Annotated in this window: 53 protein-coding genes (2 of these 53 running past the window's edge); 8 read left to right on the top strand and 45 right to left on the bottom strand. The window is 66.7% G+C overall.

Annotation, left to right across the window (positions count from 1 at the left end; translation table 11 throughout):
- The 6 genes from flgG to flgB form a co-directional block, all read right to left on the bottom strand.
- On the bottom strand, positions 1-226 hold the beginning of the coding sequence (flgG, locus tag I6H87_RS20055; protein ID WP_010812663.1) for a flagellar basal-body rod protein FlgG. Its footprint begins 560 nt before the window's first position; only the first 226 of its 786 coding nucleotides appear in the window; it begins with the start codon at positions 224-226; its stop codon lies beyond the left edge, outside the window.
- 54 nt (positions 227-280) lie between these two features.
- Complete coding sequence (gene flgF, locus I6H87_RS20050; protein ID WP_011616446.1) at positions 281-1,024, bottom strand: flagellar basal-body rod protein FlgF; 744 nt, start codon at positions 1,022-1,024, stop codon at positions 281-283.
- A 26-nt stretch (positions 1,025-1,050) separates the two neighbouring features.
- A complete protein-coding gene (gene flgE / locus I6H87_RS20045) occupies positions 1,051-2,277 on the bottom strand; it encodes a flagellar hook protein FlgE (protein WP_010812665.1) in 1,227 nt (408 codons plus the stop codon).
- Between the two features lie 65 nt (positions 2,278-2,342).
- Positions 2,343-3,008, bottom strand: coding sequence for a flagellar hook assembly protein FlgD (gene flgD / locus I6H87_RS20040; RefSeq protein ID WP_010812666.1), 666 nt, complete (start codon positions 3,006-3,008; stop codon positions 2,343-2,345).
- Between the two features lie 55 nt (positions 3,009-3,063).
- A complete protein-coding gene (gene flgC / locus I6H87_RS20035) occupies positions 3,064-3,471 on the bottom strand; it encodes a flagellar basal body rod protein FlgC (protein ID WP_010812667.1) in 408 nt (135 codons plus the stop codon).
- Positions 3,472-3,495: 24 nt separating this feature from the next.
- Positions 3,496-3,903 (bottom strand): flagellar basal body rod protein FlgB, encoded by a 408-nt coding sequence (gene flgB, locus I6H87_RS20030; RefSeq protein WP_010812668.1) that lies wholly within the window; start codon positions 3,901-3,903, stop codon positions 3,496-3,498.
- A 245-nt stretch (positions 3,904-4,148) separates the two neighbouring features.
- On the opposite strand from flgB, the gene flgA reads away from it, so the two are divergent.
- The 3 genes from flgA to I6H87_RS20015 all read left to right on the top strand — a co-directional run bounded on the left by flgA (position 4,149) and on the right by I6H87_RS20015 (position 5,877).
- On the top strand, positions 4,149-4,940 hold the full coding sequence (gene flgA, locus I6H87_RS20025) for a flagellar basal body P-ring formation chaperone FlgA (protein ID WP_011616445.1): 792 nt from the start codon (positions 4,149-4,151) through the stop codon (positions 4,938-4,940).
- A 161-nt stretch (positions 4,941-5,101) separates the two neighbouring features.
- Positions 5,102-5,410: a flagellar biosynthesis anti-sigma factor FlgM gene (gene flgM, locus I6H87_RS20020; RefSeq protein ID WP_010812670.1), complete on the top strand. Its 309-nt coding sequence runs from the start codon at positions 5,102-5,104 to the stop codon at positions 5,408-5,410.
- Positions 5,411-5,415: 5 nt separating this feature from the next.
- On the top strand, positions 5,416-5,877 hold the full coding sequence (locus I6H87_RS20015) for a flagellar protein FlgN (RefSeq protein ID WP_010812671.1): 462 nt from the start codon (positions 5,416-5,418) through the stop codon (positions 5,875-5,877).
- Between the two features lie 68 nt (positions 5,878-5,945).
- On the opposite strand, the gene I6H87_RS20010 is transcribed toward I6H87_RS20015, so the two are convergent.
- The 32 genes from I6H87_RS20010 to I6H87_RS19855 form a co-directional block, all read right to left on the bottom strand.
- Entirely contained in the window at positions 5,946-6,383 is a 438-nt protein-coding gene (locus I6H87_RS20010) for a flagellar protein FlhE (protein ID WP_010812672.1), read from the bottom strand.
- A complete protein-coding gene (locus tag I6H87_RS20005) occupies positions 6,383-7,099 on the bottom strand; it encodes an RNA polymerase sigma factor FliA (RefSeq protein WP_010812673.1) in 717 nt (238 codons plus the stop codon). The genes I6H87_RS20010 and I6H87_RS20005 overlap by 1 nt, the downstream gene beginning before the upstream one ends.
- A gap of 97 nt (positions 7,100-7,196) precedes the next feature.
- Entirely contained in the window at positions 7,197-7,991 is a 795-nt protein-coding gene (locus tag I6H87_RS20000; RefSeq protein WP_011616444.1) for a MinD/ParA family ATP-binding protein, read from the bottom strand.
- An 11-nt stretch (positions 7,992-8,002) separates the two neighbouring features.
- Complete coding sequence (flhF, locus tag I6H87_RS19995; protein WP_062804657.1) at positions 8,003-10,333, bottom strand: flagellar biosynthesis GTPase FlhF; 2,331 nt, start codon at positions 10,331-10,333, stop codon at positions 8,003-8,005.
- A gap of 10 nt (positions 10,334-10,343) precedes the next feature.
- Positions 10,344-12,425 (bottom strand): flagellar biosynthesis protein FlhA, encoded by a 2,082-nt coding sequence (flhA, locus tag I6H87_RS19990; RefSeq protein WP_011616442.1) that lies wholly within the window; start codon positions 12,423-12,425, stop codon positions 10,344-10,346.
- On the bottom strand, positions 12,422-13,564 hold the full coding sequence (flhB, locus tag I6H87_RS19985) for a flagellar biosynthesis protein FlhB (protein ID WP_011616441.1): 1,143 nt from the start codon (positions 13,562-13,564) through the stop codon (positions 12,422-12,424). The genes flhA and flhB overlap by 4 nt, the downstream gene beginning before the upstream one ends.
- A gap of 236 nt (positions 13,565-13,800) precedes the next feature.
- Positions 13,801-14,460, bottom strand: a complete 660-nt coding sequence (locus tag I6H87_RS19980; RefSeq protein WP_011616440.1) for a DUF799 domain-containing protein — start codon at positions 14,458-14,460, stop codon at positions 13,801-13,803.
- Positions 14,457-14,831, bottom strand: a complete 375-nt coding sequence (locus tag I6H87_RS19975; protein WP_011616439.1) for a DUF4810 domain-containing protein — start codon at positions 14,829-14,831, stop codon at positions 14,457-14,459. Before I6H87_RS19975 ends, I6H87_RS19980 begins: the two co-directional genes overlap by 4 nt.
- A gap of 27 nt (positions 14,832-14,858) precedes the next feature.
- Positions 14,859-15,539, bottom strand: a complete 681-nt coding sequence (locus I6H87_RS19970; RefSeq protein WP_011616438.1) for a CsgG/HfaB family protein — start codon at positions 15,537-15,539, stop codon at positions 14,859-14,861.
- A gap of 83 nt (positions 15,540-15,622) precedes the next feature.
- Positions 15,623-17,350 carry a ShlB/FhaC/HecB family hemolysin secretion/activation protein gene (locus I6H87_RS19965; RefSeq protein ID WP_011616437.1) on the bottom strand — a complete coding sequence of 576 codons (1,728 nt, stop codon included), beginning with the start codon at positions 17,348-17,350 and terminating at the stop codon, positions 15,623-15,625.
- Between the two features lie 11 nt (positions 17,351-17,361).
- Positions 17,362-17,598, bottom strand: a complete 237-nt coding sequence (locus tag I6H87_RS19960; protein WP_041687914.1) for a hypothetical protein — start codon at positions 17,596-17,598, stop codon at positions 17,362-17,364.
- Positions 17,599-17,779: 181 nt separating this feature from the next.
- Positions 17,780-18,001: a hypothetical protein gene (locus I6H87_RS19955; RefSeq protein ID WP_136227843.1), complete on the bottom strand. Its 222-nt coding sequence runs from the start codon at positions 17,999-18,001 to the stop codon at positions 17,780-17,782.
- On the bottom strand, positions 17,998-26,394 hold the full coding sequence (locus tag I6H87_RS19950) for a hemagglutinin repeat-containing protein (RefSeq protein WP_041687912.1): 8,397 nt from the start codon (positions 26,392-26,394) through the stop codon (positions 17,998-18,000). Before I6H87_RS19950 ends, I6H87_RS19955 begins: the two co-directional genes overlap by 4 nt.
- A gap of 618 nt (positions 26,395-27,012) precedes the next feature.
- Entirely contained in the window at positions 27,013-27,303 is a 291-nt protein-coding gene (locus I6H87_RS19945) for a hypothetical protein (protein ID WP_041688275.1), read from the bottom strand.
- A gap of 652 nt (positions 27,304-27,955) precedes the next feature.
- Entirely contained in the window at positions 27,956-28,591 is a 636-nt protein-coding gene (gene cheZ / locus I6H87_RS19940; protein WP_011616434.1) for a protein phosphatase CheZ, read from the bottom strand.
- Between the two features lie 18 nt (positions 28,592-28,609).
- Positions 28,610-28,996 (bottom strand): chemotaxis response regulator CheY, encoded by a 387-nt coding sequence (gene cheY / locus I6H87_RS19935; RefSeq protein WP_011616433.1) that lies wholly within the window; start codon positions 28,994-28,996, stop codon positions 28,610-28,612.
- Positions 28,997-29,084: 88 nt separating this feature from the next.
- Positions 29,085-30,167 carry a protein-glutamate methylesterase/protein-glutamine glutaminase gene (locus I6H87_RS19930; protein WP_010812705.1) on the bottom strand — a complete coding sequence of 361 codons (1,083 nt, stop codon included), beginning with the start codon at positions 30,165-30,167 and terminating at the stop codon, positions 29,085-29,087.
- A gap of 23 nt (positions 30,168-30,190) precedes the next feature.
- Positions 30,191-30,841 (bottom strand): chemoreceptor glutamine deamidase CheD, encoded by a 651-nt coding sequence (cheD, locus tag I6H87_RS19925; RefSeq protein WP_010812706.1) that lies wholly within the window; start codon positions 30,839-30,841, stop codon positions 30,191-30,193.
- The gene (locus tag I6H87_RS19920) at positions 30,841-31,752 is read right to left on the bottom strand and encodes a CheR family methyltransferase (RefSeq protein ID WP_010812707.1); all 912 of its coding nucleotides are present in this window, start codon (positions 31,750-31,752) and stop codon (positions 30,841-30,843) included. The genes cheD and I6H87_RS19920 overlap by 1 nt, the downstream gene beginning before the upstream one ends.
- A gap of 30 nt (positions 31,753-31,782) precedes the next feature.
- Positions 31,783-32,277: a chemotaxis protein CheW gene (locus I6H87_RS19915; protein WP_010812708.1), complete on the bottom strand. Its 495-nt coding sequence runs from the start codon at positions 32,275-32,277 to the stop codon at positions 31,783-31,785.
- A gap of 28 nt (positions 32,278-32,305) precedes the next feature.
- On the bottom strand, positions 32,306-34,306 hold the full coding sequence (gene cheA, locus I6H87_RS19910) for a chemotaxis protein CheA (protein ID WP_011616432.1): 2,001 nt from the start codon (positions 34,304-34,306) through the stop codon (positions 32,306-32,308).
- A gap of 52 nt (positions 34,307-34,358) precedes the next feature.
- Complete coding sequence (gene motB, locus I6H87_RS19905) at positions 34,359-35,324, bottom strand: flagellar motor protein MotB (RefSeq protein WP_010812710.1); 966 nt, start codon at positions 35,322-35,324, stop codon at positions 34,359-34,361.
- Positions 35,325-35,351: 27 nt separating this feature from the next.
- Positions 35,352-36,215, bottom strand: coding sequence for a flagellar motor stator protein MotA (gene motA, locus I6H87_RS19900; protein WP_010812711.1), 864 nt, complete (start codon positions 36,213-36,215; stop codon positions 35,352-35,354).
- Between the two features lie 119 nt (positions 36,216-36,334).
- On the bottom strand, positions 36,335-36,940 hold the full coding sequence (gene flhC / locus I6H87_RS19895; protein WP_011616430.1) for a flagellar transcriptional regulator FlhC: 606 nt from the start codon (positions 36,938-36,940) through the stop codon (positions 36,335-36,337).
- Positions 36,937-37,254 carry a flagellar transcriptional regulator FlhD gene (gene flhD, locus I6H87_RS19890; protein ID WP_010812713.1) on the bottom strand — a complete coding sequence of 106 codons (318 nt, stop codon included), beginning with the start codon at positions 37,252-37,254 and terminating at the stop codon, positions 36,937-36,939. Before flhD ends, flhC begins: the two co-directional genes overlap by 4 nt.
- Before the next feature lie 486 nt (positions 37,255-37,740).
- The gene (locus I6H87_RS19885) at positions 37,741-38,475 is read right to left on the bottom strand and encodes a DUF4088 domain-containing protein (RefSeq protein WP_011616429.1); all 735 of its coding nucleotides are present in this window, start codon (positions 38,473-38,475) and stop codon (positions 37,741-37,743) included.
- A gap of 44 nt (positions 38,476-38,519) precedes the next feature.
- On the bottom strand, positions 38,520-40,379 hold the full coding sequence (locus tag I6H87_RS19880) for a methyl-accepting chemotaxis protein (RefSeq protein WP_011616428.1): 1,860 nt from the start codon (positions 40,377-40,379) through the stop codon (positions 38,520-38,522).
- 101 nt (positions 40,380-40,480) lie between these two features.
- Positions 40,481-42,130, bottom strand: a complete 1,650-nt coding sequence (locus I6H87_RS19875; RefSeq protein WP_011616427.1) for a methyl-accepting chemotaxis protein — start codon at positions 42,128-42,130, stop codon at positions 40,481-40,483.
- Between the two features lie 104 nt (positions 42,131-42,234).
- Positions 42,235-42,711, bottom strand: coding sequence for a chemotaxis protein CheW (locus I6H87_RS19870; RefSeq protein WP_010809863.1), 477 nt, complete (start codon positions 42,709-42,711; stop codon positions 42,235-42,237).
- Positions 42,712-42,852: 141 nt separating this feature from the next.
- Positions 42,853-43,245, bottom strand: a complete 393-nt coding sequence (locus I6H87_RS19865) for a response regulator (RefSeq protein ID WP_010809862.1) — start codon at positions 43,243-43,245, stop codon at positions 42,853-42,855.
- Positions 43,246-43,398: 153 nt separating this feature from the next.
- Positions 43,399-45,366, bottom strand: a complete 1,968-nt coding sequence (locus tag I6H87_RS19860) for a putative bifunctional diguanylate cyclase/phosphodiesterase (RefSeq protein ID WP_010809861.1) — start codon at positions 45,364-45,366, stop codon at positions 43,399-43,401.
- Positions 45,367-45,479: 113 nt separating this feature from the next.
- Positions 45,480-47,246 carry a methyl-accepting chemotaxis protein gene (locus I6H87_RS19855; RefSeq protein WP_041687909.1) on the bottom strand — a complete coding sequence of 589 codons (1,767 nt, stop codon included), beginning with the start codon at positions 47,244-47,246 and terminating at the stop codon, positions 45,480-45,482.
- A 501-nt stretch (positions 47,247-47,747) separates the two neighbouring features.
- Between I6H87_RS19855 and I6H87_RS19850 the strand changes: the two genes are divergently transcribed.
- Positions 47,748-48,056: an H-NS histone family protein gene (locus tag I6H87_RS19850; RefSeq protein ID WP_010809859.1), complete on the top strand. Its 309-nt coding sequence runs from the start codon at positions 47,748-47,750 to the stop codon at positions 48,054-48,056.
- A gap of 110 nt (positions 48,057-48,166) precedes the next feature.
- On the opposite strand, the gene galE is transcribed toward I6H87_RS19850, so the two are convergent.
- Together galE and I6H87_RS19840 are read right to left on the bottom strand one after the other, a co-directional pair.
- Positions 48,167-49,186 carry a UDP-glucose 4-epimerase GalE gene (galE, locus tag I6H87_RS19845; RefSeq protein ID WP_010809858.1) on the bottom strand — a complete coding sequence of 340 codons (1,020 nt, stop codon included), beginning with the start codon at positions 49,184-49,186 and terminating at the stop codon, positions 48,167-48,169.
- A 155-nt stretch (positions 49,187-49,341) separates the two neighbouring features.
- Positions 49,342-50,364: a tyrosine-type recombinase/integrase gene (locus I6H87_RS19840; RefSeq protein ID WP_011616425.1), complete on the bottom strand. Its 1,023-nt coding sequence runs from the start codon at positions 50,362-50,364 to the stop codon at positions 49,342-49,344.
- A 209-nt stretch (positions 50,365-50,573) separates the two neighbouring features.
- Here I6H87_RS19840 and I6H87_RS19835 point away from each other — a divergent pair, with 209 nt between their 5' ends.
- Both I6H87_RS19835 and I6H87_RS19830 read left to right on the top strand, forming a co-directional pair.
- Positions 50,574-51,008, top strand: a complete 435-nt coding sequence (locus tag I6H87_RS19835; RefSeq protein ID WP_010809856.1) for a nuclear transport factor 2 family protein — start codon at positions 50,574-50,576, stop codon at positions 51,006-51,008.
- Positions 51,009-51,069: 61 nt separating this feature from the next.
- The gene (locus I6H87_RS19830) at positions 51,070-52,065 is read left to right on the top strand and encodes an NAD(P)H-dependent flavin oxidoreductase (RefSeq protein ID WP_011616424.1); all 996 of its coding nucleotides are present in this window, start codon (positions 51,070-51,072) and stop codon (positions 52,063-52,065) included.
- 53 nt (positions 52,066-52,118) lie between these two features.
- Here I6H87_RS19830 and I6H87_RS19825 read toward each other — a convergent pair whose 3' ends face one another.
- Positions 52,119-52,667: a PadR family transcriptional regulator gene (locus I6H87_RS19825; RefSeq protein WP_010809854.1), complete on the bottom strand. Its 549-nt coding sequence runs from the start codon at positions 52,665-52,667 to the stop codon at positions 52,119-52,121.
- A 339-nt stretch (positions 52,668-53,006) separates the two neighbouring features.
- On the opposite strand from I6H87_RS19825, the gene I6H87_RS19820 reads away from it, so the two are divergent.
- A complete protein-coding gene (locus I6H87_RS19820) occupies positions 53,007-53,234 on the top strand; it encodes a hypothetical protein (protein ID WP_010809853.1) in 228 nt (75 codons plus the stop codon).
- A gap of 103 nt (positions 53,235-53,337) precedes the next feature.
- On the opposite strand, the gene I6H87_RS19815 is transcribed toward I6H87_RS19820, so the two are convergent.
- Positions 53,338-54,483 carry a hypothetical protein gene (locus I6H87_RS19815; RefSeq protein WP_011616423.1) on the bottom strand — a complete coding sequence of 382 codons (1,146 nt, stop codon included), beginning with the start codon at positions 54,481-54,483 and terminating at the stop codon, positions 53,338-53,340.
- Positions 54,484-54,542: 59 nt separating this feature from the next.
- Positions 54,543-55,088: a GNAT family N-acetyltransferase gene (locus tag I6H87_RS19810; RefSeq protein ID WP_011616422.1), complete on the bottom strand. Its 546-nt coding sequence runs from the start codon at positions 55,086-55,088 to the stop codon at positions 54,543-54,545.
- Between the two features lie 220 nt (positions 55,089-55,308).
- Here I6H87_RS19810 and I6H87_RS19805 point away from each other — a divergent pair, with 220 nt between their 5' ends.
- Positions 55,309-55,545: a hypothetical protein gene (locus I6H87_RS19805; protein WP_010809850.1), complete on the top strand. Its 237-nt coding sequence runs from the start codon at positions 55,309-55,311 to the stop codon at positions 55,543-55,545.
- A 68-nt stretch (positions 55,546-55,613) separates the two neighbouring features.
- On the opposite strand, the gene I6H87_RS19800 is transcribed toward I6H87_RS19805, so the two are convergent.
- Positions 55,614-56,789, bottom strand: coding sequence for an L-rhamnonate dehydratase (locus I6H87_RS19800; RefSeq protein ID WP_011616421.1), 1,176 nt, complete (start codon positions 56,787-56,789; stop codon positions 55,614-55,616).
- Positions 56,790-56,879: 90 nt separating this feature from the next.
- Positions 56,880-56,949: the final stretch of a 4-hydroxythreonine-4-phosphate dehydrogenase PdxA gene (locus tag I6H87_RS19795; RefSeq protein ID WP_011616420.1), read on the bottom strand. Its footprint extends 947 nt past the window's final position; 70 of the gene's 1,017 nt are visible here — the last part of the coding sequence; the start codon falls outside the window, past its right edge — the gene reads right to left on this strand; its stop codon occupies positions 56,880-56,882.

Raw genomic sequence — 56,949 nt, 5'->3', positions numbered from 1 at the left:
CCACGGGGCGCACGCCGGTGCCCAGCTGCATGCCCGACGGCAGCGTGGTCTGGTCCGACGACAGCGCGCCGGGCTGGCGGATGGTCTGGTACATCAGTTCCTCGAACACCGCGCGGCCGCGCTTGAAGCCGTTGGTCGACACGTTGGCCAGGTTGTTCGAGATCACGTCCATCTGCGTCTGCTGCGCATCAAGGCCGGTCTTGGCAATCCAGAGAGAGCGGATCATGGTGGTCCTTGCGTTGGTGCTGGCACGGTGCGCCGTGCCGGTCAGTCATTCAGGTCAGTTGGTCGAGAGCAGCTGGTTGGCGCGCTGCTCGTTGCCGTCGGCGCCCTGGATCATCTTCATCTGCATCTCGAAGCGGCGGGCATTGGCGATCATCTCGACCATGGCTTCGGTCGGGTTGACGTTGCTGCCTTCCAGCGCGCCCGAGATCACGCGCACGGTGGGATCGGCCTCCAGCGGCTGCGCGCCGGGACGCAGGCGGAACAGGCCGTCATCGCCGCGCGCGATGGCGTCGTTGGGCGGGTTGACCACGCGCAGCCGGCCCACCTGCGCCAGGCCGGCAGAGGCTTCGCCGGGGCCGCGCGCGGTGATGGTGCCGTCGGTGCCGATGGTCACCTGCGAGCCCGGCGGCACCGCCAGCGGACCGCCATCGCCCATCACCGGCAGGCCGGAGATGGTCTGCACCTGGCCGTCCTGCGCCACCTGCAGCGCGCCGGCGCGGGTGTAGGCCTCAGTGCCGTCCGGTGCCTGCACCACCAGCCAGCCATTGCCTTGCAGCGCCACATCCAGCGTGCGGCCGGTGTAGGTCAGCGGGCCGGCGCGCATGTCGGCGCCGGGGGTCGAGGCCACCGTAAACGCGCGCGTGCCCGCCTCCGGCCCGACCACCGGCACCGCGCGGTACAGGTTGACCTGCGCGCGGAAGGCCGGCGTGGAGACGTTGGCGAGGTTGTTCGATACCGCCGCTTGCTGGTCGAGTATCTGCTTGGCGCCCGACAGGGCGGTGTAGATCATGCGGTCCATGGCGGCGGCTCAGCTCAGCGTAGCGGTCACAGGTTGACCAGGGTCTGCATGACCGTGTCCTGCGCCTTGATGGTCTGCGCATTGGCCTGGTAGTTGCGCTGCGCAACGATCAGGTTGACCAGCTGGCCGGACAGGTCCACGTTGGAAGCTTCCACCGCATTGGAGCGCAGCGTGCCCATGCTGCCGCCGGCCACGCCGACCAGCGCCTGGCCGGAGGCGCCGGTGGCCGACCACACGTTGTCGCCCTCCGGCTTCAGGCCTTCGACGTTGCCGAATGCGGCCATCACGATCTGGCCGAGCGGCTTGGTCTGCTCGTTGGAATAGTTGCCGGTGATGGTGCCGTCGCCATTGACCGAGAAGCCCAGCAGGCTGCCCGAGGTGTAGCCGTTCTGGCTGAGCTGCTTGACGTCGTTGTCGGCGCCGAACTGGGTGGTGCCGGTCAGGTCCAGCTTCATCGCCATAGCCTGCGCGCCATTGGCGGCCGGCTGGCTCAGGGTGATGGCGCCGGCCGCCGGCGATTGCAGTGCGCCGGCGTTGTCGAACGCGAGTGTGACCGGTGCGCCGCCGACGGCATTGCCGTTGACGTCGGTCACATACATGCGCCAGTCGGTGCCACCGGCGACGGTCGGGGCGCCCGCCGACTTGGCGAAGTACGCCATCAGCTGCTGCTTGTTGCCCAGCGAGTCATAGACGTTGATCGCCGTGCTGTAGTTGAACATATTGCTGGTCGGCGGCGAGCCGGCCGCGCTGGCGAAGGCCTGCGTCGGCACGGTGGCGCGCGAGTCAAGCTGGAACTTGGCGGTGATGTTGCTGGTAGCGCGGGGCTCCATCTGCGCGTTGCTGATCACCAGCGGCTGCGGCTGCACGCCCGCGCCGCCGGCCACGCCCGCCGGATAGCCGGTCACCTGCAGGCCCTGCATATTGGTGATGCGGCCGTCTTCCTGGCGCTGGAACTGGCCGTTGCGCGAGTAGTAGACCGCGCCTTCCGGGCTGGTCAGGCGGAAGAAGCCGTTGCCGTTGGTGATAGCCACATCCAGCGAGCGCCCTGAGGCTTCGATATTGCCCTGGTTGAACGACTGCACCACCGAGTTCACGCGCACGCCCAGGCCGATCTTGGTGCCTGCGTAGACATCGGCAAACTGCGCTGCCGATTGCTTGTAGCCAACCGTGTTGGCGTTGGCGATGTTGTTGCCAATCACGTCCAGATTGGACGCGGCGGCGTTCAGGCCGCTTACCCCTTGACCGAAACCCATGATTGCTTCCTTTTTGCTTGGTCGTTGAAGCCGGCCGGCGCCTGTGCGCTGCCGGCACCTGCGTTTCAGAGAATGCGGCGTACGTCGTCGACGTTCGCGGTCTGTCCGTCGCCCAGGTCCACCAGCACGCCGCTGGCGTCGCCGCTGATGCTCTGGACCTTGCCGTAGACCAGCGCCACCGGCTGCACCGAGGTGCCGTTGGCGGTGGCGGTCACCTTGAAGGTGTAGTCGCCGTCGGCCACGGCCGCGCCGGCGTTGTTCTTGCCGTCCCATGCGACGTTGTGCACGCCCGCGGTCTGCCCCTTCATGTCGATGGTGCGCACCACGTTGCCGTCCTTGTCGAGCACGTCGACGGTGACCGCATCCGCGGTCGACGGCAGGTCCAGGCCAAACTTGCCCGGCACGCCGCCTGCCACCGACACCTGCTTGCCCGGCACCATCACGGTATGGCCGATCAGCGCCGCGGAGTCCATGGCGCGGCTGGCGCTGACCTGCGACAGCAACTGCGACAGCGTCGCGTTCATGGTCTGCATGCCGCTGACCGTGCTGATCTGCGCCAGCTGCGAGGTCAGCTGCGCGTTGTCCATCGGGTTAAGCGGGTCCTGGTTGTTCATCTGCGTGACGAGCATGGTCAGGAAGTTGTTCTGCAGCTCGGACGCGCTGGCGCTGCCGCTCTTGAGGGCGTCGTTGATGCCCTGGGTGTTGCTGCCTACCGCGGAGGTGGTTGTCATGTCGGTTCGTTGTGTGCGTGCTGGTGGAGGCGTTGCCGATACAGGCCGAGGCTTGTCACTGGCCGATCGTCAGCGTCTTGAGCATCATGTTCTTGGCGGTATTGAGCACTTCCACGTTGGCCTGGTAGGAGCGCGAGGCCGAGATCATGTTGACCATCTCCTCCACCGGGTTGACGTTGGGCATCACCACGTAGCCCTGGGCATTGGCCATGGGGTGCGTGGGGTTGTGCACCATGCGCGGCGGCGACGGGTCTTCCGACACGCCTCGCACCTGCACGCCGCCGATGTCCGTCTGCCCCGGCGTGGGCGCCATGCCGAACACGACCTGCTTGGCGCGATAGGCCTGGCCGTCGGGGCTGACCACGCTGTCGGCGTTGGCCAGGTTGGAAGCGGTCACGTTCATGCGCTGCGACTGCGCGGCCATGGCCGAGCCCGCGACGTCGAAGATGTTCATTGCCGGCATGCGCTCTCTCCCTTACTGCTCGATCTATTGCTGGATGGCGGCCAGCATGGTCTTGATCTTTGAATTCATCACCGTCAGGCCGGACTCGAAGTGCACGGCGTTGTCGGCGAAGGCCACGCGCTCGGCATCCATTTCCACGGTGTTGCCGTCGACGCTGGACTGCAGCGGGATGCGGTAAGCCAGGTCGAATTCCTCGCGCCCCGGGGCCTGCGCGGGCAGATGGCGCACCGAGGTGGTGGACAGCGACATGCCCTCATTGCGATGGCCGCGTTCGACGCTTTGGGCCAGCGTGCTGGAGAAATCAAAATCGCGCGCCTTGTAGCCGGGCGTGTCCGCGTGCGCGATGTTGGAGGCAATCACCGACTGCCGCTGGTTGCGCAGGCTCAGCGCTTCCTGCTGGAAACGTAGTGCCGCGTCGAGTCTGTCAATCATCTGGCATCTCCCTGCTCACGTGAACGGAGCGAACGACCTTCTTCAGGGTTGCCATCTTAGGCGGCGACCTGTCACGCCAATCGGATGAATAAGGACGGGAAATCCATGCATTTCGGCCCGCCCTCGCGCGAGGGGCTGCCTACAATGGGACCCCGATGACAGATGTAAACGGGGCGCGCGGCCAGTCACGGGGCGGTGCGCCAGGCATGCCGTGCATGCCGTGCCGATCTTGCCGGGAAGTCCAGATGAAACAGAATCGCCGCAACGCCCGCAGCCTGGCGCAAGCCCTGCTGGCGGCCTGCCTGCTTGGGCCCGCCGCCGCCGGTGCCGCGCCGGCGCAGGTCATGCCCGTCGCCATGCAGGCGGCGGCCGCGCACGGCCAGCAGCAGGCTGCCTATGCTGCCAACCCCGCTGCCAGCCCCTTTGCCGAAGACCCCGCGCGCGTTGCCGTGGAACGCTTCCTGCTGCAGCAGACCGCCGGCCTGCCGGGCAAGGTCAGCGTGCAGGTGGCGCCGCCTTCGGGTGGGCGCGCGCCGGATTGCCTTGCGCCCGACCCGTTCCTGCCCGCCGGCACGTCGCCTTGGGGCCGCGTCTCCGTCGGCGTGCGCTGCGGCGGCGAGCGGCCGTGGGTGCGCTACATGCAGGCGCGCGTGTCGGTGCTGACCGATTACTACGTCGCCGCGCGCGCGCTGGGCCCGGGCGAGCCGGTCGGCCAGGCCGATATCGAAGTCCGCCAGGGCGACCTGGGCACGCTGCCGCGCGCGGTGATCACCGACCCGGCGCAGCTTGCCGGCGCGGTCACCGCCAACCGTATTGCCGCCGGCTCGCCGATACGGTCTGACCTGCTGCGCAAGGCCATCGCCGTGCGCCAGGGCCAGACCGTCACCGTGGCCGTGGAAGGCGATGCCTTCCAGATCACCAGCGAAGGCAAGGTGCTGGCCGATGCCGCCACTGGCAACACCGTGCAGGTGCGCCTGCGCAGCGGCCAGGTGGTCAACGGGCTGGTGCGCAGCGGCGACACCGTGGTGCTGCAGTAGCCCGCCGAAAGTGCCTTGATCGTGGCCAAAAGACTGCAAACCCGTGGCGGGCGGCATGCGAAAATGCCGCCGACATCGCTGCGCGGCGAAATCGGGGCGAGCGCCCTAAAGAATTCGCCGGCGCTACCGTAATGCCATAGGAAACCAGCAAGGAACGCCCCGTGAAGATCAACCACACCGCCTCGTCCCGGCCCGCCGACGCCCCCGCGGACGCTGCCGCCGCCCGGCCCCAGGCCGCGCCGGCCAGCGCCGCGGCGCCGTCCGCCGGCCTGAGCGTCAGCCCGCTGGCCGCCCAGGTGCGCGACATCAGCGCCCGCCTGACGCAGCCCACGGACGACGATATCGACACCGCCAAGGTCGAAGAGATCCGCCAGGCCATCGCCGAGGGCCGGATCAGGATCGACCCGGGCAAGATTGCCGACGGCCTGCTCGCGACCCTGCGCGAGCTTGGCCAGGCCGAACCCCGCTAGCCCAAATGAACCAGAGCCTGATCCAGTCCCTGCAGCGCGAAACCGAAGGCATCCAGGCCTTCGGCCAACTCCTCGCCGAAGAGCGCGACGCCCTCAAGCGGGGCGACTTCCAGTCCCTGAGCGGACTGCTGACGCGCAAGGTTGAACTGGGCCAGGCCCTGTCCCGCCAGCTCAAGGCCCGCGAAGCCCAGATGGGCGCGCTTGGCCTGCGCGCCGGCCCCGAAGGCCAGCTGCTCGGCCGCCAGGTCGACCCGGCCGTGGCCGACGCCTGGCGCCAGCTGATCTTCGCCGCGCGCACCGCGCGCGACGGCAACGCCCTGAACGGCGCCGTCGTCAATGCCCACCTCGATTTCACCCGCGAAGCCATTCAGGCGCTGCGCCAGCATAGTGGCGGGGATGCGGGGTTGTATGGGAAGGATGGGAAGGCGGCGGCCGGGGCTGGTGGGGTGAGTCTGGCGGCGGGTTGAGGCGATCGCCAGATGTTCCGTTCTTTCGTCACTTATTCAGAAGTGACGAAAGAACGGAACATTCACTCCTACCTAAACCCCACCACCACCTCATTGCTGCGCCCCTGCAGCACCGGCACCAGGCTGCCCTGCCCCGGCACCCGGAACGCAAACACAAAGCCCTTGGTGGCATCATCCCCGAAGAACGCATCGGTCTTGCCTTCCGCCTGCGGCAGCAGCACGCAGCGCTGGGCATTGCAGAGATAGGCTTGCAGTTCCAGCGGTGGGGTCTTGGCGAAGCTGTAGCGCCAGCGCACCGACGTGATGACCCCTTCTGACTGCGGCAAGACGCCGGTGGGCAGGATCGGCGGCGACACCGCGCGCTGTCCGCGGCCGTGGAGTGCCGGCCCGTTGACCGATCCGGTCCAGGCGTGGCGGGTGCCGCCCTCGATGGCGGCCCAGGCGCAGGCCGATGCGGCAGCCAGCAGCCAGCAAGCGCCGCGCGCGGCGCGGCCCAGCGCCTGCATCACAGCAAGCCGCGCAGCTGGTTGCGCAGCCGCGTGATCGCCTGGCCGCGGATCTGGCACACGCGCGACTCGGTCACATCGAGCACCGCGCCGATCTCGCGCAGGTTCAGCTCCTGGTCATAGCACAGCGACAGCACCAGCTTCTCGCGCTCCGGCAGCCGGTCGATGGCGCGGATCAGCGCCTCGCGCATGCCGCTTTCCATCAGCACGGTCAGCGGGTTGCCGTCATCGCTGCCGCCAAGGTGCCGGTCCAGGAAGTCTTCTTCGCCGGAGCGCTCGAAATCCTCGTAGTGCAGCAGCTGGCAGCCATAGACCTCATTGAGCAGCAGCTGGTATTCGTCCAGCGCCATCTCCATGGCCTCGGCCACTTCGGAGTCGAGCGGCGCGCGCCCGAGCTTCTGCTCCAGCCCGCGCTGCGTGCGCTCGATGCGCCGGGTGAACTGGCGCAGGCTGCGCGACTGCCAGTCGTTGGCGCGCACCTCGTCAAGCATGGCGCCGCGGATGCGCTGGCTGGCGTAGGTCTCGAAGCGCGCGCCGTGGGTGTCTTCATAACGCTTGGCGGCATCCAGCAGGCCGATCATGCCGGCCTGGATCAGGTCGTCGATCTGCACGCTGGCAGGCAGCCTGGCGGCCAGTTGCAGGGCGATGCGGCGCACCAGCTGTGCATGCGCCTTGACCACATCGGCCTGTTCGAGCTTTCCCTGGATCGTGTACATGGTGCAATTCTCGTGAATGCTGGATTGCTGGACCGCCGCAACGTGCGGCGGGGGCTGGCTCAGGGTCTGGTTCGGTTGGATGGCATGGCTGGCAGGCTCAGGCCATGGCGGGTGCGGGAGCAGGGGTGGACGTGTCCGCGCGCAGCGGCCAGGCACCGATGCTGCCGGCGGTGCGGCGCAGCGCGGTGGTGGCCGGCGCCGCCGGAAACGCCTCGACCACGCAGCGCCCCAGTTGCACGCCGCGCGCCACCAGCGGGTCGGATGGCAGCCAGCCCGCGCACAACGCCTCAACGCCCAGGTACTGGCTGGCCGTGCGCGCGAGGTTGCGCAGGATCGCCTGCACCGTAGCCTCGCTCGCCGCCATGTTGACGATCAGGTGGAACTGGCGCCAGGCATACAGGTGGTGCAGGCGCTTGATACACGCGTAGGCGGCGGTGATCGACGCCAGTTCAGGCCGCATCACGATCAGCACGTTGTGCGCGCCGCCCGCGAGCGGCGACAGCGCGCCGTCGGCATCGACGCCGGCATCCACCAGCACGCTGCGAAAGCCGCTCGCGGCAGCAGCCGGCAAGGCGCAGCCCGGCACAGGCCGGCCAGCCGGCAGCACCGACAGCACGCCACCGGGACCGGTGCCTGCAGCAGCTTCCAGCGACAGGCGGCCTGCGCTGACATCGGCCAGGGTGCCGGCGGGCCTGGCGCCGGACAGCCGCGTGGCGCACGCCGCGGCGGCGTCTTCGTCGACCAGCAGCACGCGTTCGCCCTGCATGGCCAGCGCGTGCGACAAGCCCAGCGCCACGGTGGTGGCGCCGGCACCGCGTTCGCTGGCGACCACGGCGATACGGCGCGTCGTGCGCGGCGCCAGCATCCGGCGCAGGCTCTCGGCCTGGTCCATGGCGAGGGCGCTCACTGCAACACCTCCATCGCTTCAGCGGGCACGGCGGTGCCGCGGCCCGGATAGTTTTCCAGCACGTCGAGCAATGCCAGCATGCGGCCCATGCCTTCATTGAGCACCGTGCCCGGCACCGGCACGCCCTGGCGCACCGTGCGGCCAGCCAGGCGCGCGAGGAAGGCGGGCGCGGCCGCGGTCGGCGCGTGTTCCAGGCGCAGCACCGCCAGGCCCAACTGCAGTGCGGCCAGCGCGGCGCCGGCGGCGTGGCCGCTTTCGGCGTCCTGGGCGAAGTGGTCGATGGCGTGGCGCAGCGTGCGCAGGCGCGCATCGGCTGCGTCGGTCCACAAGGCCCAGCGCGCCACCTGCGCGGCATCTTGCGCCAGCGCCGGGTCGCACAGCAGGTAACGGGTATCCAGCAGTTCGCCGGTGGCGCGGTCGGCCAGGCGGGCCACCACCAGGCAGGCATCGATGCCGCCTTCGGGCGTGCCCTTGCCGCGCACCGGGCTGTCCGGCACGCGCACTTCGGCGCTGGCCAGCCAGCGCACGGCTTCACGCTCGCGCACGGTGTCCTCGCCCACGGCGTGGAAGGTCAGCGTGTCGGCCAGCGCATCGAGCTTCCAGGCGGCGCCGGCGCTGACCACGCGCGCGGTCTTGCGCGCGCTGGCCACCCAGCGCTCGCCGGCCTGCTGCCAGCGTGCCAGCGTGGCGGCGGTCGGTACGGCATCGATCAGGTTGACCACCTTGCGCGCGGCGCTCATGGCGGCGCGCAGGCTGGCGGCATCGGACTCGGCCTCGCCCAACGGCTGGCCGGCACGGCCGGTCGGGGTCACGGTGGCGGCCAGCGGCATGCCGTCGCGGTCGGCGAGCCACAGCGTGTGCTGCATCGGCTGCGGCGTGCGGCGGCCGGGCACGGCCACTTGCAGCGTGGCGGCGCTGGCCAGCACGTACTGCTCGCACTGGCGGGTCACGTCGCGGCAGACCGCTTCGCGCACCTGCTGCGACATCGCGCGCAGGGCCGGGGCGCCGGCGCTGCGCTGTTGCCACAGCGAGCGCGCCAGGTCCAGACCCAGGCCCGCGCCATTGAGTTCCGCCACGCACTGGCTCAGCGCGTCGGCGCTGTCGGTCAGCGAGCGCAGCACCTCGTCGGCACCGCCACGCGCGGGGGCCTCGTCATCGGTGCCGGCGCTGCGCCGGCGTGCGGCGTCCGCATCGGCAAATACCGAACCGCGGCGCGGCGTCAGGAAGGCGCGCTCCACCAGCGCGGTGCTGTTGGCCAGCTCAAGGTGCTCGGGCACGCGCTGGCCGGTGGAGGCGTAGAACACCGGCAGGCGGTGGCGGATCACCACGTCCAGCACCGAGCCCAGGTGGGTGGCCTCATCCAGCTTGCTGATGATGCAGCCGTCGATGCCGCCCCCATCCGGCGCGGCGTCATGACGGTAGGCATGCACCACTTCATTGAGGGTATCGCCGTGGCTGGCGCCGTTGAGCAGCAGCACGCGCTGCACCGGCGCCGGCACGCCGGCCAGCATCGCGATCTGTTCCGACAGGCTGCGGTCGCGCTGGCTCATGCCGACGGTGTCGATGATCACCAGGTGCTTGTCCTTCATCGCCGCCAGCGCGAAGCGCAGGTCGGCGGCATCCTTTACCGCATGCACCGGCACGCCCAGGATGTCGCCGTAGATGCGCAGCTGTTCGTGCGCGCCGATACGGAAGCTGTCGGTGGTCAGCAGCGCCAGCTTGTCGGCGCCGTGGCGCAGCACGAAGCGCGCCGCCAGCTTGGCCGTGGTGGTGGTCTTGCCTACGCCGGTGGGGCCAACCAGCGCCAGCACGCCGCCTTGCGCGAACAGGCTGTCCTCATCGCCCAGCACCGGCAGCTTGCTGGCCAGTTCGGTGCGGATCCAGCCCATGGCCGCGGGGCGGTCGTAGCCCAGCGGCAGCCGCGCCAGCAGCGTGCGCGCCAGCTGCCCGGAGAAGCCGGCGCCGACCATCCATTCAAACAGGGATTCGCGCAGCGGGTCGCTGGCGGCCACGCCGTGCGCTGCCGCGCTTGGAACCGCGCTTTGGGCAGGGCTGATCCCGGCCAGCTGGCGCTCCAGCATTGCGCGCATCGATTGCAGCTCACCGCGCAGGTCGCCGATGGCGGTGGGCTCGGCCACCGGCGCGGGCGGCACGTAGACCTGCGCCGTGGCCTGCACGCTGCCCAGATCCGCATCGCGCATGGCGACGATCTCCACGCCGCCCTCGACGGTGCGGTTGGACAGCACCACGGCGTCCGGGCCCATGGCTTCGCGCACCTGGCGCATGGCTTCGCGGCCGTTGGCCGCGACAAACTTGGCTACGCTCATCTATGACTCCTCACGCGCCGATCATGGCGGTGATGCGGATATTGCGGTTGTCCGGCACCTCGGCATGCGACAGCACCCTCAGCTGCGGCATGGTGCGCCGCAGGAAGCGCGCCATCAGCGGGCGCAGCTGCGACGGCACCAGCAGCACCGGGTCCATGCCCAGCTGCTCCTGGCGCGTGACCGCGCCCTGGGTCTGCTGCAGCAACGCATCGGCCAGGCCCGGCTCGATCCCGCCGCCATTGGTCAGCGCCTGCGACAGCACGCGCTCCAGGCCGGCATCGAGGCCGATCACCTGCAGGTCGGCGTTGTTCGGGAACAGCTGCTGCGTGATCGCGCGGCCCAGCGCCACGCGCACCATCGCGGTCAGCTCGTTCGGGTCGCTGATCTTGGGCGCATGCTCGGCCACCACATCCAGGATGGTGCGCATGTCGCGGATGGGAACGCCTTCGTCCAGCAGGTTCTGCAGGATCTTCTGCAGCGCGGTCAGCGAAATGGCCTTCGGCACCAGGTCTTCGGTCAGCTTGGGCGAGTCCTTGGCGATGCGGTCCAGCAGCGCCTGCACTTCCTGGCGGCCTAGCAGCTCGGCGGCGTGCATGTGGATCAGGTGGTTCAGGTGCGTGGCCACCACGGTGCTGGCATCGACCACGGTATAGCCGTAGGACTGCGCCTGCTCCTTGATGCCCGCGTCGATCCATACCGCCGGCAGGCCGAAGGCAGGATCGCGCGTGGCCGCGCCAGGCAGCGTGCCGCTGACCTGCCCGGGGTTGATCGCCATCCACTGGCCCGGCATGGCTTCGCCGCGGCCGATCTCCACGCCCTTGAGCGTGATGCGGTAGGCGTTGGGCTTGAGCTCCAGGTTGTCGCGGATATGCACCACCGGCACCAGGAAACCGATCTCCTGCGCCACCTTCTTGCGGATGCTCTTGATGCGGCCCAGCAGCTCGCCGTCCTGCGCGCGGTCCACCAGCGTGATCAGGCGGTAGCCCACTTCCATGCCGAGCGGGTCGACCAGCGTGACGTCGTCCCAGCTCGCTTCAGTGGATTCCTGCGCCACCGCCGGGGTGCGCTCCTCGCGCTGCTTGACCTGCTCCTGCGTGGCGGCGCGGCGCGACATATAACGGCCCATCCACACCAGCGCGCCCGCCAGCAGCAGGAAGGCAAAATGCGGCATGCCCGGGATGATGCCCATCAGGCCGATGATGCCCGCGGTCAGGTACAGCACGCGCGGGTTGGCAAAGAGCTGGCCGGTGAGCTGCTCGCCCACGTCCTGCTCGTTCGACACGCGCGACACGATCACGCCGGCGGCGGTGGAGATCACCAGCGCCGGGATCTGCGCCACCAGGCCGTCGCCGATGGTCAGCAGCGTGTAGTTGTGCACGGCGGTGCCGAAGTCCAGGTCGTGCTGCACCATGCCCACCACCATGCCGGCGGCAACGTTGATGAACATGATCAGCAGGCCCGCCACGGCATCGCCGCGCACGAACTTGCTGGCGCCGTCCATCGCGCCGTAGAAGTCGGATTCCTGCGCCACTTCGGCGCGGCGCTTCTTGGCGGCGGCCTCGTCGATCAGGCCGGCGTTCAGGTCGGCATCGATCGACATCTGCTTGCCGGGCATCGAATCCAGCATGAAGCGCGCGCCGACTTCGGCGATACGCCCCGCACCCTTGGTGATCACCATGAAGTTGATCACCACCAGGATCGCGAACACCACGATGCCGACCGCGAAGTTGCCCCCTACCAGGAAGTGGCCGAAGGCCTCCACCACCTTGCCCGCGGCGTCCGGGCCGGTATGGCCTTCGAGCAGCACCACGCGCGTGGAGGCCACGTTCAGCGACAGGCGCAGCAGCGTGGTGAACAGCAGCACCGCCGGGAAGGCGGCAAAGTCCAGCGGCTTCTGCGTGTACATGCTGACCAGCAGCACCATGATCGCCAGCGCGATATTGAAGGTGAACAGCAGGTCCAGCACGAAGGCCGGCAGCGGCAGGATCATCATCCCCAGGATCATGATGATCAGCAGCGGCCCGGTCATGGCCTTGAGCTGGCCGGCGGAGCGCAGGCCGGGCAGGTTGAACAGGTTGCTCAGAGCGTTCATTCGCGCATTTCCGGTACGGCGAGTTCATCGGGCACCGGCAGGTCCGCGGGTGCCTGCGGCTGCGGGCCCTGCGAGTAATGCCAGTGCTTCAGTTGATAGACCCAGGCCAGCACTTCGGCCACGGCGGTATACAGTCCGGCGGGGATTTCCTGGCCCAGCTCCACGTGGCGGTGCAGCGCACGCGCCAGCGGCGGGGCCGACATCAGCGGCACGCGGTGCTCTGCAGCCAGCTCGCGGATGCGGGCGGCAATATCGCCGGTGCCCTTGGCCACCACGCGCGGCGCGCCCATGCGCCCCTCCTCATAGCGCAGCGCCACGGCAAAGTGGGTGGGGTTGGTCACCACCACGTCGGCCTTGGGCACCTCGGTCATCATGCGGCGGCGCGCCATGGCGCGCTGCTGCTGGCGGATGCGGCCCTTGATATGCGGGTCGCCCTCGCTTTCCTTGAATTCCTGCTTGACCTCTTCCTTGGTCATGCGCAGCTTCTTGAAGAACTCCCAGTACTGCCACGGCACGTCGATGGCCGCCACCACCAGCAGCGACAGCGACACCACCAGGCAGCAATACATGACCAGGTCGACCATGTGCAGCAGCGCTTCCTGCACCGGCGCATTCATCAGCGCGATGGCCTCGGGCAGGCGCCGCCACAGCACCCAGGCGCCCACGCTGCCCACCAGCAGCGACTTGGCCACGGCCTTGAGCAGCTCCACCAGCGAATGCGCGGAGAACATCCGGCCCAGCCCCGCCAGCGGCGACAGGCGCGAGAACTGCGGCGCGAAGGACTTGCCCGAGAACACCCAGCCCCCCAGCAGCAACGGCGCCGCCAGCGCCGCAACGCCGAACAGGAACAGCAGCGGCAGGAAGGCCAGCAGGCTGTCCCACACCATCATGGCAAAGCGCGACAGCATGCGCGAGGTATCGAACGCCGTTGCCGGCTCGAAGCGCAGCGCCCCCTGCATCACCTGGTTCAGGCTGCGGCCCAGATGGCCGCCCAGCGTCCACAGGCCGGTCACGCCGGCGATCAGCATGACGAACGTGGCGAGCTCGCGCGAACGCACTACCTGCCCCTCCTCGCGCGCCTTTTCCAGGCGCCGGGGTGAGGCGGGTTCGGTTTTCTCGAGGTCGCTTTCTTCGGACATCCATGCTCCGTGCGAAGCGGCAGGCCGCTATTCGTCAGCAGGGATTATCGAAGCGGGACAGCCTTCCCATTCATGGGAAAAGGCGGGGGAATTGGGTGTTGTTTGGGAAATCGGGGGCCTGGTAGCGTTAACGGCGCCTGAGGGGCAGGACTTTAGGGGGGACGGAGGGCGGGCATCGGGGGATGCCCGCGCGAACTACGGCAGGCCGGCCCTCTCACAAACCAGGGCCATAATAGTCAGTCCGTGCCGTACTTCGGCGACCGCGGCCCATACAGGATTCCGCCAGGCGTACCCGCCGAGAGCAGTTGCTGGCTAGTCCTGCCGGCCACCCCATAGGCGGCATCCGACACGCTGCTGATTGCGTGTGCAATGGCCGTGCCGATCAGCGCGCCGATCAACCCACCGCCAGCGTTACCCGACTGATTGTTGGCAGCCGACGCCTGTCCGGTCCAGAGCGTCTTGCCCGTCCTCAGGTCCAGGAGCTTTGCTTCGGCGGCGACAACGGTGGTGCTGCTGACGACCTGGTACTTCGGACCATAGTCGGTCACGGTGATGTACAGCGCGGTGTCCGCGCCGAAGATTTCGCGCAGCTTCGCGGGTGCCACCGCGTGGATGTCGCCCGGTATCGTCAGGCCGTTCTGGCGAAAGGTCTCGTCAACCAGCGCGACCGGCAGCACGTAGTAGCCGGATTCGGCCAGCGGCTGCGTGGCCTGCGACAGCAGGGCGTAAGTGGCCTTCACGTCCGGCGAGTTGTTCAGCGGCGGCAGCACCACGATCGAGCGGGGGTGGCTTTCCTTGAAGGCGGCGTAATCCACGTTCTTCGTCGGCGCGGCACAGCCGGCTGCCAGCGTGGCGACGCCCAGCAGCATCAGGACGCGATGGAACAGCTTGCTCATTTCTTCTCTCCCTTGCTTTTGACGTTCTTCAGCAGGAAGTCCACATAGGCTCCCGACTCGGGAAACAGCGCCTTCTCGGTCTGGAATTCGCGGACCATTTCGTCATCCTTGCCGATATCGGCATACAGCATGCCGAGGTGCGCGTGGTAGCCGGGCGGCGGGGTATTGCCGGCCGCCATGATTTTCTGCAAGTCGCGCTCCAGCACCTCGATCTGGGCTTGCTTCGGTTCACCCTTGAAGTACTGGTAGACCTGCGGCTGGTAGCCTTCCCACTGATACAGGGGCTTGGCGGGAGCCGCGCAGCCCGCCAGCAATGCGCTTGCGACCAGGGCAGGCACCGCCAGGCGCTGCGGCCGGAACAATGTCTTCACGATTTCTCCTTGGCTGTTTTTTTGGAATCAGGGGGTGACGGGCTTCCAGGCGCCGCTTTCGATGCCGCTGACCAGGTTGGTCACGGCTTCGCGCATGGCGAGGTCCAGCACCTTCCCGTTGAGCGTCGAGTCATAGCTGGACGTGCCGCCAAAGCCGATTACCTCCCGGCTCGACAGCGCGTACTCGCCTGCACCCTGGGCGGTGAACACGACTTCCGAGGTCGCGATATTCACCACGTTGAGCGCGACCTTGGCATACGCGACCTGCGACTTGCCGCGGCCCAGGATGCCGAACAGCTGCTGGTCGCCGGTTTCCTTGCGGCCGAACTCGGTCACGTCGCCGGTGATCACGTAGTCGGCCCCCTTCAGGCGCTGAGCCTGGCTCTTGATGGCTGCCTCGCGCTTGATCTCGTCCATGTTGTCGCGGTCGAGCACATTGAAGCGGTTGGTCTGCTGCAGGTGCGTGATCAGCACGGTCTTGGCCTGGCCGCCCAGCCGGTCGACGCCGTCGGAGAACACGCCGCGCATGTAGCTCGAACGGTTGTCGAACTTGCCGACCGAAATCGGCGTGCGGACGCCGGCGTAGGGACGGCTGGCGCTCTCTACTTTCTGCACCGGCAGCGCCGTGGACGATTCGGTGGCACAGCCGCCGAGCATGGCGAGCAGCCCGGCCGCGGCGACCAGGGATATGGCCGTCACTTTGTTCATGCGATCTTCTCCTTCAGTTGGGTCAACACTACATTCATGCTCTGTCACAGCAGCAAGTCGATACTCCGCACCGTTCGGGCGGATCAGAACTCCACCCCGATCTGCGCAGCGAGATTGGGCTGGCGCGTGCGGAAGAACTCGGGCTTCCTGACCGGCCAGCCGAGCGTTACCTCATAGGTCAGCGCGGCAAAGCCGCCCATGGCCCAGCGCCCGCGCGCGCCGATCACCGCGCCCATCAGGGTCTGGCCGACCAGGAATGCCGCAGACGGGCCGCTGACGTGGCCGGCGTCGAAGCCGACAAAGGCTTCTTGTCCAGTATTGCCAAGTTGCCAGGCCACGTCGTTGCGCCAGGTCACGCCGTTCTCCGCGGCCAGCGTCAGCTGCTCATCGAAGCCGCGCACCGAGTAGCGGTTGCCGATAACGAAATAGTCGGAGGGCAGGATGCGGGTGTGCGCGTACTGCATGCGCAGGTTGCCCTGGTAGCGCAGGCGCTGCCCGGCGACCTGGAACGGCACCATCAGGCCCGCGTTGGCGAGCAGCAGTTCAGACTTGCCGCCCCAGTCCGGATCGCCCAGCACGAAGCCGGGCGTCTTGGAATGCGCGGGCAGGGATGCACGCCAGGCCGCGCCGATATCCAGCACCGTGTTGCCAAGGTACTGGCGATGCGAGGCACCGACCTCGTAACCGACGAAATCCCGACGCTGCACGGCGATGTCGATGCCGTCCAGCGTGGTGCTGGCGGTCTTGCGGAACACCTTGCCGTACAGGCTGGTCTTGCCCGAGGCGTTGCGAAACGGCACATAGCCCAGGCCCGCCTCGATCTGTGTGCTGCGCCCGCCGTAGGCGATATCGCCCTCGAAGCCCGCCACGGTCTGGTGGTATTTCGACTGGTTGGCGTTGAAAAAGGCGTTCCAGTAGCCAAACGGAATGCTGTAGTTGATGGCCGACGAGCGCGCACCGGCCGCGCCGTTGCCGAGGTTGGCATTGGTGTTGCCGGAAATGGTCAGGCTGTCGTACAGGAACAACGGCGAATCCACCGTCAGCGTGCCGCCCATCTGGTACTTGCCGGTGTTGTCCAGGCCGGCGTTGTCACCCGTGATCAGGGCATGCCAGCGCTTGCCGGTGCCGGGCTTGACGACCAACTCGGTATCGCCTGGCTTCTCTCCCGGTACCAGGTCGATACTGGCGTCGGCCTGGCCCTGCAGACGACGCATGTTCTCCATGCCCTGGTCCAGGTCGCGCTGGTTCACCAGCCCTCCCGGGCGGGTCGGCAGCGCGGTTCGCCACCAACCGGGCGTGCCCTCGGCCTTGACGCCGGTGATGTGTCCGGCCACCACGCGCAGCCGTAGTTCACCGCTGGCGAGGCTTTGCTCAGGAATCAGCACGCGCGTGGTCATGTAGCCTCGGACTACCAAGCGTGCGGAGAAGTAGTCCTGGATGGCTTCCAGCCCCTGGCCGCCCACGCACTGACCGGGCAGGATGCTGGCCTCGGCTTGCAACCACTCGAACTCATCGGCGTCTTCCCAGTGCACGGTCTTGATCGGGAAGCAGGGGGATTCGTTGCGGAGGATCAGCGGGCCTGCCAGGGCCGGCTCGGCCGGACCCGGCGTCAGCACATCGGGGCGGGCCATGGCACGTTCGCGCGCGGCCTCCTGCTGTTGTTCCTGGCGGCGCTCGATGGCGTCGTTGGGGGTAACCTGCGGGAAGAAGGGTTGGGCCTGGGCGGCGGCCAGGGAGGGCAACGTCAGCAGGAACGGGACAAACGGGAAGACGCCGCGCGCCTTGCGACGCGCCTGAGAATCTAGTCGCATTGGAGATGTACCTATTCTTCTTGCGTATCGCTCGCGGAGACTTCGCCGTGCACCGGTGAACTCTCTCTTCCAACGAGAAGGGAACCAAGGCCAAAGATCGCCAAAGCGAACCCCATTAGCGAGAGCAAATTGACCTGGGTAAGCAGCTGCAGTGCCGTCACAATGATCTGCATCAGCATGATGCCTACGCAAAGGCGCCAGGCCAGGTCACTGGGATCGTTCTGCAGCTTGTGCGACAGATACACCATGCCGACAGTCCAAAAGAAGTTCTGAACGGCTGGCGATGCAAACCTTCGATATAGCGCCTTACGCTTTGACGACATTGATCTCGACAGTCCTGATCCGGGACACGACGCCTGGGACAAAAAGGGGAGACGTCATGCGCCTAGAATGAGGAGACGGTCATAAAAATTGACTGCAGGCAATCCTTCAGATTTCTAGCTTCAGTTCCTCGAGCATGAAATGACAAGCATCATTTTCGGATTGAAACTCTCTTAACGGACGCTCGCCCCCTCTCTCGACGAAGAAGACATGCCACGTTCCACTACGCTCCTCGAGACACAACCTCTCATCTCTCCATCCGGACAAGGAATAGACACGGCGCGGAACGCCGAGTCGATCTAGTTCACTTTTCAATTCCTTGGCATTCACTGCGTTCTCCTCAATGCGCCACGATTGATCAAATTTCGAACCGATTCATCAAATTTGTATTGAGTTCCCATACCTTCATAGCCAAACCAAGGTCTAGTTGGGCCTGCAGTTACTTCAATAGGTCGAGTGACTTCATACACATGGTATGGGGCACTATCGGACCCCGGGCGAAGTGCACGAGATCTATATGAAGCACCGGCTTCAGCAACGAATGTACCTTGCACAGAACCATATCGGTCCACGAATTGTCCTGGGAAAAGGGTGTAGCGCTCTCCTGTACCGGGGACAAATCCGTTATTAGGCGGCCATTCATTCAGCTTATTGAAGTTTGAACCTGCGCGGGCAGCCGCACTTTCCGCGACGTTTCCTTCGACTCTCGCCCGAATCGCTGCCTGGGACGCTACTGCGTCATCGATGGCCCCCATTGTTGGTATGCCAAACAATGGAACACGGCCAAAATTTGGCGCCCCATCTGCATCCCCAAAGGCAAACTGCGGTAGTACCCCCCGTTGAGACTGAGCATACTCTTTAGCCAGCGGCGAATTGGCCGGCTGTGACAGTAGCGCGGCCTGCGCCTTCATATATTGGTCGTAAGTAACGCCTTCCGATTTCGCTACACCCTTCTCATCGTAATAGGTACCAAGCACGACGCCCATTGCCTTTTCCATCTGCTCTGGGGTCATGCCCGCCTTGGCCGCTTCCTTTGCCGCAACCGTCTTCATGTCCTCGGACTTGGCATAAGTCAACTGGCGATTGAAGCGGTCTACATTTGAGGCGGTCGACGCGCCAGAACCGCCGCCAATCACCGCACCGATACCGCCTGCGGCGATATTGCCGGCGATGTTGGCAATAGCGTGATCGAGGTCGGTATTTCCAGTATTGACGTTGGTATAGACAGCATTCACGCCATTCTGAATCTTCGGTGCCGACAGTGATGCGCCTGCTGCACCGGCAGCTCCGGCCAACGCATTGCCGCCACCCAGGCCGGCAACGAGCGCACCGCCCGCACCGTGCAGCGCGGCGCGATAGTCGCCACCTTCCTTCCAGCCGTCAATATCCGACTGAGCCGCCGTCATGGCCGCCTGGTTTTCGGCGCTGGGATCCTGCTGATACGCTTGCGCAGCGGTCTTGTACCGATTCTGCGCTTCCTCCTGCTTGGCGTTGGCAACCTGGCCTACCGTCTTAGCAACCGCCTCGCCAGCCGCCTGCGCCGCCGCCATCATGTCGGCCTGCTTGTCGAGCACGTTCATCAGGTCGGGGTTCTTGCCCACCGTGGTATTGGTGCCGACGGTGTCACGCCTGAGGTCTGCCAGATCCTGCTTCTGACTGGCTTCGTCGCGGATGGTAATGGTCCCATCCGCAATCGCGCTGCGCGCCACGCCGTCCTGGCTGCCGCTCTCGTGCTGCGGAACCATGGGACTGATGCCGCCGGTGTTTCTGCCGGAAGTCTGGCCGCTGTTTTTCTCACCGTTCTGCGGACCCGCGGTAATGCCCCCAGACACACCAAACGAGGTCGCGCTGTAGTCCGAGTGGTTCTGCATATCGCTGAAACTGAGCGTGCCGGTATCAAGGTGGTTCTTGTCCTTGCCGGCAACACTGGCGATCACCGCGCCCTTGAGGTCGGTGTTGCCTTCCACGCGGATGTCGAAGCCGCCGTCGCCCGCATGGATGCCCGACTGTTCGCTCACGTTCGCATAGTTGCCACTGGCCTTGCCCTTGCTTGCGGAGAAGCTGGCCGAGCCGCCACCCTGGCTGATGCTGAAGCCGCCACCGATGCTTTGCTGCCTGGCGCGCATCTCCTCGGTGTCCTGGCGGCTGGCGATGTTCAGGTTGCCACCCACGTCCCCCACCACCTTGCCGCCGCCGACCATGGCGCCCAGGATATTGGTGTCATTGCCCGAGACGAAGGTGACGGATTCCCTGCCGGTCACATGGCTGTTGGCCTGGCTTGTGCCTCCGCTGTCCGCGTTGCCCTTGGACTTGGAGGCCGACGCCGATACCCCGAACCCTTGCGCGCCGTAGGAGACCCCGACGCTGGCGCTGCTCGATTTGTTGGTTCTGTGGCTCTCGTTCATGTCCGTGGCTGACATGATATTGATGTCATGCTTCGCACCCAGCGCCACCTTGTTGGCATCGATGTTCGAGCCGATGACGTTCAGGTTGCCGGCTGTCTTGTTGCCATTGGCGTTCACGCCCGTCGCCATGAAGGCTGCCGTGCCACCCGCCGAGACATTGGCGCCGTTGTGGCTGATGCTGTCCTCGGTGAGGGTCCGCTTGCTCTGGCTGGTGCCAAATGAGAGGGTGACCGCAGCACCTTTTAACGGATCGCCCCCGGCCTGCGCCAGCGCCGCACCGGTATCGGCTACGTCGCGCGCTGCCGCGATGCCCCACAGTGCGGAAGCCCGTCCGTCCTGGCTCTTGCTGGCCGAGCTGACCTTGTTGCCCGCGTTGATCGCCGCGCCGATGGCGCCGCCCGACACGCCCAGCGTGAAGCCGCTTTGCCTGACCTCATGGGTTTCGTCGTGGTGCTGGCTGTTCTGCGCGGCCTCGATGGTCACGTCCGCCGCCACACCGGTAATATCCTGCCTGGCGATCAGGTCGCTGCCCGTGACCTTGAGCGTGCTGCCCGCTTTCATATGCACGCTGCCGTCGGTGGAGCCGATCAGACTGCCCGCCTGCTGCATGCCCTTGTCGTTGACGGTGTCCTTCTGCTCGCGCTTGCCGTAGGAGAGGCCGGAACCGGTGGCGCCGAAGCCGGACTTCTTCTCCTCCTTGAAGCTGTAGGACGACGAGGTGGTTTCGGCAGTGCCGATGGTGATGTCGCGCCTGGCGTCGAGATTCACGTCGTGCGTGGCCGCAATCGTGCTGCCCGAGGTGGTAAGGTCCCGCCCTGCCGCCATGTCAACCGTGTCGCCGGAGAAGGTGCTGCCCAGCGCCTCGGTGCGGCTTGCCGCATCGATGGTATGGGTGGACTTCTTCGACAGGAAGCCGCCGCTTTGCATCGACTGCTCGTCGCGTATCGCCACGCCGGCCTCGCCGGCCGTCACGTTGATATCGCGCCCCGCGCTGACCGCGATGGCATCATCGGCGCTCACATAGGCTGCCTTGGCATTGACGTCCTGGCCGGCAGCGAGCGTTATGTCACGGCCTGTGATCAGCGTGCCGATCTCTGCCGTGTGCACAACGCTGGAACGGTTCTTCGCGTCCGCGACGGCATCGAAGCCCTCGGCCACCTGCACCGTGTCCAGGTTGATGTCCCGTTCGGCGCCCATGCCGAGGCTGTCGGCTGCCGCGATGCTGGCCGCCTGGCTGTTGATGTCCCGGCCCGCCACAAAGACGGCATTGTCCGCCTCCACGCTGGCGACGCCGCTGATGACGGTGCGGCTGGCGGTGGATTCACCGACCCTGTTGCCCGCGGACGCGGTGGTGGTGGTCAGGTTGATGTCCCGGCCTGCGGTGACCGCCAGGTTGTCGGCGCTGATCCTGCCGGCCAGGTTGTCGAGGTCCTGCTTGGCATTCAGCCCCATGGCACCGGCTGACAGCGTGCCTCGCTCGTTGCGGATGTTGCCCGCATCGATCAGCATCACATCGCGTGCCGCGATGGTGCCGGTGTTCTTCACGTCCCCGTCGGTCCGGACCTTCGCGTTGCGCGCCGTGATCAGCGTGCCGTCGCCCTTGAGGTCGCCCGCGCGCACCTTCAGGTACACCTGCGGCACCAGCACCTGCTGCGTGGAGCCGTCCGGCAGCGTTACGGTCTTCTCCACCATCCAGACGATGTCGGTGGTGAGCGCCCGCATCTGCTCGGCAGTCAGTGCCGTGCCGACGTTCAGCGAGAACTGCCTGGCGAATTCGACGCCGGACTGCATCAGCGCCTGGTACTGGGCCTCGTTGCCGGTGTAGTCGCCCACGAAACGCTGACCGGTGCCAAGCATCACGGCGTCCGCCACCAGCCGCGCCTCGTAGAAGCCATCTCCCAGGCGCTTGAGGACCCTCGTCGGGTCCTGGCCCAACTGGGTCAGCATGAAATCGCTGGACAGCCACTGGCGTTGGTTGGTGAAGCGCGAATCGGTTTCGATCAGGTAGCGCGCACCGGGATCGGTCCGCGTGACGAACAGCGCGTTGGTCGGCATTGCCAGCGACGGCGTGACGGTGCGGATCACCTCGCCACCCAGACGCCCGCCGGCTGTGGCCCCTCCTGGGTTGAGCGCGACCTGCGTCAGGGTCGGCGCGCTGGCGATCGGTGTGACGCCCGCTCTCGGGTCGATGGCCGTGCCACTGCCCGGGACGGTCTGCAGATTCTGCTGCGTTGTGCCGGTTGCCAGTTGCAGCGGCAGCGTCACGTCGAGGGGCGGGATTTCCGCTGTGGTCGAGCGCCGGTCCGGTGCATTGACGCCGTGGTTGATGTAGTGCCACGCCTGTGTGCCGGTGACAGTCTCGAACCGGGTGCCGGTATATCCTTCGTTCCGCACCGGTGCCGGCACGTTCAGTGTTCCGCCGATGGCGATCTCGCTCTTGTCGTTGACCACGGCTCCATTGAGCGTGGCGTTGCCGCCGACCAGCAATCGGGCGGGATCGGTGTGCAAGACCACCTCCTCGCGCACTTGCGTCTGCTTGTCAACGGAATAGAAGTTATCGACGGTGCGCGCGTGGAAATCCTTGTTGAAGGCGATGATCTTGTCGTTCAGTGCCTCGTACCTGGCAATGTTGGCGTCATGCCAGTCCCGGTACTTCTGGTGCGCAGCGATGCAGGCGGGCGGGGCATTGACCTCGCAAGCGGCAGGGTATGGTGGCGGCGCACTGTCGGGACGCGCGACCTTCAGCTTGTCCCAGATCGGATGGTCGGGCGGGTAGTTGTACTTTTCCGCCATCAGCACCGGATTGCCGTTGACATCGTTCTCGAAGTGCAACGTGTAGGCCAGTCCCACCGGCGACCATGTGTTTTTCGGCATGCCGCCGTAGTAGTCCACGTAAAAGGGGTCCTGCCAGTACATTACCGGTCCCGCCTCGCCATCAGGGCGGCGCGACCAGTCGAACGGCGGCCCGAACTCCGCGAATGGATATTGTTCCGAGGGCAATAGCAGCAAGCGTGCGACGCCTTTCTGGTTGCCATCCCGGTACAGCCAGCCCAGGTCCGTGCCAGCATGGAAATAATCGTCCTTGCCGCTCCAGTCGAAGATGAGCGCCGTGGCCGGATCGATATCTTCCAGGGAGCCTTTGAGGCGATAGACCAGCGTCCTTTGGACGCCAGTGTCCGTCACCTGGGTCTCGAAATGGCTGCTTTCGTTGCGAATGCTGGCCGCTTTGATGTCGGCGTCGCGTGCGACATCGATGACGGCCGAGGCATTGGTAAGCGAGCTCGCCTGCCCCGTGGCCTTGCCATCGGCGTCCAGAGCACCGCCCACCCTCAGGTCCTGCGAGGACAGGATCAGCGCGTGTTCGCGGTTGACGATATCGGGCGCGCCAAGGTCCACATCGCCGGTGCGCGAGGCGATCACACCACCCTTGCCGGTGGCGGCGTTCCGGTCGTTCAGGATCAGCACGCCTGCGCCGATGGCAACAGTGTCCCCGAAGATGCGCTCGGTGTTGGTGACTGTCGTGCCGGCCTGCACGCGCACCGCGCCACCGTCGATCAGGCCGCTGTTGGTGACCGCCTGGTCGGCACGGATGGTGTTCGAGACCTGGCCGACCAACTCGCCCGAGTTGCTCACGTTGCGCCCGTGCACATCCAGCGCCTCGCCGGCGGTCATCTTGCCGCTGCTGGCCACATCCCCGCTGGTGTCCAGGCTCAGCGTCTTGCCGGCGGCCACGGTCTTGGTATTGTTGAAGTCGCCGGTCAGCCTGGCGCTGAGATCGCCTTGCGACTGGACCGTGCCGTCGCCGGTGAGAGTGTTGCCCTGGATGCCGAGCGAGGTATTGGCGGCGAGCAGGCCATCGGTGTTGGTGGTAGTGCCCACGTTCAGTTGCGCCGTGCCACCCGAGGTCACCTCGCCCCGGGAGTTGTCGAGCGTCGCCGCATCGGCGTCAAGCACGGCATCGGCGCGCAGCGCACCCTGGCCGTTGTCGATGGCATTTGCCGTGAGCTTGACGCTGGCGCCCTCCATGCCCCTCGGCGTCTTTTCGGTGCCACCCAGCGTGTCGCGGTTGACGAGGGTGCCCGCCTGCACGCCCAGCGTGCCGCCTGCATGCGTGAAACCCGCCGTGTTGTCGAAGGTGCCGGCAATCCGGAACCTGGCGTCGCCGTTCGAGGCGAGCTGGCCACCGTTGTTGGAGAGGCTGTCGCCGGTCATGGCGAGCGGCCCGCCCGACACGACCTTGCCGCCCGCATTGCCGAAGGTCGTCATGTTCACCGTGACCGACTGCTTGCCGGAGACCGTCCCGGCCTGGTTGCCGAAGGCGCCGGTACTCAGCGTCAGGTCGCCGTTGGCGACAGTGAGTCCCTGGCTGTTGTCGTAGCGCTGTCCGTGCGTGTCGGCCACGAGCAGCCCGGTGGACTGCACCACGCCCGCGCGGTTATCGAAGCGGCCGGTGTCGGCCTGAATGTTGGCCGCCGCGATCACGCCCGCGGTATTCGTGAGCGCCTGGCCGGCGGTATCCGCGTTCAGGGTCTCGCCGGCGGACATCTGACCGTGATCGTTCACGATGGCGCCGCCGGTGACGCGCAGATCGGTGGCGGCGAGTGCCTTGCCGCTGGTGTTGTCAAGCGCCCCGGTCACGGTCAGCTTGTCCTGTACCGAGCCGATCACGCCACTGCGATTGACCACACCGGGCGCCGCCACCGTGGTGGCGAGCGTCCCGGCCACAGCGCCGCCGGTGTTATCCACCGTCTGCGTTCCCTCGACGCCCAGCGCGCCGCCGCTGCTGATGGTGCCGCGCTGGTTCAGCACGCTGGTGCCACGCACGGTGCCGCCGTTGACGCCTGCCACGATGGCCGCTCCGCGATTATCGACCGTGCCTGCGGCACTTATCTGCACCGTGTTCGCTTCGAGCCGCGCGTTCCGGTGGGTGATGTCGCCCGAGGCTGACAGCCTGGCGGTGTCGTGCGAGGTGACTTTGCCGTTGGAGAGGTCCAGCGTCGGCGCCGACAGGTTGATGTCCGCGCCGGTCAGGATACTGCCGTTGGACCGGATGGCCGTACCTGCGGTGAGGTTGGCCGTGCCCGCGCCGGTCCCGTTGGCATTGGCATCGACGCCTGCGCCGATGGTGCCGCTGTTGACGATACTGTCGGCCTGGCCCGTCAGGTCGGTGCCGGCGGCAAGCACGCCGCTATTGGTCAACTGGCCCGGCGTGGTAGTCGCGATGGCGCCGCGCGTCGTGATGGTGCCGGCGTTGTCGATGTTGGCGCCCGCCACCGTGGCACTGCCGTCGGCCTGCAGGCGGCCACCCGGCGCGATGCGTACGTCGCCGTTGTTGTCCACCACGATGTCGCCCGCGCGCGCCGAGATGCCGCCGCCGATATTGAAACCAACGCCTTTCTCGGTGCCGATGAGCCGTACCGAATTCGCGTACATCGATCCCAGCGCCGCCGCATCCAGCGCAAGTTGCGGCGCGGCGCCAGTGACAGCCTGCGGCGTGGTGTTGAGCGTCGCATGGTCAATCTGGTTTGCGCCGGTGATTGCGTTCAGATGCCTGGCCCACAGCTCGGCGTTGATGCTGATCGAGCGTGCCAGCAGATCGACCTGTGCCTGCGGGCTGGACAGGCCCTGCCCACCAATGGCAATGTTGCCCGCCCGCACGTCGAAGCCGGTGACATCCCCATCGGCGCCAAACACCGGGCGGCCCGTGGAGAGCGTGAAGCGGTCGGCATTGATCACGCCGCAGCCCGAGCAGGTAATGCCGGCAGGGTTGGCCAGGAGCAGGTTCGCCCGGCGCCCGGCGATCTCTTGCTGTCCCATAAGTTGCGACGGATTAGGCTGCATCACTTGCAGTACGATGTTGCTGGCGCTGTTGTTGCCCAGCTGCATGTTGCCCTGCACCCAGCCAGCAATCTGGGTCTGCGAATTCTGGCCGCTGTTGTTCAGCACTACGCCGGACGGTCCCACGCCGTACTGAATAAAGTTATTCACGCTGGTCCCGCCGTTGCGTTGCGGCGGGGCGATGTTCACTACCGGGACGCCGTTGGCCGCCACGCCCACCACCGGGCGTTGCCCTGGCGCGTTCCTGTCCACCTGGATCGGCAGCGTCTGTGCGTGTGCCGCCTGGTCCAGAACTGCCGGTAACCCCATCATCGCCGTTGCCAGCGCGGCACGCCACAACACCGGCGCGAAGGCCGTATTGCCACCGTTGCTCCCCACGCTGCCGTGGCGGCCTTTGGCGCGTCCCGTGGCACACTCCTGTACTGCCACCGGCATACCGCATGCGGCATTGAACACCAGACGATAGAGGTTCCTGTTCATTCGTATGCTTGGACGGAGCGGGTGCGCAGACGATTCGGCGGCGCCCGCCAGAGGCCAGACTGAGGCCAACGCTAGCCACTGTACCCAGCCAACTCTGGCGTCGGGGTCGGATGATTCCGAACTTCGCGGCGGATATTTCCGCAATTTTTCGGGACAATGCGGCACCCGGTCCAAGCATGACCCGGGCCGTCGCGCACCCGCAATCCGGCGCCGCAAAGGGCTTCAGCCTAGCGCACGCGAGAGGCTTCGCGCCTCACGCCATCACAATCCTTTACATTCCGCGGGGCGCGAATAACGCGGTTTAGCGGACGCCGTCTTGCGTGTGGTGGGCCAGTGCGTCCAGTACTGGCCACGAAGCGATCCCGACCTGGCAAGCTTCGCGTGTCAGTTGTAAATGGAGGGACAAGGCGCTCGGGAAGCCAGCACCAAAGGCGAGCGATTGACTCGCCCCAGGTAGGCGTTTGCCTCGGTGGCGCACGGCGAAGTCTCGCCTGCGCCCGACTCGGCGTGATGGCGTCTTTGCCGTGTGGTTCAACCGCTTTGAAATCGGGGAAGTTGACCTGCGCGCCGAGGAGGCGCGCGGCAGCCGATTGCACGGCTGCCCCCCCCCGCTAAACGTCAGTCAGTCTGCAATACCTGACCCTGCAGCACGGCCAGCTCACTCAACACCTGCGTCTCATGCGCCAGCCAGGCCGCGAGGGAAAGCAAGCTTTCCCACATCCCCTGCTCCAGATCCACCGGATCCAGACTCGAGGCACCATGATCGCTAGCCATGAGCAGAAGCCCATGAAGCTGCGCCGCACGTTGCACCGCAAGACTCAACGGATTTTCCCCCGGGCTATGGGCGGTCACGAGCATGTCGACACCATTGTGTTCCGCAGTAATACCGTGATGACTATGGCTATACATGGCGCACCTCCGCATGCGACGTCTGCGGGCGCTGATGCAGCGAGAAAGCGCGGGGGATAATCAAGCGCCCGGAATGGGCAAGGAAAGACTGATACATGGCACTACTCCCTCTCATACAGGTTCAGTCCCGCTACCCCGCTGCTAATCGGGGCGGGCGGGCGCAAGGCAGGGTTAGCAGACCGGTGAGAAGGAGCCGGCGAGCCCGAGGGCTCCCCCGCCATGGCCCGCCCATGGAAGAGGCGTGCGCAGTATGGCGGATGTAAGGATACCGCCAGAAGGCGGTCGGCTTCCCTCTCACTCAGGCTGCTAAACCCGGTCGCCACTATGCAGCGACGAACCCAGTATGAAGAGGGGCAGCAAGCGCGAGTATGGGCAAACTCTTAAAAGAGCGTCCATCGCTGGGTTGCCGGGGATGATGTGGGTGCGCAGGTGTTGATGCGGTTGACTTCGTGGATGCGCCGGCCCTCTCCCCCGCCCCTCTCCCGCAAGCGGGAGAGGGGAGAAAACATGCGGGAAGGAAACAAGCTGTCGGGCTCGCACGCAACCACGCTGTGCGAGAGCAGCGATGCACTCCGTGCCCTAGCCCAAGACCTGAGATAGCGCGTGCGCGCAGCGCAATCGAAGGCTTCCCGCCACCAGCCCAACCGAACCCTCAAAACCCCAAACTCGCCAACAAATCATCCACCTGCGCCTGGTCCGACACCACATCCGGCTTCCCTTCCGGGTTCACCTGCGGACCATTGAGCAGCGTCGACGGCGCCTGCACTTCCACCCGCCGCTCGGACGGCACATTGTCGATCAGCACCTGCAGCAACTCCTGCTCCAGCGCGCGGATCATGTCCATCATCTTCTTGATGACCTGGCCGGTCAGGTCCTGGAAGTCCTGCGCCATCATGATGTCGAGCAGATGGCTGTTGGTGGCGCGGGCCTGGGCCGGCACCTCGGACAGGAAGGCGCGGGTGTCGAGCACCAGCGAGCGGGCGTCGGCCAGCTCCACCGGCTTCTCGAACCAAGCCTCCCAGCGCTTGTCCAGGGTTTCGGCCTGCTGTTCGATATCGGACTGGATCGGCTGCGCCAGTTCGACCGCGTTCAGCGTGCGCTCGGCGGCCTGCTCGGTCATTGCGGCGATGTAGTTGAGCCGGTCGCGCGCATCGGGGATGGCCTGCGCGGCGCGCTCGATCTCCTTGTCCAGGCCGAGCTCGCGCATATTGTCGCGCAGCATCCGCGTCAGGTTGCCGATGCGGATGATCAGTTGCTCGGCGGAATCATTGCTCAGGGTCGGGGTCATGACAAACGCGCCTCCGCCTCAGCCGCCGAGTTTCTCGAAGATCTTGGTGATCTTCTCGTCCAGCGTGGCGGCCGTGAACGGCTTGACCACGTAGCCGTTGGCGCCGGCCTGGGCCGCGGCGATGATGTTTTCCTTCTTGGCCTCGGCGGTCACCATCAGCACCGGGATCTTGCCGATATTGGCATCGGCGCGGATCGCCTGCAGCATGGTCAGCCCATCCATATTGGGCATGTTCCAGTCCGAGATCACGAACTGGAAGCTGCCATCCTTGGCCTTCTCCAGGCCGGCGGCGCCGTCCTCGGCTTCCTCGACGTTGACGAAACCCAGCTCCTTGAGCAGGTTGCGGATGATCCGGCGCATGGTCGGGAAATCATCCACGACCAGGATCTTGATGCTCTTGTCCACTTTGAGGGCTCCAGTAAATACAGTGTTGGCTTGTTGCCAGGACGAGCGCCGCGCGCCGGCATGCGCGCCCCGCTCGGCCCGATTTGGTTTACACCCGCTGCGCGCGCGTGCCGTATGTGGCCAGGCGTGCCATCACGCGCTGGGTCATCGCCGGCAAGGGCACGACTTCATGCACGCCGCCGGTGGCGATCGCCTCCTTCGGCATGCCAAACACAATGCATGTGTGCTCGTCCTGGGCCAGGTTATAGGCACCGGCCTCGCGCATGCGCAGCATGCCGCGCGCGCCGTCGCGGCCCATGCCGGTCAGGATCACGCCGATCACGTTCTTGCCGCCATGCTGCGCGGCCGAATCGAACAGCACGTCGACCGACGGGCGGTGGCGATTCACCGGCGCTTCCTGCGACAGGTGCGCGACATAGTTGGCGCCGCTGCGCGCGAGCAGCAGGTGCGAATCGCCCGGCGCGATATACGCATGGCCGGGCAGCACGCGCTCGCCGTGCACGGCTTCCTTGACGGTGATGCGGCACAGGCCATCCAGCCGCTGCGCGAACGAGCGCGTAAAGCCGGCCGGCATATGCTGGACGATCATGACCGCCGGGCTGTCGGGCGGCAGCGGCATCAGGAATTCCTTGATGGCCTCGGTGCCGCCGGTGGAGGCGCCCAGGATGATCAGCTTTTCGGTCGACAGCAGCGGGCTGCGCAGCATCGGCACGGGCTCGGTGCCGGCCGCCGTCGGCGCGGCCGGTTGCGCGGCCGCGCGCACGCGGGCGCGCGACGCGGCGCGCAGCTTGTCGGCGATGGTGTGGGTGTATTCCAGCAGCCCGTCGCGGATGCCCAGCTTGGGCTTGGTGACAAAGTCCACGGCGCCCAGCTCCAGCGCGCGCATGGTGATCTCGGAACCGCGCTCGGTCAGCGACGACACCATCAGCACCGGCATCGGCCGCAGCCGCATCAGGCGTTCCAGGAAGTCCAGGCCGTCCATGCGCGGCATTTCGACGTCCAGCGTCAGCACATCCGGGTTCAGGCGCTTGATCAGGTCGCGCGCCACCAGCGGGTCGGGCGCGGTGCCCACCACTTCCATGTCGGGCTGGCTGTTGATGATCTCCGTCATCAGGCTGCGGATCAGCGCGGAATCGTCCACGCAGAGCACCTTGATCTTGGCGGCTGTCATGATTGATCGTGCTTGTATTGGTTTCAGGCAAGCTGGCGCGAGAAAGACTGCCGCGCAAACAATTCAGGCGATTGCGCCGGCGCCCGCGCCGAGGTGGCAATGGCGCGGGCCAGTGCGCGCTCGTCGCGCGCCACCGAAACCTGGTCGTCCTGCCGCGTCAGGCGGCGCACCAGCGCCAGCCCGCCGACCGGGAAGTAGCTGACACGGCGCGCATGCGGGCCGCGCAGGTCCTGCGCCGCAACGCGGATCTCCTCGGTCTTCAGGTAGCGCAGGACGAAATCCGCGTTCCGCTCGCCGATATTCAGCGTGGTCATATTGGCCAGCACCGCCCCGCCGCCGAAGACCTTGGCCTCCAGCCGCTCGCGGCGCGCGCCCATCTTGAGCAGTTCGTTGATCAGCACTTCCAGCGCATAGCTGCCGTAGCGCATCGACGCCGACAGCATGCGGTCGGCGCTGCCGTCGTCATCGGGCAGCATGAAGTGGTTCATGCCGCCCACGCCGGCGCTCTCGTCGCGGATGCAGGCCGCCACGCACGAGCCCAGCACGGTGGTCAGCACCACGTCCTCGCGGGTCACGTAGTACTCGTTGGGCAACAGCTTGATGGCCTGCTTGCCGAACTCGCGGTCGAAATACGTGCGCGTGGCAAGCGCTTCGGGCAGATGGGGCGTGCGCATCACGGCCTTCCCGCCCTGGCCGCGTCCGGCGCCAGTTCATATACGGTCTGCCCGCGCAGCTGGAACGCGCGCGTGACATAGGAGAAGTTCTCCGAGTGGCCGGCAAAGAGCAGCCCGTGCGGCTTGAGCAGCGGCACGAAGCGCTCCAGGATGCGTCCCTGGGTCGGCTTGTCGAAGTAGATCATCACGTTGCGGCAGAAGATGGCATCGAACTGCTCGCGCATGCCCCAGTCGGGTGCGAGCAGGTTCAGCGGCTCGAACGCGATGGTGGCGGCCAGTTCCGGCTTGACCTTGACCGAACCGGTGCGCGGCCCGGTGCCCTTCAGGAAGAAGCGCTTGAGCCGTTCCGGCGACAGCCGCGCGACCTGCTCCGCGGAATACACGCCGCCGCGGGCCTTGGCCAGCACCTGGGTGTCGATGTCAGTGGCCAGCACAGTGCCGGCGCGGTCGCCCAGCGCCTCCGCCAGCGTGATGGCGATCGAGTACGGCTCTTCGCCGGTGGACGCGGCCGAGCACCAGACGCTGTAGGGGCGGCCGGTCTTTTTGGCGTGCTCGGCCAGCAGCGGGAAGTGATGGGCCTCGCGGAAGAACGAGGTCAGGTTGGTGGTCAGCGCATTGGTGAAGAACTCCCACTCCGAAGAGCGGTCGTCAGCGTCCAGCAGCGCCAGGTACGAGGCGAAGTCCGACAGCTGCAGCGTGCGCAGCCGGCGCACCAGCCGGCTGTAGACCATCTCGCGCTTGTGGCTGCCCAGCGAGATGCCCGCGCGCCGGTGGATCAGTGCGCGGATTTTCTCGAAATCGCGTTCGGTCAGCAGGAAGTCGCGCGCGTCGTCGCGCCGCAGGATGGCGCCCGGCGCAAGGACCGACCCGGTCTGGCCGGGAACGCTGGCGGCGGTGCGGAACGGCGTCATGGGATTTGCTTCAGTGGTGCGTGCGCAGGGTCAGGCCAGCTCGGCCTCGACCAGCGCCATCTCGGCGCTGGTCATCAGGCGTTCGATGTCGATCAGCACCAGCATGCGGCCGTCGATGGTGCCCAGCCCGGTCAGGTGCTCGGTCGAGATCGACACGCCGAACTCCGGCGCGGGCTTGATCGCATCGCCGGTCAGCGTCAGCACATCGGACACGCCATCGACCACGATGCCGACCACGCGGCCGGCCACGTTCAGGATGATGACCACGGTCTGGTGGTCGTAGCGCACGTTGCCCAGGCGGAACTTCAGGCGCAGGTCGACGATCGGCACGATCACGCCGCGCAGGTTGGTCACGCCCTTGATGAAGTCCGGCGCGCTGGAGATGCGGGTCACGGTCTCGTAGCTGCGGATCTCCTGCACCTTGAGGATGTCGATGCCGTATTCCTCCGACCCCAGCGTGAAGACCAGGAACTCCTGGCCCGAAGCGTCGCTTCCGGGGGTATCGATGTGTCCGATGCCGGCCATGATGTCTAGTTCTCCTGTGTTTGGTCGGTTACTGCGCCAGCGCCGGTTCCTGCCGGCGCACGCCGGTGCGCTGCAGCGCGCCGACATCGACGATCAGCGCCACGCTGCCGTCGCCAAGGATGGTCGCCGCCGAGATGCACGGCACCTTGCGATAGTTGGTTTCCAGGTTCTTCAGCACCACCTGGTGCTGGCCGATCAGCTGGTCCACCAGCAGCGCAAAGCGCTTGCCTTCGGCCTGCAGGATCACGGCAATGCCATGCGTCGGCTCTTGCAGCGCGTCGGCGACGTTGAAGACGCGGTGCATTTCCAGCAGCGGCAGGTATTCGCCGCGCACGTGCATGACGCGATCGGAGTTGGCGGCGGTGTGGACATCCTCGGCCTTGGGCTGCAGCGACTCCATCACGCAGTTCAGCGGCAGGATGAAGGTCTCTTCGCCCACCTTGACCGACATGCCGTCCAGGATCGCCAGCGTCAGCGGCAGCACGATGCGGATGGTGGTGCCCAGGCCCGGGCGCGAGCTGATCTGGACGTGGCCGCCCATCTCCTGGATATTGCGCTTGACCACGTCCATGCCAACGCCGCGGCCCGACACGTCGGTGACGACCTCGGCAGTGGAGAAACCCGGCGCGAAGATCAGCTGCCAGACTTCCTCGTCGGTGATGTTCTCCGACACCGGCAGGCCGTTCTGGATGGCCTTGGCCAGGATGCGTTCGCGGTTCAGGCCGCCGCCGTCGTCGCTGACTTCAATGACGATATTGCCGCCATGGTGCTGCGCGGACAGGATCAGCTGGCCGGTCGCGTCCTTGCCGGCGGCCACGCGCTTGTCAGGGGTTTCGATGCCGTGGTCCAGGCTGTTGCGCACCAGGTGCGTGAGCGGATCGATGATGCGTTCGATCAGGCTCTTGTCCAGTTCGGTGGCCTTGCCGAAGGTGACCAGGTCGATCTGCTTGCCGAGCTTGCTGGCCAGGTCGCGCACCAGCCGCGGGAAGCGCGAGAACACATAGTCCATCGGCATCATGCGGATCGACATCACCGCTTCCTGCAGGTCGCGCGCATTGCGCTCGAGCTGGCCCATGCCGGAGAACAGGCGGTCGAACAGCACCGGGTCCAGCGCCGAGGCGGTCTGCGCCAGCATCGACTGCGTGATCACCAGCTCGCCCACCAGGTTGATGATCTGGTCGACCTTTTCGGTCGGCACGCGGATCGAGCCTTCGCCGTGCGCGGCGCTCGCCTGCGGCTTGGCCTTCTCGCGCGCGGCGGCGGGCGCCGCCGCTGCGGGGGCGGGGGCCGTGGCGACCGGGACGGGCGCCGGGACAGGGGCCTCGACCACCGCGGGAGCAGCAGCAGGGGCTTCGGCTTCGATCACGATCTGGTCCAGGTCGATCACGAAGCAGCACACCGCGATGATGTCGTCGGCGCTGCACTGGGTGTTGAGCCACACCACCAGTTCGCCATTCACCTCTTGCTGGCCGGTGATCTCGCCCAGGTTGGCCAGTTCCTCGCGCAGCAGCGCCTGGTCGGAGGCGGAAACCCGGATCAGGCGGATCTTGAGCCCGCCGCCCGCAGGAGCAGCAGCGGGGGGCGTTGCGGCAACAGGTACGGGCGCCGGGGCAGCTGCGCCGGCATGGCCGGCGGCTTCCTGCGCCAGCTGTTGCAGCACGGCGCAGATGCGCGCCAGCGTTTCCGGATCGGGTTCGGTGCCGTTGCGGTAGGCGTTGAGCTGGTCTTGCAACACGTCCTTGGTTTCCAGAAAGGTGTCGATGATGGTCCTGGTCAACGCCAGTTCCTGCCGGCGCGTGCGGTCCAGCAGGTTCTCGAAAATATGGGTGGTCTCGGTCAGCGCCGCGAAGCCGAAGGTGGCAGCCCCGCCCTTGATGGAATGCGCCGCCCGGAAGATCGCGTTCAGATGCTCGGGATCGGGCGACTCAATGTCCAGGCCGAGCAGCAGCTGCTCCATTTCGACGAGCAGTTCTTCCGCTTCCTCGAAGAAGGTCTGGTAAAACTGTGTGATATCGATATCGACAGACATGGCGTCCTGAGTCACTTGGTTACTGCACTGGCGCTGCCGCAACGGCCGCGCGTCATGGTTTGCTGCCCGTGGGCGCAGCCGCGGGCGCTGAGGCCGCTGCCAGCCCTGCCTGCATCTCCTGCGCGGCCTTGCCGGCCTGCGCCGCCACCGTGACCTCGGCAGCGCTGGCGTTCTCGGCCTCGAAGCGCGCCTGGGCCTTGTGGTTGAGCACCACGATGCTGATGCGCCGGTTCACCGGCGCCAGCAGGTCTTCCTTGTCCAGCGGCATGGTCGCGGCCAGGCCCAGCACGCGCAGCACCTTGCCCTCCTGCATGCCGCCGGCGATCAGCTCGCGGCGCGAAGCGTTGGCGCGGTCGCCCGACAGCTCCCAGTTGCTGTAGGTGCGCTCGCCGTTGGAATAGTTGGCCGCATCGGTATGGCCCGACAGGCTGACCTTGTTGGGCAGCTCGTTCAGCACCGGCCCGATCTCGCGCAGGATGGTGCGCATATAGGTCTCGACCGTGGCGCTGCCGGTGCGGAACATCGGCCGGTTCTGCGTATCCAGGATCTGGATGCGCAGCCCCTCGCTGGTGATGTCCAGCAGCAGCTGCGGGCGGAACTGGCGCAGCACCGGGTTGTTCTCGATGATCTGCTCGAGCCGCTGCTTGAGCGCGCGCAGGCGCTGCGCTTCCTGCTGCTCGTTGCGCCGCTGCTCGTCGCTGGGTTCGTTGGTGCGCGCGCGCATGGTGTCGCCGTCCTTGCGCAGCGCATCCTGGCCGCCGCCCGGGATCACGCTCGGGGTCTGGCTGCTCTTCTCGCCGCCGACGATGGCCACCTTGAGCGGCATGCGGAAGTACTCGGCAATGCCTTCCAGCGTCTTCTTGTTGGCGCTGGACAGCAGCCACAGCACCAGGAACAGCGCCATCATCGCCGTCATGAAGTCGGCGTAGGCGATCTTCCAGCTGTGGTTGCCGTGCGGCCTGGCGTGCGACTTTGCCCGGCGGACGATGATCGGACGCATATCGTGTGCGCTGCTCATGACGGTGCCCCTTGCTGCTTGCGCGCCTTAATTCAGGCTCTTGACTTCACGCACGTGGTCGTCGAGCTCAAGGAACGACGGCCGCACCGTGGAATACAGCACCTTGCGGCCGAATTCCACCGCCACCAGCGGCGCGTAACCGTTGAGCGAGGCCAGCAGCACCACCTTGATGCATTCGTAGACCTTGACGTTCTCGGATACCTGCAGCTCGATGCGCGCGGCCAGCGGCGAGACAAAGCCATAGGCCAGCAGGATGCCGAGGAAGGTGCCGACCATGGCGTGCGCGATCAGCGCACCCAGCTCGGCCGGCGGCAGGTCGGCCGAACCCAGCGCGTGCACCACGCCCATCACCGCGGCAACGATGCCGAAGGCGGGCAGCGCGTCGCCGACGCGCGACAGCGCATGGGCGGGGATCTCGGCCTCGTGGCGGAAGGTCTCGATCTCGTGGTCCATCAGGGCCTCGATCTCGAAGGCGTTCATGTTGCCGTTGACCATCATGCGCAGGTAGTCGGTGAGGAATTCCATCACCACCGGATCCGACAGGATGCGCGGGTACTGGCTGAAGACGCTGCTGGCGGCGGGGTCCGCGATTTCCTTTTCCAGGAACAGGATGCCTTCGCGCCGTGCCTTGGACAGCAGCACGTACAGCAGCGACATGACGTCCAGGTACAGCTCTTTCTTGTACTTGGAACTCTTGAACAGGCCCGGCAGGGCCTTGATGGTGGCCTTGATGGCCTTTGCTGTATTGGTGGCGATGAAGGCGCCGAAGGCGGCGCCCCCGATGATCACAAATTCCGCCGGTTGATATAGCGCGCCCATGTGGCCGCCGGTCATGGCGTAACCGCCAAGCACCGCCACAACCACGACGACATAGCCAAGAACTACTAGCACGATCGGATCCCCGTCTAAATACGCGCGTCAGTCACGCACAATTGCCCGGGCACGGGCGAACGGAGAGTGGTCCGTCCGCCAGCGCTGCAAGCTTGCCAGCCGGCGGACCTTGACCAGGATCAGGCGTTGGTCTGCACGGCGGCGGCGTCTTTCGAGAGCTTCTTCACTTTCCCTGCGCGTGACGGCGGACGGCACAGGCTGCACACAAAATTCGCGTGCGGCTCATACGCGTGCGTGACAAACTGCCCGCCGCAACACGTGCAGCGGGACAGCTGCAGCATGTTGCTCTCGAAGAACCGTACTAACGTCCAGGCACGCGTGAAACTTAAGACAATTTCGCCGCCGAGCAGCGAAACATGCTCAAGGTACAGGCGGTAGGCAGCCACCACCGCGCGAATGCCCACGGTCTCGCCCTCCTGCACCATGAACTGGTAGGCAGAGAAGAACAGCGACGAGTGGATATTCGGCAGCCAGGTGGTGAACCAGTCCGTCGAGAAGGGAAGCATGCCCTTGGGGGGCGAGACGCCGCGCAGCTCCTTGTACAGGCGGATGAGCCGGTCACGCGACAGCGTGGTCTCGGCTTCAAGCACCTGCAGGCGCGCACCCAGGCCGATCAGCTCGATCGCAAGCTGGGTCTGGTTCGCATCCTGGAGCACGCTCTTGCGGCTGGGAACGGAGGTGGCCGTGTAACTCCGGGTGGGCTCGGCCTGCAGGAGCGCGGTCAATTGAGCGACTCCACAGGCTGGCGTGCAAGCAGGATCGCGGCGTGGATCTGCTGCATGTCATGACTCTTGGCCGTGTGGGTGAGAGTGGACAGAAGCGCATGGTCGTCGAAGCGGAACCTGCACAGCACCATGTTGGATGCCGCCAGCTTGACGAGTTGCGCGGAAGTCAGCTTGGCAAGAATATCCGCAATTTCCTTGCTGACCCCGAGCCGGAACATGGCTTCGACCTGGTTTTCGCGCACCAGGCGTTGCGCGAGCAGCAGATAGGCGAGGTTAACCTCCCTGATCTCCTGGAGAACTTCACTGCTTTCCAATTTATCCCCGCTACCAAAAACCCACCGTGGCCGCTTGTCCGGCGCTTACCGATGCCCTTGCGGGCCCGGCGACCAGATCGTTTGTATGCGGCTGGGCGGGTACAACGTACGACTAAGGAACTACGCCCGTGTCAAACTGTAATCAACTCCGTTACAAGTGTTACAGAGTGTAAGTGAGACTGTTACGTTTATATCGGCAATCGACCCGCAATGCCAATCCCTACTTACGCGGGGGGGGAACCAAATGTCGCATGGAACATACATGGGCGCGCCCATTTTGTAACAGTTCACATCCCTGACACTTGATCTGGCGCAAACCAGTTCTGCAAGCGTCATTTCTGCAAACGCGCGACCAGCGCCTTCGGTAGCCTGCTGGATTCCTCTATTGACGAGTGCCGCATGTGGCGTTCAGCACGCAGACACTGTCCGTCATCCCTGTACGAAATTCATGGCCGGAGGCAGCGGGGCCGGATTCCGACCGCGCCCTCAGTGCCCGAACATGCGCCGCAGCCATGCCGCCAACCGGTCGAACACATCGTCGGGCGCTTCGCGGAACAGCGCCGGGCGCATGCGCTCCACCTGCTCCAGCACGCGCGAGGCTTCTTCCGGCCGCACCGAGCCGTACTCCAGGGCGAGGCCCAGCATGCCGCGCAGCTCGCCCACACGTGCGCGGCCAGCGGCTTCGCTGTCTTCGGTCTGCAGCGCGTACATCAGCTCATAGGCGCGCTGGCGCAGGCTTTCGGCCAGGCGCCATGCGGGCGTGCGCATGCGCTCTTCCAGTACCCGCACGTCTTCCGCGGAAGCCGCCACCTGCGTGGCGAGCGCCTCGGTGAAGGCAGCATCGGCGCCGCATTCCGACAGCACCTGCGCCGCCCATTCGCGCGCATGCGCCAGGCGCTGGTCCGGCGTCCAGTCCGGCTGCACCGCCAGCCCGAAGCCAAAGCGCCGGGCATCGCGCATCAGCGCCGCCAGCGCATTGGGCAACTGCTTGTCGAACACGCGGCGGGCCCAGCCGTATTCACCGCCGGACAGCAGCCGCGAGACCGCGCGCTCGGTGAGCGGGCCGTCATGCTGCAGCAGCCGCGCGCGCAGGAATTCCTGGAAATCGGGCGGCAGGAACTCGCGGTCCAGGCCGCTCGAGACCCCGACGAACTGCTCGAATTCCTTGCGCAGACGGGCCGCATCGTCATGCGGCAGAGCCAGGTTGATCTCGGTCGTCATAGCCTTGCCATCCGGGACGCCGCGCGGCCCGTTGCCAGTGGGGATCAGAACGCACTCCAGTCGCCGTTGTCGGCGGCTGCCAGCGCGGGCCGCGAGGCTCTGCCTGCGACCAGCCGCGCCGGCTGCGTGGCGACGGCATCTGCCGCCTCGGCTGCGGCGGCATGGTCCGCCGCAGGCAAAGCCGCGGCCTTCGTGCTGGCGGGCAGGGCCTTGGCGACCCGCTTGCCGGCAGCGATGGCGCGCACCGCGCCGGCGGCACGAGACACCTTGGCCGGCACTGCCGTCGCCGCAGGCAGCGAGTGGGCCACGAACGAATCCGCGCGGGCATCCTCGGCCGCCAGGCGGAACGTCGCCACGGCCCCCTGCAGCCGGCTGGCCTGCTCTTCCAGCGCGCCTGCGGCGGCGGCGGCTTCTTCCACCAGCGCCGCGTTCTGCTGCGTGCCCTCGTCCATCTGCGCCACGGCCTGGTTGACCTGCTCGATGCCCGCGCTCTGCTCGGCCGACGCCGCGCTGATCTCGCCCATGATGTCGGTCACGCGCTTGACCGCCTGCACGATCTCTTCCATGGTCTTGCCCGCCTGGCCCACCAGCGCCGAGCCGTTGTCCACGCGCTCCACCGTATCGCCGATCAGCCCCTTGATCTCCTTGGCCGCGTTGGCGCTACGCTGCGCCAGGCTGCGCACCTCGCCCGCCACCACCGCGAAGCCGCGGCCCTGCTCGCCGGCGCGCGCCGCTTCCACCGCCGCGTTCAGCGCCAGGATGTTGGTCTGGAAGGCGATGCCTTCGATCACGCCGATGATGTCGACGATCTTCTTCGAGGCATCGTTGATCTCGTCCATGGTCTGCACCACCCGGCCCACCACTTCGCCGCCGCGCAGCGCTGTCTCCGACGCGTTCGCCGCCAGCCCGCTGGCCTGGCGCGCGTTGTCCGCGTTCTGGCGCACCGTGCTGGTCAGCTCTTCCATGCTCGACGCCGTCTGCTCCAGGGCTGCCGCCTGCTGCTCGGTGCGTTGCGACAGGTCATTGTTGCCCGCGGCGATTTCACGCGAGGCGCTGCCGATGGATTCGGCCGACACCTTGAAATCGCGCACCATGCGCGACAGCTGCTGCTGCATCTGCTGCATCGCATAGACCAGGCTGCCCTTGTCGCCTGCGCGCGTGGCCACCGGTGCGGAGAAGTCGCCTTCGGCAATGCGCGCGGCAATCGCGGCGGCATAGCCCGGCTCGCCGCCCAGCTGGCGCGACAGCGCCCGCGCCAGCAGCACGCCCAGCAGCACCGACAACGCCACGCCGCCCAGCACCAGGCCCAGCATCCACAGGCGCGTCGCGTCGTAAACGCTGCGCGCTTCTTCCATGTTGTTGCGGGCGCGGTCGTCGCGGCGCTTGACCATCTGGAACATCACCGCTTCCAGCGCATGGCTGTCCTTGAGCAGCTCGGCGCTCTCGGAAAACACCTGGCTTTCAAACTGCGAGGTATCCAGCGGCTGCTTGCTGATCAGTTCGACGTACTTCTCCATGCGCGCGCGGAACGCCGGCGACAGCTCCTGGTACTGCTTGACCAGTGCCTTGCCCTCGGCCTTCTCGAAAGCGCCAGCGACCTGGCGGATGCGCTCGTCCATGGCGCCGAGCGACTTCACGATCTGCTCCTTCTCGGCCGCCCGCTCGCCCATGGTCGATGCCGACAGCAGCCCGATCTGCGCGCGGCTGGCATAGACCAGGTTGATATTGGCGTCCTGCACGGCCTTCAGCGCCTGCAGGTCGCCGTTGTAGATCTTGCCGGTCCAGTCGGCCATGCGCCCCATGTTGACCACACCCAGCAGCCCCATCACGGCGCCGATCACGGCAACGACCAGGAATCCGGCAACCAGCCTGGTCGTGACGCGCAATTGATTGAACCAATGCATAGCAACTCCCCCTTGTAACTGAAGCCTCGGGCGCGGCGTGCCGCACCCGTTTTGTACGCATGCAGGCCGGTGCTCCGCGCCTGCCTCGTCTTTGATTCGGACTAGGCCTGTGCCAGTGACTGGGCCGCATCGGCACGCGCATGGGCCGGCAGGCGCTGCGGACGCACCTCGGCCTGCATGCTGACGCGGAACGTGGCGATGGCGTCGCGCAGGCGCATGGCCTGCTCTTCGAGCGAGCCGGCGGCGGCGGCGGCTTCTTCCACCAGCGCCGCGTTCTGCTGCGTGCCCTCGTCCATCTGCGCCACGGCCTGGTTGACCTGCTCGATGCCCGCGCTCTGCTCGGCCGACGCCGCGCTGATCTCGCCCATGATGTCGGTCACGCGCTTGACCGCCTGCACGATCTCTTCCATGGTCTTGCCCGCCTGGCCCACCAGCGCCGAGCCGTTGTCCACGCGCTCCACCGTATCGCCGATCAGCCCCTTGATCTCCTTGGCCGCGTTGGCGCTACGCTGCGCCAGGCTGCGCACCTCGCCCGCCACCACCGCGAAGCCGCGGCCCTGCTCGCCGGCGCGCGCCGCTTCCACCGCCGCGTTCAGCGCCAGGATGTTGGTCTGGAAGGCGATGCCTTCGATCACGCCGATGATGTCGACGATCTTCTTCGAGGCATCGTTGATCTCGTCCATGGTCTGCACCACCCGGCCCACCACTTCGCCGCCGCGCAGCGCTGTCTCCGACGCGTTCGCCGCCAGCCCGCTGGCCTGGCGCGCGTTGTCCGCGTTCTGGCGCACCGTGCTGGTCAGCTCTTCCATGCTCGACGCCGTCTGCTCCAGGGCTGCCGCCTGCTGCTCGGTGCGTTGCGACAGGTCATTGTTGCCCGCGGCCACCTGGCGCGTTGCCGTGGAGATGCTGGCCATGCCTTCCTGGATCTCGTGCACCACCGACTGCAGGCTGCGCTGCATGGTCTGCATGGCCTGCGCCAGCGCGCCGATCTCGTCGGCGCTGCGGTGCTCGAAGCGCGTGGTCAGGTCACCCGCGCCCATGCGCAGCGCAAAGTCCAGCATGTGGCGCACCGGACGGTGCACGCGCGCCAGCAGCATGGTGCCTGCCGCGAACGACGATGCCAGCGCCAGCGCAAAGCCGCCCCACAGCCACGGGCGCACCGCGGCCACGCCTGCGCCGCCCAGGGCTTCCACCGCAACCAGTGCGGCCAGGAACCACACCATCCCGCCGGCCTGCGCCCACAGGATGCGGCGCTTCAGGTTCAGGTGCAGCAGACCCTGCACCAGGCCGCGCAGCCCGGTGCGGACCACGGCGCCGTGGCGGATCGCCAGCCCGTCCGCGCGGCCGGTCCGGAATCGTGCATAGGCAGCGCCGGCGGCTTCCACCTGCTCGCGCGTCGCCATCGAGCGCACCGAGGTGTAGCCGACCACGCGGCCATCGACGCGCGTGGGCGTCACGGTCGCGTTGACCCAGTAAAAGTCGCCGTTCTTGCGGCGGTTCTTGACCACGCCCATCCAGGTGCGGCCGGCCTGCAGGTCCTGCCACAGGTCGGCAAACGCTTCCGGCGGCATGTCGGGATGGCGCACCAGGTTGTGCGCCGCACCGAGCAGCTCCTCGGCCGCAAAGCCGCTTGCCTCGATAAAGGTGCGGTTGGCAAAGGTGATCCGGCCTTTGAGGTCCGTGCGCGAGATCAGGTAGTCCGATGGGGAGAGCTTGTATTCGCGCTGCGTAACGGGTTGGTTGTTTCGCATCTATGACAGTACTGCAGGCCCGGGCGCGGCAAGTTGCTGCACCCCGGGCGGGTTCGGTCCGGCAGGCGGGGCGCCGGCCGGACAACGTTGGCGCTGCCGCGGGATCACGCCACCGCTTCGAGCGCGGCGAGTTCTTCGGTGTTGAGCAGCTTCTCGATGTCGACCAGGATCAGCATGCGCTGCTCGACCGAGCCCAGCCCGCGGATGTAGTCGGTCGCCAGTTCGCCGGAGAAATGCGGCGTGGGCTTGATCTGCTCGGCTGCAAGGGTCAGCACGTCGGACACGCCATCGACCACGATGCCGGTGGTGCGGTCGTTGAGGTCTACGATGATGACGACCGTGTACTGGTCGTAGCTGACGTTCTGCTGGCGGAACTTGATGCGCAGGTCGATGATCGGCACGATGATGCCGCGCAGGTTGATCACGCCCTTGATGTAGTCCGGTGCGTTGGCAAGCTGGGTGACCGACTCGTAGCCGCGGATCTCCTGGACCTTCAGGATGTCGACGCCGTATTCTTCCCGGCCCAGCGTAAAGGCCAGGAACTCTTCGCCCGCGCCGTCTGCCTTGTCGATGTGCTTCATCGTCTAGCCCCCGAAAATTGGCTCATGCTGGTTTGCTGGCGCTGCTGCGGCCAAGGCCGCTGGCTGGCACCGGGGCATGACTTCGCCCACCAGTGTTTACGGCAGCAATCCGGGGGACTGAAGGGCGACGCCCGGCTTTCCTTACCCTTCCGAGGTAGGGTGCGCGGTGGACAGCAGCGCCGTCACGGCCCGCATCAGCTGGTCAGGATCGAAGGGCTTGGGCAGGAAACCCGAGGCGCCGGCGGCGCGGGCCTGTTCGCGGATGCTGCCGTCCTGCTCGGTGGTCAGCATCAGGATGGGAATGCACGCATAGCGCTCAGTGGCGCGCAGACTGCGGATCAGCGTGAGGCCATCCATGCCGGGCATGACCTGGTCCGTGACCAGCATGCCGAAGCTGGCGCCGGCCGCGAGCGCATGTGCCTGGTCGCCGTCGGCCGCCTCGGTCACGTCAAACCCTCCTGCGCGCAGGCAGGCGCCGATCATGCGACGGAGCGAAGGGGAATCGTCGACGACGAGGATGCTGGGCGATGACATGGGCGCCTCCGGTTTGCAGGACTCGGTTGATCCGCCAGGATGGACAGCACGGGCAGCGCAGCCGGCGACGGACGGGCCGGCGCAGGGCTGCGCCGCAAACGCTGGCAGCCTGCCAGACCGGTTATCGGCCGCGTCACGGACAAACTTTAGCCGTCAGGCGCCGCCCTGCTCGCGCAAGGCATCGGCAAAACCGGCAGCATCCAGCGGCAGCGACAGCAGGTAACCCTGCACCTCGTCGCACCCCATCTCATTGAGGATTTCCAGCTGCGATGCCGATTCAACGCCCTCGGCCACCACCTTCATGCGCAGTTCGTGCGCCAGCGCCACCATCGAGCCGACGATGGCACGGCCCTGCGCATCGGTGTCGAGCCCGCCGATCAGGGTGCGGTCGATCTTGAGCGTGCCCACGCGCAGGCGCTTGAGATAGCCCAGGCTGGAATAGCCACTGCCAAAATCGTCCAGCGCCACCTGGATGCCGAGCGACTGCAGCTCGGCCAGCGTTTCCAGCGACTTGCCGATGTCCTTCATCGCCGCGGTCTCGGTGATCTCCAGCGTGATCGCCGAGGGCGGGATGTCGTGCTGGTGGATCTGCTCGAGCAGGTATTGCGGGAAATTGCGGCTGGCAAAGCGCAGCCCCGAGACATTGATCGCCACCGGCACGGTGGGCACGCCGGCGTCCCGCCACTGGCGCACCTGGCGGCAGACGCTGGTCAGGACCCAGTCGTCGAGCTTGTCGATCTGGCCCGACTGCTCGGCCACGGTGATGAACTCGGCCGGGCTCACCTGGCCCAGCGCGGGATGGCGCCAGCGGCATAGCGCTTCGGCCCCCACCAGCGTGCGCCGGCGCGCATCGTACTTGGGCTGGAACTGCAGCGACAGTGCGTCGTCCTGGATCGCCAGCCACAGGTCGCGCCGGATCACGCGGGTGCGGCGCGCGCGTTCGCCGGCGGCGCTGTTGAACAGGCGCACCTGGTTCGAGCCGCTCTGGCGGGCCTCGGCCAGGCTGACGCGCGCGGCCTGCATCAGCGCCTCCGAGGTCTGCGCATCGCGCGGGTAGATGGCAATGCCGATGTTCACGCCGATCTGCATCTGCAAGCCGCGCGCGGCGATGAACTCGGCCAGCGAGCCGAGCATGCGCGAACCCAGTTCCTGCGCGCGGCCATGATGGACCAGCTCCGGCACGCCCACGGCAAACTCGTCGCGCGCCAGCCGGGCCAGGAAGTCATGCGGCTCCAGCACGGCCTGCGCCAGCGCGCCGGCGTCCTGGGCCAGGATATCGTCGGCGCGGATCTCGAAGACCTCGTCGACTTCGCGGTAATCGGCAATATGGATCAGCAACACGGCGCAGCCGCTCTCGGCCAGCCGCGCCTGCGCGATCGTCTGGTCCAGCCAGCGGCCGAAGGCGACGCGGTCGGGCATCGTCGTTGCCACGCTGTACTCGCCCACCGTGCCCTGCCCGCGCGCTGCGGCACGCACGGTAAGACGGCCGGGGCGGCCGGGAATGCGCGCGCCGCGCCGCGCCAGGCGGGGCTCGTGCCCGCGCGGCAGGCCGTGCGCCTCGTCCACCAGCTCATCGGCCAGGCCGGCTTCGTGGTGCGCAGCCAGCAAGCCACGCGACTGCGCGCGGTGGACGGCGAACATCAGCGCGCACAGCGCGGTCAGCCCGCCCGCCAGCCAGGCGGGGTGCGGCAGGCCGGCTGCATCGATGCAGGCGCGCGCCGAGACCGAGCCCGCGCCACAGGCGCGGCCCAGGTGGGTGCCGGCCGCGGCCACCAGCCCGGCGCCAGCGACGACCGCCATGAGCGCCGCACCGCGCCACAGCCGCGTGCCCTGGCGCAGCCACTGCACCAGCAGCTTGGCAGCCGCGGTGGCTGCTGCGGCGGCGGCGAAGCTGGCCGCCATCTGTGCCGTGTCGTTGGCCGCCGGCACGCTGCCCGACAGCATCACCACCAGTACGGGCAGGCTTACGCTCAGCTGCGATAACAGTGCCGCCGACCAGGTCAGCATGCGCAGCGAGCGGCCACCGGCTGACTGGTCCGCACGCCCGGCGCGAACGCCGAGGGCGGCGGCCACGCCCAGCAGGGCAGCCAGCAGCAACAGGATGGAACTCAGGGCAATCATTGGGCTGCGCGATGATGAAGAGAATGCGCGAAGAAGGTCAGGACGCGGGGCAAACCCCGCATCATGGCATCTTGCGGTCGCCGTGTGAACAGGGCAATGGTGGGGACAGTGGTTTAGAACGCGCTCCAGTCATCATCGGCCCCGGCAACGGCCAGCACGGGCCTCGCCGCCGGACGGCTTGCCGGAAGCGCCGCGGCCGGGCGGGCAGCAACGGCACGCGGCGCCGCGGTTGCCGAATGCGCCGCGGCTGCCGCCGGCCGCACCGACATGGTGCGTGCGGTGCTGCCAGCGACAGCCGTCGCGGCCGTGCCTGCCCCTACTCCCGTACCCGTGCCAAGGTTGAACACCGAGACCACGTTCTTGAGCTTCTGCGCCTGTTCTTCCAGCGCACCGGCTGCGGCGGCGGCCTCTTCCACCAGCGCGGCATTCTGCTGCGTCACCTCGTCCATCTGGGTCACCGCCTGGTTGACCTGCTCGATGCCGCTGGTCTGTTCCTGCGACGCGGCGCCGATCTCGTTCATGATGTCAGTCACGCGGCGCACGGCCTGGACGATCTCGCCCATGGTCTGGCCGGCTTCTGCCACCAACCGGGTACCGCTCTCCACGCGCTGGCCCGACTCGCCGATCAGCGCCTCGATCTCCTTGGCGGCCGAGGCCGAGCGCTGCGCCAGGCTGCGCACCTCGCCCGCCACCACCGCGAAGCCGCGGCCCTGCTCGCCGGCACGCGCGGCTTCCACCGCTGCATTGAGCGCCAGGATATTGGTCTGGAAGGCAATGCCCTCGATCACGCTGATGATCTCGACCACCTTGCGCGAGGCGCCGTTGATCTCGTTCATGGTGTCGACCACGCGGCCCACCACGTCGCCGCCCTTGAGCGCGATCTGCGAAGCCTCATTGGCCAGCACGCCGGCCTGGCGCGCGTTGTCGGCATTCTGCCGCACCACCGTGGTCAGCTCTTCCATGCTGGCGGCGGTCTGCTCCAGCGACGAGGCCTGTTCCTCGGTGCGCTGCGACAGGTCCAGGTTGCCGGTGGAAATCTGCTGCGTGGCCGATGCCATCGAATCGGCGCCGGTGCGCACTTCGGCAACGATGCCCGACAGGCTGGCCTGCATCGCGGCCAGCGCCTGCATCATGCGGCCGATCTCGTTCTTCGAGACGCTGGCGATGCGCGAGGTCAGGTCGCCGCGGGCGATGCGCTCGAACACAGCCAGCGCCTCTGCCACCGGCGCGACGATGGCGCGGTTCAGCGTGACCGTGCACAGCACCGCGACCGCCAGGCCCAGCACGATCAGCACGACCGACAGCATGCGGATACGCGCAAAGCTGGCCTGCGCAGCATCGAAGTTGGCCTGCCCGGCAGTCATCTGGAACTTCTGCAGCTTCTCGTGCACGCTCGACATGCTGCGCTGCAGGTCAGGCAGCACCTTCTTCGCCAGCCGCAGGGCCTCTTCCTGGTTGCCCGCGAGCGAAGCCGCCTGCAGCGGCAACACGCCCTGCTCCATGAACGCCTGGCGCTGCTTGCCCAGCTCCGTGGCGAGCGCCTTTTCCTCAGGATTCTGCGGCAGGTTCATATAGCGCTTCCAGGCAGCCTCCGATGCCTCCACGAACACTTTGGAGCGGTCGACGTGAACCTTGGGATCGTCCTGCTCGCCCTGCATCACGTTGCGGTCCAGTGCCAGCCGCATGCGCGTGGTGGCCTGCATCGCCTCGCTGAGCGCGACGGTGGAGCCGAGCTGGTGGGCATAAGTCTCCCTGAGGGCATCATTGCTTTGTGAAATGCCGTGCAGGCCGGCACCGCCGACCAGCAACAGCAGCAGCGACAGCATTCCCATGGCGCCCCGTAGCAGGGTCTTGATCTGGATATTGTTGTGGAAGGACATGATGAAAGAAGACTGTGTCAACCCGCGGGGCACACCCCCAACCCCGTTCCGGCAGGATCGACGCCCAGATGATCCGCCCTGCCCGGATAACGGCGCGACCTCCTGTTACTTGAGCCGCCGCGCCGGTGGCGGGCGCAATTAATCGGCGATAACCGGCCTGTCGGATATACGCCACGTGGCTTGCCGCGGCCGATTATGGCGATTTGATTTTGGCGGCGGCTGGCTGCCGCCGGGCCAGTTTGCGTACGGCCGCACCATTTGCGGGCCTGAACCCGGAACTGCGGCCGGAACTGCAGCCGGGCCGACGACGACGGAAATGCCGGTGACAGACCACGACACCGAAAGTTCACACAATTATCGGCGCCAAGAATTTTCGCAAAAACAGCATCCGATTAGTCCGGCAGGATTTGCAGCGGGCGGCGACCCCGTTATAATTGTTTTCAGCATTTTCACCCCCGCACACACCCACCGCATTCCACTCCACCGGAAACCGAGGACCCAATGGCGACGTATCAGGAAATCGTTCAGAAAATCAGTGAACTGCAGAAGCAGGCCGAGGAAATCAAGGCACGCGAACAAGCCACGGTGATCGCGGATATTCGCGAGAAAATCGAGCAATATGGCCTGACTGCGGAAGACCTGGGTTTTGGCGCAAAGGTGCCGGCCGGCAAGAAGGCGGTCAACCGCAAGGTGCCGGTACGCTATCGCGACAGCGCCGGCAATACCTGGACGGGCCGCGGCAAGCGCCCGGGCTGGCTGACCCAGGCCCTGGCCCAGGGCAAGGCAGTTGAAGACTTCCTGATCCGCTGAAACCCGCGATCCGGCAGATGGTAAAACGCCACGGATGAATTCCGTGGCGTTTTTGTTTTCTGGTCTTCCGCGGCGCCTGCACAACACTGCGGCGCCACCTGCCCGGGGCGTCAGGCGTCAAACCCCTGCGGATTCATCGACTGCCAGCGCCATGAGTCCTGGCACATGCGGTCGATGTCATGGCGCGCGCGCCAGCCCAGCAGCTGGTTGGCCAGCGCGGGATCGGCGTAGCACGAGGCGATGTCGCCCGGGCGCCGCGCCACGATCTCATGCGGCACCGGCTTGCCGCTGGCACGCTGGTAGGCCTGCACCACTTCCAGCACGCTGTAGCCGCGGCCCGTTCCCAGGTTCACGGTCATGCTCTTGCCCTGCGCGCGCAGGTAACCCAGCGCCGCCAGGTGGCCGTCCGCCAGGTCGCAGACGTGGATATAGTCGCGCACGCCGGTGCCGTCCGGCGTCGGGTAGTCACCGCCGAATACCATCAGCTTTTCACGGCGCCCGCCGGCCACCTGCGCCACATACGGCATCAGGTTGTTCGGGATACCGCGCGGATCCTCGCCAATCAGCCCGCTTTCATGCGCGCCGACCGGATTGAAATAACGCAGGTAGGCAATGCGCCAGTCCGGATCCGATGTTTCCAGGTCGCGCAGGATTTGCTCGCCCATCAGCTTGGTCTGGCCATACGGGTTGGTGGCCGACAGCGGGAAATCCTCCAGGATCGGCACCGCATGGGGATTGCCATAAACCGTGGCCGAAGAACTGAACACCAGCTGTTTCACCCCGGCCGCGCCCATTGCCGCGCATACCGTCAGCAGCCCGCCCAGGTTGTTGCTGTAATACTCCAGCGGCTGGCTCACCGATTCGCCCACTGCCTTGAGTGCGGCAAAATGAATCACCCCGCTGATGCGGTGTTCGGTAAAGAGCCGGTCCAGCAATGCGCGGTCGCGCACGTCGCCCTGCACAAAATGCGGGGTCTTGCCGGTAATGGTGGCGAGCCGCTCCAGCACCACCGGGCTGCTGTTGCAAAGATTATCCAGGCCGATCACGTGGTAGCCGGCATTGAGCAGTGCAACCCAGGTATGCGAGGCGATATAGCCGGTGGCACCGGTCAGGAGCAAGGTTTCAGGCATGGAAAATCGGTGTCGGAATTCGATTCAGGGCCGGGCCTTGGCCTGGCGGATTCAAAACGTGGCGCAAGCACCTCTTTCCGCCGCGTAGGCCGGCGAAGCTGCTTATTATCCACGATCTGCCGATGCGCCCAGGGCAGCCGGCCCGGCGCGCGGGGCTAGACCCGGCTTCCCGGCACTTCCGCCACCAGCCCCGCCCGCGCCTGCCAGGCCTCATAGGCGGCGCGCAGCCGCCAGCCGGACTCCGGGTCGCGCATGCCCAGGCATTGCGCCACCTCGGCCGGCGCCGTGCCGGCCTCGAAATGCATGGCGGCGCAGGTATTGCGCAGCGTCTGCGGCGACGCGCGTTCGCTGCGCCCGGCCAGCACGCCGGCCTCGTCCAGCAGGATCTCCACGCGCCGGTAGACCGAGGCGGCATGCATCGGCCGGCCCGCCGGCATGGCGGGAAACACCAGGCCGCCAAGCGTGCCGGAGGCTTCGCGCAATGCCAGCCAGGCCCGTAGCGGCGCATGGGCCAGGCTGAACAGCGGCACGGTATAGGCTCGGCCGTTGTCCGCGCGGACCATGCGCAGCGCCATCCGGCCGGGGGCGCCGGCTTCGATGGCATCGACCCGCAGCGCCCGCGCTTCGCCTACCTTCAGGCCGCCGCCGAGCAGCACCGCCAGCAGGGCCACATCGCGGGCGCGCTTCCATTGGGTGGGCGATGCCGCGGTGCGCGTGTCGCCGGCCGGCATGCCGGCCGGGCCAAGTATCCGCGCCACCAGCAGGTCGCGCTCGCCCGGCAGCAGGAACGCGGTGGGATCGTTCTCGCCGTCGGCGAGATGGGCGCGCACCGCCTGGCTGGCCGGGTTGTGCATGCCCTCGCGCAGCCGCGCCAGGTGATGGAACACCCGTTCGATCAGCCGCGTATAGCGATAGCGGTGCGATTTGTGCAGCTGCTGCGCGTCCAGGAACTCACCGATCTGCTCCGCCGACCAGCTCAGCGGCGGCAGCCCGCGCTCGGCCGACCAGCGCAGCAGCTTGCCCCACATGGCGCGGTACACCACGCTGGTGCCGTGCCGGAAGCCATGCCGTGCCAGCCAGCCGTCGAACGCGCGCTCCGGATGGTCGCGCCAGGCGGCCAGGTCGGCATCGAACAAGGCCGCCTGTTCAGGATGGGCAGCGGAGGGCTTAGTGGTCACTGACTCTCCTGCCGGGGGCCGGCGTGCGGGGTTGGGATCCCGCCTATTGTAGACAACCCGTCACTGCGCGGCGGGGCGCCGGCACCATTGGCCCCCGCATCGCTTGCACGGTGCCCCGGCGCATGCTACCTTTCCATTCACTATGCAACTGGTTGCATAAAACCCCCGCAACAAGACGCCGCGCACTGACGCCAGCCAAGGAGACCGAAGTGACCACCACCAACCTGATTCCCGCCGCACAGGCCTCACTTGAAGCCTGGCACCAGATGCTGGCCAACGGTTCGATGGCCGGGCTCGACGCCATCGTGGCCGATGAGGTGGTGTTCCGCTCGCCGGTCGCGCACACCCCCTATCCCGGCCGCGCCGCGATTGGGCTGGTGCTGACCACGGTGAACCAGGTGTTCCAGGACTTCCGCTACCACCGCAGCTTTGTCAGCGAGGACGGCCACAGCGTGGTGCTGGAATTCAGCGCGGCCGTGGACGGCAAGGCGCTCAAGGGCATCGACATGATCCGCTTCGACGACGCCGGCCGCATTGCCGAGTTCGAAGTCATGGTGCGCCCGCGCTCGGGCCTGGAGGCGCTGGCCGCCGCCATGGGCGCGCGCCTGGCCAGCCAGAAGGACGTGCTGACCGGCGCGGCCTGACGCAACCCTGTTTCGCAGCACCGCTTTTTCGCCTTACCGAAATACCCAGGAGACTTCACCCATGGCCCTTCCCGCCCAACTCCAGAACCGGCTGTCGCTGCCGGTGGTCTGCTCGCCGCTGTTCATCATCTCCAACCCCGACCTGGTCATCGCCCAGTGCAAGGCCGGCGTGGTGGGCTCGTTCCCCGCGCTGAATGCGCGCCCGGCACCCAAGCTGGAAGAATGGCTGGACCGCATCACCACCGAGCTGGCCGAACACGACGCCAGGCACCCGGACCGCCCGTCGGCACCTTTCGCCGTCAACCAGATCGTGCACAAGTCCAACGACCGGCTTGAACATGACCTGGAGCTGTGCGTGCGCTACAAGGTGCCGATCGTGATCACCTCGCTGGGCGCGCGCAAGGAAGTCAACGACGCAGTGCACTCGTACGGCGGCATCGTGCTGCACGACGTGATCAACAACACCTTCGCGCGCAAGGCCATCGAGAAGGGTGCGGACGGACTGGTGGCGGTTGCCGCCGGGGCCGGCGGCCATGCCGGCACGCTGTCGCCGTTCGCGCTGCTGCACGAGATCCGCGAATGGTTCGACGGCCCGCTGCTGCTGTCGGGCTCGATCTCCAGCGGCGACGCCATCCTGGCCGCGCAGGCCGCCGGCGCCGACCTGGCCTATATCGGCTCGGCCTTTATCGCCACGCAGGAAGCCAACGCACAGGACGGCTACAAGCAGATGATCGTCGACAGCACCGCCAACGACATCGTCTACTCCAACCTGTTCACCGGCGTGCACGGCAACTACCTGCGCGGCAGCATCGAGCGCGCCGGCCTGGACCCGAACGCGCTGCCCGAATCGGATCCGTCGAAGATGAATTTCGGCTCCACCAGCGTCAAAGCGTGGAAGGACATCTGGGGCGCCGGCCAGGGCGTGGGCGCAATCAAGCGCGTGGTGCCCGCAGGCGAGCTGGTGCGGCGCTTTGCCGAGGAATATGCGCTGGCACGCCGCCGGCTGGGCTTGGGCGAGGCCAAGCAGGCCGGCACGCGCGCCGTCGACCTGGCCTGACGCAGCCGGTCAGCTGGCCTGGCAGGCCGTAGCCGCCGCCCAAGCGGGCGCGGCTACAGCAGCGGCAGCAGTTCCTCGCCCCAGGCCACCCAGTCCTGCTCGAAGCGGATGCCGCGCTGCAGCAGCGCATAGCGCAGCTGTTGCGCGCGGTCCATGTCCGGCGTCGAGAAATCGCGCCGCTCGATGGCCAGGTAAGTCTCCAGCCGGGCCCGATGCAGCGCGATCAGCCGACGCATCTCGTCACCGAGGCCAAGCGGCCCGATCACCGCATCGGCGCGCAGCTTGACCAGGATTTCCTCGCGCTGATCCAGGCTGGCGCCGGGGGTCAGCACCCAGCGTGCCAGTTCTTCACGGCCGGCCGGCAACACCCGGTAGACCTTCTTGCGGTTCTTGCGGTCGCCGCCACCGGCCTCGCCTTCCGCCGCCTCGGTTTCATCCGCGGCAATCCAGCCACTGTCAGCCATCCGCCCCAGCTCGCGATAAATCTGCTGGTGCGTGGCATGCCAGAAATAGCCGATGGAACGGTCAAAGCGCCGCGCCAGGTCATAACCGGACGACGGTTTTTCGATCAGGGAAATCAACAAGGCGTGCTGGGTCGACATGCGTCTGGGCAGTGGCCCGTCGGGGGGCGATGGAAAATGGTTGGAAGCGGATGCGGCAGACCCGGAACCGGGACGCGCCGGTAGCCGCACTTCGCGGGGCTGGCGCTATGGTATCGCAATGCCGGCCTTGCGCAGCACCTCAGCGATGTCGTCACCGGCGTCGCCAGCAGATGCCATACATTCGTTAAATTTGTCATTTTGGAAATTTCCTGGCAGACAGAATTAAAAAACGCTGAATGGCATTTCTGCGTTGGATGCAATACATTCCATACATTGAAAATCCAGTGCGAGCGCATACCCGCCCCCGGCCGCACCTTGCAGCAATCCTGGAGTGTGTCCATGACCGGAAGAATCCTGCTTGCCGAAGAGCGCGACGTGGCCTGGGAAGCCGACGCCGTCGAACTCCCGATCGGCATCCTGCCGCCCATGCGCGACAAGGCGCCCATTTACTACCGCCTGCCCGATACGCCGGACGGGCACCATATCAAGGAATACGCCAGCGGGCTACGCCAGCTGGTGCGCTTTGTCGGCGTCGAAGAACAGGTTGTCAAATTCAGCCTGGGCTGACCGGGCACGTAACCGTTTCCCTGTGGTTGTCTCCTCCGAGCCCGTTCCTGCGGGCAGGGACTTGAACCCGCGAGATTCGCGGGTTTTTTCTTGGCCGGCGGAATCAGAGCTGCGGCGCGCGGCAGGCGGCGCCGTCGGGGTTGGCCGTTTCCGCCATGTCGAACACCGCCCTGGCACCGCATTGCGATCCGAACATGCGTGCCTGGTCGTGCCCCACGCCCACCACTTCATAGGCCTGGTGGCGGATCACCAGCCCGGGGCTGGCCAGGTAGCGCTCATAGCGCAGGTAGCCGCGGGCGCGCTGCAGGCGGGTGGGACCTTCGGCCTCAGCGCCGCACGCCTTGTCCAGTACGCGGTGGTTGGGGTCGTTGTCTTCCGTGCCGGCCAGGTAGGTCACCTGACGCCCGGCGTAGCGCTGGTACAGCGACTGGCCATTGGCACCCTTGGCGTAGGGCACGATGTCCTGCATGCCATAGCGGTACTTGTCGTAATCCGGGCACACTGCCTTGTCGTAAGGCGCAAACGAGCGGCCGTCCGCGCCGGCCGGGCGCACCGCCGTGAAGTACAGGTAGGACGAGGGGTTGGCCACCACATAGCGCAGGTCGATGCCGCGCGCGCGGATGCGCTCGTCGACATTGTTCAGCACGGCATAGCGATGCACGATCTGTGCGCCGCCCGAATGCCCGGCCACGGTCACCCTGGCCACCCGCGGCAAGCGCGCCTTGTCGGTGACGAAGGCCATCATGTCATCGAGGACTTGCAGTGAACTGACCGTGAACGGCGCGTTGACCGCGTTCTCGCCACTCATCCAGCCCTGCACCGACCATTGCGGCATGCCGTCGAAGCCCTTGCCGTGGTCTGGCGTGCCGGGGAAGTTGGGCGCGACCAGCAGCACCTCGTCCGGATTGCGGCCGCTGGCCTTGAGCAATGCAGCACCGGCGGCGTAGTAATCATCGCCGTTGCGCTGCAGGCCGTGCTGCACGAACACCACCTCGCGGATGCGCGACAGGTCTTGGTCTAGTGGATGGTTGGTGTAGACCGGGAAGTCATAGCCCGCGCCCGTGCCCAGGTGCACGCGCTGCCAGTGCGGCTTCGCCTGGGCCGGCGTGGCCGCCGCCTCCACCGCCGTGGCGGCGGAAGGCGTGTCGGGTGCGCTGGCGCAACCGGCCAGCACTGCCATGGCGATGGCAGCACCGGCCAATGCCCGGCATGGTTTGCTTGGCACAACGAGAGCAAGGGCTTGCAGCATGGGGAATGGATTCCTGTGGGAGTGTTTTGCCGTCGGCTGACCCGGACGCGCCGTCCTGGTCAGCCCAGGCGCCTGACCAGCGCCGCCACGTCCGGCCAGGTCACGCGGCGGACCATGACCCGCAGGTCCGGACCGTGGAAATCATCCTCGAACGCCTCGGATTCCTCGCCGCCCAGCCGCTGGTAGAACTCGCGCGCCTGCGTATTGGCTTCCAGCACATAGAGGAACAGCGGCCGCCCGGGCCAGTGCGCGGCCACGCGCTGCGCGCAGTGGGCCAGCAAGCGCTTGCCCAGGCCCTGGCCGTGGAAAGCCGGCAGCACGTGGAGGTTGTCGAGATAGATGCCGAAGCGGGGCTCCGCCTCGGGCAGCAGGCAGGCAAAGCCAGCGGCTTCGCCGTCGACCATGGCCAGCGTGACTTCCACGGGGCCGTCTGCGCCGTTGTGCATGCGGGCGCGCCAGGCGGCCAGCCGTTCCGGGTAGGCCTGGTCCCGCAAGTAAGCAGCCGGCAGCATGCCGGGATAGGTGTGCTGCCAGCTGGCGGCGTGCATGGCGGCGAGCCGGTCGGCATCGGCAGCCGTGGCGGGGATCAGCGCAAGATCGGGCATGATAGGCGGCGCGGCAGGCGGTCGGCGTCGGCGCAGCGCCGGCAAGGTGTCGGGAAGCGATCATTGTGCCGCCGCATGCCAAGGCTTGCAAAGCGTGGATGCAGGGATTGCAACCGGCGTGCCTTGCCTGCCTCCCGCGCCATCATGCAACACTCCCGGCGCCGGGAACGAAGGTTGCAGGATCCTGCAAAATTGCCTGCCGCAACGAAGAGGAAGCCTTATGTATATGGTCTACTGGTCCGAAGCCGACGGCACCGGGCTCAGCCCCCACGCGCAGTCATTCCCAAGCGATGCGATGCGTGAGGCCCTGCACTTTACCGAGGCGCTGCGCCAGCGCCAGCACGCGGGCGAGCCGGTGAGCTTTGTCACGCTGTGCTCGGAGAATCCCAACGCCGTGGGCCGGGCCGGCGCGGCCGACCCGCCACCGGACTATGAGTGGAAGAAGAGGCGGCCTTGAAGCGGCAGCGCGCATTGTCGTGAAACATGGCGCGCTGCCCGGCCGGGCAGAACCCGGCAACTGGCCCGTCAGCCGATGATGTCGAACTGGCTGAAGTACTCCTCGTTCAGCTCCAGGCCCAGCCCCGGCAGGTTGTCGTCGAGCTGCAGGTAGCCGTTGTCCGGCGCCGGATCGCCCTTGAAGATGTAGTAGAACAACTCATTGCCCACCTCGACGTCGTGCACGGGGAAGTACTCCGACATCGGCGAAGCCGTCGAGGCCATGGTCAGGTGGTAGTTATGCATCTGCCCCGCGTGCGGGATCACCGGCACCGACCAGGCCTCGGCCATGGCGTTGATCTTCTGCGCCGCGGTGATGCCGCCGACGCGGTTGGTGTCGTACTGGATCACGTCCACCGCACGGCGCTCGAGCAGGTCCTTGAAGCCGTAGGAGGTGAATTCATGTTCACCGCCGGAGATCGGGAACGGGCTCGCCTTCTTCAGCTCGGCATAGCCCTCGATATCGTCGGCGATCACCGGCTCTTCCAGCCAGCGCGGGTTGAACTCGGCCAGGCGCGGCAGCATGCGGCGCGCGTACTCCAGGGTCCAGCCCATGTAGCACTCCAGCATGATGTCGACGCCGTCGCCGACCAGCTCGCGCAGCAGGCGCACCTGTTCGATGTTCTTCTGCATGCCGGCGGGGCCGTCCTTGGGGCCGTAGCCGAAGCGCATCTTCATCGCGGTGAAGCCCTGGTCGAGGTAGCGCTGCGCTTCTGCCAGGAACGCGTCGCGGTCGTCATTGTTGTAGAGCTTGGAGGCGTAGCACCAGATTTTTTCCTTGGTGCGCCCGCCCAGCAGCTTGAACACGGGCTTCCCAACCGCCTTGCCCATCAGGTCCCACAGCGCGATATCGACCGCCGAGATCGCCGCCATGCCGATGCCCTTGCGGCCCCAGGCATGGGTGCGGCGGTACATCTTCTGCCACAGGTATTCGTTGTCGAACGGGTCCTGGCCGATCACCGCCGGCGCCAGGTACTGGTCGACGATCTCCTTGGCCACGCGCGGCGCCAGCGCGCAGTTGCCGATGCCGACCAGGCCGGAATCGGTTTCCACTTCAACCACCAGCCAGCCGTGGAAGCGGAACGAGCCCATGGCGTCGCCGCGCTCGAACAGGATGTCGGTGGCGTTGGTGCAGAAATGCGCCTGCGGCGGCACGGTCTTGCCCTTCCATTCAAAGACACGGGCGCGGACGTTGGTGATCTTCATGTTCAGCTCCTGATGGCGATGCGTTGGCGCGAACGCTCCCCGGCCGCGCCGGGGGCGGTCTTGCTGGATTTGGTGTGGTGAAGGTGGTGGCTAGGCTGTGGCGCGCCGTTGCGCGCCCATGCGGCAGGCGATCTGGAATGCCTGCAGCGTGGCGCCCGGA

It is taken from the genome of Cupriavidus necator (assembly GCF_016127575.1).
Classification (GTDB): Bacteria; Pseudomonadota; Gammaproteobacteria; order Burkholderiales; family Burkholderiaceae; genus Cupriavidus; species Cupriavidus necator_D.
The sequence above is the reverse complement of the archived record's forward strand: the minus strand, read 5'-3'. Positions and strand labels throughout refer to the sequence as shown.

Excerpts from the sequence above, each read along its gene's own strand:
- I6H87_RS20005 (WP_010812673.1), bottom strand. The coding sequence starts at position 7,099 with ATGTACACGATCCAGGGAAAGCTCGAACAGGCCGATGTGGTCAAGGCG.
- flgF (WP_011616446.1), bottom strand. The coding sequence starts at position 1,024 with ATGGACCGCATGATCTACACCGCCCTGTCGGGCGCCAAGCAGATACTC.
- I6H87_RS19880 (WP_011616428.1), bottom strand. The coding sequence starts at position 40,379 with ATGCATTGGTTCAATCAATTGCGCGTCACGACCAGGCTGGTTGCCGGA.
- galE (WP_010809858.1), bottom strand. The coding sequence starts at position 49,186 with ATGCCTGAAACCTTGCTCCTGACCGGTGCCACCGGCTATATCGCCTCG.
- cheD (WP_010812706.1), bottom strand. The coding sequence starts at position 30,841 with ATGCGCACGCCCCATCTGCCCGAAGCGCTTGCCACGCGCACGTATTTC.
- flgD (WP_010812666.1), bottom strand. The coding sequence starts at position 3,008 with ATGACAACCACCTCCGCGGTAGGCAGCAACACCCAGGGCATCAACGAC.
- I6H87_RS19825 (WP_010809854.1), bottom strand. The coding sequence starts at position 52,667 with ATGTCGACCCAGCACGCCTTGTTGATTTCCCTGATCGAAAAACCGTCG.
- I6H87_RS19875 (WP_011616427.1), bottom strand. The coding sequence starts at position 42,130 with ATGCGAAACAACCAACCCGTTACGCAGCGCGAATACAAGCTCTCCCCA.
- I6H87_RS19850 (WP_010809859.1), top strand. The coding sequence starts at position 47,748 with ATGGCGACGTATCAGGAAATCGTTCAGAAAATCAGTGAACTGCAGAAG.
- I6H87_RS19970 (WP_011616438.1), bottom strand. The coding sequence starts at position 15,539 with ATGAACAAAGTGACGGCCATATCCCTGGTCGCCGCGGCCGGGCTGCTC.
- I6H87_RS19980 (WP_011616440.1), bottom strand. The coding sequence starts at position 14,460 with ATGAGCAAGCTGTTCCATCGCGTCCTGATGCTGCTGGGCGTCGCCACG.
- I6H87_RS19960 (WP_041687914.1), bottom strand. The coding sequence starts at position 17,598 with ATGGTGTATCTGTCGCACAAGCTGCAGAACGATCCCAGTGACCTGGCC.
- flhB (WP_011616441.1), bottom strand. The coding sequence starts at position 13,564 with ATGTCCGAAGAAAGCGACCTCGAGAAAACCGAACCCGCCTCACCCCGG.
- I6H87_RS19855 (WP_041687909.1), bottom strand. The coding sequence starts at position 47,246 with ATGTCCTTCCACAACAATATCCAGATCAAGACCCTGCTACGGGGCGCC.
- I6H87_RS19865 (WP_010809862.1), bottom strand. The coding sequence starts at position 43,245 with ATGTCATCGCCCAGCATCCTCGTCGTCGACGATTCCCCTTCGCTCCGT.
- cheZ (WP_011616434.1), bottom strand. The coding sequence starts at position 28,591 with ATGACCCCGACCCTGAGCAATGATTCCGCCGAGCAACTGATCATCCGC.
- I6H87_RS19830 (WP_011616424.1), top strand. The coding sequence starts at position 51,070 with ATGGCCCTTCCCGCCCAACTCCAGAACCGGCTGTCGCTGCCGGTGGTC.
- I6H87_RS19820 (WP_010809853.1), top strand. The coding sequence starts at position 53,007 with ATGACCGGAAGAATCCTGCTTGCCGAAGAGCGCGACGTGGCCTGGGAA.
- motB (WP_010812710.1), bottom strand. The coding sequence starts at position 35,324 with ATGAGCAGCGCACACGATATGCGTCCGATCATCGTCCGCCGGGCAAAG.
- I6H87_RS19800 (WP_011616421.1), bottom strand. The coding sequence starts at position 56,789 with ATGAAGATCACCAACGTCCGCGCCCGTGTCTTTGAATGGAAGGGCAAG.
- I6H87_RS20015 (WP_010812671.1), top strand. The coding sequence starts at position 5,416 with ATGAACCAGAGCCTGATCCAGTCCCTGCAGCGCGAAACCGAAGGCATC.
- flhA (WP_011616442.1), bottom strand. The coding sequence starts at position 12,425 with ATGAACGCTCTGAGCAACCTGTTCAACCTGCCCGGCCTGCGCTCCGCC.
- I6H87_RS20010 (WP_010812672.1), bottom strand. The coding sequence starts at position 6,383 with ATGCAGGCGCTGGGCCGCGCCGCGCGCGGCGCTTGCTGGCTGCTGGCT.
- flhF (WP_062804657.1), bottom strand. The coding sequence starts at position 10,333 with ATGAGCGTAGCCAAGTTTGTCGCGGCCAACGGCCGCGAAGCCATGCGC.
- I6H87_RS19810 (WP_011616422.1), bottom strand. The coding sequence starts at position 55,088 with ATGCCCGATCTTGCGCTGATCCCCGCCACGGCTGCCGATGCCGACCGG.
- I6H87_RS19965 (WP_011616437.1), bottom strand. The coding sequence starts at position 17,350 with ATGCGACTAGATTCTCAGGCGCGTCGCAAGGCGCGCGGCGTCTTCCCG.
- I6H87_RS19885 (WP_011616429.1), bottom strand. The coding sequence starts at position 38,475 with ATGACGACCGAGATCAACCTGGCTCTGCCGCATGACGATGCGGCCCGT.
- flgC (WP_010812667.1), bottom strand. The coding sequence starts at position 3,471 with ATGCCGGCAATGAACATCTTCGACGTCGCGGGCTCGGCCATGGCCGCG.
- I6H87_RS19950 (WP_041687912.1), bottom strand. The coding sequence starts at position 26,394 with ATGAACAGGAACCTCTATCGTCTGGTGTTCAATGCCGCATGCGGTATG.
- I6H87_RS20000 (WP_011616444.1), bottom strand. The coding sequence starts at position 7,991 with ATGGACCAGGCCGAGAGCCTGCGCCGGATGCTGGCGCCGCGCACGACG.
- flgE (WP_010812665.1), bottom strand. The coding sequence starts at position 2,277 with ATGGGTTTCGGTCAAGGGGTAAGCGGCCTGAACGCCGCCGCGTCCAAT.
- I6H87_RS19915 (WP_010812708.1), bottom strand. The coding sequence starts at position 32,277 with ATGGCCGGCATCGGACACATCGATACCCCCGGAAGCGACGCTTCGGGC.
- I6H87_RS19870 (WP_010809863.1), bottom strand. The coding sequence starts at position 42,711 with ATGAAGCACATCGACAAGGCAGACGGCGCGGGCGAAGAGTTCCTGGCC.
- flgA (WP_011616445.1), top strand. The coding sequence starts at position 4,149 with ATGAAACAGAATCGCCGCAACGCCCGCAGCCTGGCGCAAGCCCTGCTG.
- I6H87_RS19930 (WP_010812705.1), bottom strand. The coding sequence starts at position 30,167 with ATGACAGCCGCCAAGATCAAGGTGCTCTGCGTGGACGATTCCGCGCTG.
- I6H87_RS19805 (WP_010809850.1), top strand. The coding sequence starts at position 55,309 with ATGTATATGGTCTACTGGTCCGAAGCCGACGGCACCGGGCTCAGCCCC.
- I6H87_RS19945 (WP_041688275.1), bottom strand. The coding sequence starts at position 27,303 with ATGTATAGCCATAGTCATCACGGTATTACTGCGGAACACAATGGTGTC.
- cheA (WP_011616432.1), bottom strand. The coding sequence starts at position 34,306 with ATGTCTGTCGATATCGATATCACACAGTTTTACCAGACCTTCTTCGAG.
- I6H87_RS19815 (WP_011616423.1), bottom strand. The coding sequence starts at position 54,483 with ATGCTGCAAGCCCTTGCTCTCGTTGTGCCAAGCAAACCATGCCGGGCA.
- I6H87_RS19920 (WP_010812707.1), bottom strand. The coding sequence starts at position 31,752 with ATGACGCCGTTCCGCACCGCCGCCAGCGTTCCCGGCCAGACCGGGTCG.
- I6H87_RS19860 (WP_010809861.1), bottom strand. The coding sequence starts at position 45,366 with ATGATTGCCCTGAGTTCCATCCTGTTGCTGCTGGCTGCCCTGCTGGGC.
- flgB (WP_010812668.1), bottom strand. The coding sequence starts at position 3,903 with ATGATTGACAGACTCGACGCGGCACTACGTTTCCAGCAGGAAGCGCTG.